The following is a 57671-nucleotide window of genomic DNA, read 5'->3' on the forward strand; positions in this document are numbered from 1 at the left end:
ACTGCTGATGATGACGTTGTAGAGCGTCCACGCCATGTTGATGAGGATGGTGGTCACGGCATTGGGGTCGCCGTGGATCAGTTGCCAGATGCCGAAGCCCAGGCCGGCCACGTTCAGCGCCAGCAGCAACATGTAGGGACGCGCCAGCTTCCAGTCGAAATGGTCGTCGGTGATGATGCCGCCCTTGTCGGTGACGTTGAAGCCGCCCAACTTGGGATTGATCAGCGCCAGCAGCACCGGCCCCAGGATGTACCAGGCCAGTACGGTCTCGTAGACCTCGTTCCAGAAGGAATGGCGGAAGCGTCCCTGGATGCGCGAGTTGGTCAGGCTGGCGTGCAGCACGTGGGGCAGCACGTAGGCCGTGATCATCAGCGCCGAGGCGTGGAAGATATGGGCACCGAAGAACAGGTAGGTCAGCGGCGCGGTCAGGAAGATCAGGCGCGGCAAGCCATAGAAGAAGTGCAGCATGGCGTTGAGATAGCACAGCCGCTGGCCCAGTCGCAGCCCGCGTCCCTTCAAGGGATTGTCCACCCGGAAGATCTGCGCCATGCCACGCGCCCAGCGCACGCGCTGGCGGATGTGGCGCGCCAGGTTCTCGGTGGCCAGGCCGGCCGCCTGGGGGATGGCGAGATAGGCGGTGTTGTAGCCGGCGCGGTTCATCTTCAGCGCCGTGTGAGCGTCCTCGGTCAGGGTCTCGGTGGCGATGCCGCCGATTTCCGTCAGGGCAGTGCGGCGCATGACGGCGCAGGAGCCGCAGAAGAAGGCGGCATTCCACAGGTCATTGCCATCCTGCACCAGACCATAGAACAACTCGCCCTCGTTGGGCACCGAGCGGAAGGTGTTGAGGTTCTTCTCGAAGGGATCGGGCGAGAAGAAGAAGTGCGGCGTCTGCAGCATGGCCAGCTTGGGGTCCTTGTAGAACCAGCCCATGCAGATCTGCAGGAAAGAACGCGTCGGCACGTGGTCGGCATCGAAGATGGCGACGAATTCGCCATCGGTGACCTTGAGCGCTTCGTTGAGATTGCCGGCCTTGGCATGCTTGTTGTTGGAACGGACCAGATAGTTCACGCCGATGTTGTCGCAGAACTCGCGGAATTGCTCACGTCGGCCATCATCGAGCACGTGCACGCGCAGCTTGTCCTGGGGCCAGTCGATGGCCTGGGCGGCGAAGATGGTCAGCGAGACGATGTCCAGCGATTCGTTGTACGAGGGAATGAAGATATCCACCGTCGGCCATTGCGAGGGCGGCATGGTCAGCATCTGCGGCTTGCGGCGCAAGGGCCAGGCAGTCTGCAGGTAACCCAGCGTCAACACCAGCAGGGAATACATTTCGGCGGCCAGCAGGCCATAGCCGAAGACGATGTCCAGCCAGCTTTCAAAGGCCAGCGTGGAGGTGATGCGCCAGTACATGTAGCGCATCGAGACGATCAGCGAGAGCGTGATCAGCACCAGTACCGGGAAGCGCCCCGACTGCTTGCGCAGCACCAGCGCGGCGACAAAGCAGCCGATGGCAAAGACGCACTGCGCGGTGAAATCCAGCGGCACCGAAATGATGAGCAGGGCCAGCAGCGTGGCAAACAGCATCACGGCCCATTGCACCAGGCGGCGCGGGCCGCGTGGCAGACCTTCGAGGCGCTCGCCGACGCGCTGTATCCATTGCTGCAGGCGATTGGCCGACGGGCGGGCCGAGGGCTCCTGTCCTGGTGGATGGGGGGACAGCGTGGCGGGGGATTTCATGTCGGGCTGGCGTTGCGATGGCGATGTTGCCTGTGGTCCATGGTTCATGCGCGTGCACCTGCGGCGGCCGCCTTGAGCACAGCGGCGCGCAGCACTTCGCTGACGCCCTGCAACTGATCATAGACCGGCGAATGCCCGGCCTTGACCAGCGGATTGAAGCCGTAGGCCAGACCTTCGCTGATGGCGTGATCGAGCGCGACCACACCGGCCAGGCGCGGCCCCATCCAGCGCTTGAGGACTTCCAGCATGTCCTGGCAGAAGCTGCGGCTGCCGTCGTACTTGTTGACCACATAGCGGCAATTGTTGCGGCCATGCAGGGCCTGGCGCATGTGCTCCAGTGCCAGGAAGGAACCGGCATCGGGCGTGACCACCGCCAGCACCTGATCGGCCGCCTGCAGGGCCTGCTCCAGATAAGGGGTCTGGCCGGCCGGCAGATCCAGCAGGACCACGTCACCCGCCTGCAATTGCAGCGCGTGCAGCTGGCGCAGCAGCCATTGGCCATCCACGCTCATCTGCCGCGCCAGCGCCGCTTCCCCGGCGGCGGCCACCACGGTATGACTCAACACCTGCGTACCGGCCGTACCGACGGCCAGGCTGCTGCGCCAGTCCCCGCTGGCGGCCGCGGCAGTCTGCCGGGCCACGGCCTCGGCACTCACGCCCAGGTGATATTGCAAGGCATTCTGCGGGTCCAGGTCGATGGCGACCACACGACCATGACGCGCCAGGCTGCAGGCCAGCGCCGAACACAGGGTGGTCTTGCCGACCCCGCCCTTGGGCGAGACCACGGCAATCACCTGCGCCGGTGTAGTAGGCGGCACGGCCAGTTGGGGCTGGCCGGTGTCGTCATTGCTGGCGCGCTGCTGGGCTTCGCGTTCGCGCGCGGCCTCGCCCAGCATGGAGCGCAACAGGGTGGGAACGGCGGGCTCGGTGGTGGAGGCAGCTTGGACGGGAACGCTCGCAGAAGCATCGGGTGAGCCCGCAGCCGGGGTCGCGGTCGGGGCGGTCGGCGCAGGTGCCGGACGGGCAAGCGGGGCAACCGGAGCCAGCCTGGCGGCCACGGGAGCGGGCGACGATGCCGTGACGGGATCCATCACGGGCTCAATGCGTTGCAAAGAAGAAGGCACAGGGTCCGCCAGCAAGGGCGCCGCTGCGCTGGCCGCCACTACCGGTGCCGGCTCGGCCCCGGCACTGCCGTCCACCGACCCGGCTGCCGTCACGGCGGCGCCCTGCTGCGCTACCACCAGCGGCGCCTTGGGCTTGCGCGACGGCTCCTTGTAGTTGATCGCAGCCTCGATCTCGAGGTATCCGTCCACCGTTGCCCCGAACTTGCTCAGCAAGTTGGAGATATCGTTTCCCATGCTTGACTCCCTGCCCAGTCCTGCTACCGGCGGCTTTTGACCGGGTGCGCACGACCTGCCTGCAACCTTGTTAAAAAGCGGTAAGTTTCCCCATATGCTGCCATCCCCCTGCTATATTCGTTAATCCGCTCTATCGGCGGTGCGTTCCCCTCTGCCTACGGAGTGATGCTCCGTACGGACCAAGCGCAGGAATGTTGTATTTTCGACCACATTCCGAGTTGTCATTAAAACAAACAAATCCTGATACCGCAACCTTCTTCGTTGTCAAAAATGTAAAAAGCCGACAAGACACAACACTCATTTCTTGACGGGAATACATGAAGGAAGAGGCGGAATCTTACATGTCAGCGGCTCGTCTTGTCGCTTGTCAGCGACAATTTGTTCCTGCCGCGACGCGGATTTGACACACCGGCCACCTGGCCCTTTCGGCCAGATCGCCCAGCCTGTGCCGGTCAGCGCCGCACCTCCCACTTTGCAGGAAGATGTGGCGAATTTGCCCTACCCGTACCAACACCGCCTATGCTATCCATTCAAAAAAACTTGTCACTCGGGAAAAACCTGACAAGTCCGTGCAGCCCCTGCTGCACAGCGGCTACCGAGGGTCTCGGGGAGTTGCTGCCGGTGGTGAATCGAGTTGCCACCAGGCGGGTAGCAGGGCCTGCACTTCGGGTCGGCCAAAACGCTGGTCGATCAGCCACACGGTGCCGTAGTCGCTCTCGGTACGAATGACGCGGCCGGCCGCCTGCACTACTTTCTGCATGCCGGGGTAGAGGTAGGCGTAGTCGTAGCCGCAACCAAACAATTGCTCCATGCGTTGGCGCATCTGCTCGTTGACCGGATTGAACTGCGGCAGCCCGAGGGTTGCCACGAAGGCACCGATGAGACGCTCGCCGGGCAGATCCACGCCCTCCCCGAAGGAACCGCCCAAGACCGCGAAACCGATACCCTGCCCGCCTCTTTCGAAACGGGCCAGGAAGGCATCGCGGTCGGTTTCGGACATGCGGCGCGACTGCTGCCAGGTGGGAATCTCCGGGTGCGCATGGGCGAAGGCGCCATGCGCCTGTTGCAGATAATCGAAGCTGGAGAAGAACGCCAGGTAATTGCCGGGACGCTCTGCATACTGGCGCGCCATCAGTTCGCCAATGGGCGCGATGGAGGCGGCGCGGCGCTGCCAGGTGGTGGCGATCCGGTGCGCCACCCGTATCTGCAACTGGCTGGCCTGGAAGGGCGACGCCACGTCGACCCAGGCGGTACTGGCGGGCATGCCCAGCAGATCGGCAAAGTAGTTCCACGGCGCCAGCGTGGCCGAGAACAGGATGGTGGCATGCGCGCAGGCAAAGCGTGGTCCGAGGAAGGGTGCGGGCACCACGTTGCGAATGCACAGCACGGTGTTGCGTTCATCTTCCCGCGTGAGGTCAAACAGTGAATGCGGACCGAAGGATTCGGCCAGCCTGACGAAGGCCATGGCATCGAAGTAGAAATCCCGCAGCGGCGCCTCCAGCGGCACCGCCACCTGAGCCAGGTAGTCGCTGATGGCGCCCACGCTGCCGGCGAGCGCTTCGACCAGTCTGGCCGGTGGCGCCTCCAGCACCTGATAGGGCAAGTCGGCCTTCTTGCCGGTGGCGGTCCAGGCGCGGCCCAGTCGTTCCAGCGGCTTGGCCACCGCCGGCGGGGCCACCGCGCGTGCCGCACGCAGGGCCGCGCGACTCAGTTGCGCGCTGTACATGCTACGGGCGCGGGAGACCAGGTTGTGGGCCTCGTCGGCCAGCACGCTCACGCGCCAGTCATGCGCCTGGGCCATTGCGTAGAGCATGGCGCCGCCATCGAACCAGTAGTTGTAGTCGCCGACGATGAGGTCGCTCCAGCGCGTCATCTCGCTGCCCAGGTAGTAGGGGCAGACCTGGTGTTGCAGGGCCACGCTGCGCAACTGGTCGCGATCCAGCAGCGGCTGCGTCAGACAGGCCGCGCGGGCCGCCGGCAGGCGATCGTAGAAACCCTGGGCCAGGGGACAGGAATCGCCCCGGCACAGCCGGTCGGGATATTCGCAGGTCTTGTCGCGGGCGCACAGTTCCAGCACGCGCAGCGGCAGCCTGCCGTGCTCCTTCAAGGTGGTCGCGGCATCCAGCGCCAGCTGCCGGCCCGGCGTCTTGGCGGCGAGGAAGAAGATCTTGTCCAGCCGCTGCAACGGTGCCGCCTTCAACGCCGGGAACAGCGTGCCCAGTGTCTTGCCGATGCCGGTGGGCGCCTGTGCCAGCAGGCTGCGCCGGGCCGTGTGGGCGCGAAAGACGGCCTCGGCCAGTTGCCGCTGGCCGGGACGAAAATCCCCATGCGGAAAGCGCAGGGCCTGCAAGGCCGCATCACGCGCGTGGCGATGCGCCAGTTCCTGCTCGGCCCAGCGCATGAAGCGCTCGCATTGGGCGGCAAAGAGTGCGGCAAGTTCTTCACGGCTGCGGGTCTCTTCCAGCAGCGTTTCCTGCTGGCTGCCGATATCGAAATACACCAGTGCCAGATGGATGTGCGCCAGTCCCAGCTTCTCGCACATCAGGTGCCCGTAGACGCGCAACTGCGCCCAGTGCAGGTGACGGTGGTTGTCCGGCAGGCTGGCGAGCTGACCGCGATAAGTCTTCACTTCTTCCAGCCGCGTGCGCATGGGGTCATAGCCATCGGCGCGTCCACGCACGTGCAGCGCCCCATGCTGCGCCGAAAGATTCACTTCGCTCTGGTAGCCCTGCCCGCGCCGCTGCGCCACGATGAGGTGACCGGCCATGCCTTCCCGGGCAGTCGGCGTGGGGGTGAAACGCAGGTCCAGATCGCCCGCCTTGGCGGTGAATTCGCACAAGGCGCGTACCGAGACGGTATAGCGCGGCACGCTCCTGTCCTGCACCACAACGATGGGGGGAAGGGTGGACTCGCTCATGCCGCCTGCTGGAAATTGCTCAGGGAGTAGAAGCGGTGATCGGAGACGGCGGGCATTGCGGCTGAGATGGCGTGGCGAGATGACTGTATGAATGCACAGTATATCGTGTCCTGACAAATCGCTACAGATTGGCGTGACTGCGTATGAAGGATGTGACGCGGCTGCCTCCACGCGAATGGCCGATGGCCGCTATCATGGGCGCTGCACATTCCAACATTGCTCCAGGAGACCGCCTTGCCCAAGCCTTCTACCCTCGCCTTTGCGCTGTGCGCCGCCCTGTTGGGCAGCGCGCCCCCGTTGCACGCGCAGCAGCACACGCGCCACGATGAATTCTTCTGGCTGGGTGAAATCAACAAGGCCACGGCGGTCATCAATACCGACGAAGGCTTGCTGGACAAGTCGATGACGCCGCTGTTCGTCAAGGGTATCCGCAAGGTGCTGGCCGATGGCGAGCTGCCCGGGGCCAAACGACCGACACTGGTGATCACCTTCGAGCCGCTGCTGATTCAGGCCGCCGGCCCGCAGATCACGCTGCTGCATGCGGGGCGCTCCAGCCAGGACATGCTTTCCACCCTGCGCGCGGCCATCCTGCGCGAAGACCTGCTGACCCTGGCCAGCCAGCTCAACGCCACCACCGCCGCGCTGGTAAAGCTGGCTGCCAGCCAGCGCGACACCATCGTGCCCAACTACACCAATGGCGTGGCCGCGCAACCCAACAGCTACGGTCATTACCTGCTGGGCTTCGCGGCCGCACTGGACCGCGACGCCCAGCGTCTGCGCGAAGCCTATGTGCGCCTGGACCGCTCGGCCATGGGGACCACCGTCCTCAATGGCACCAGCTGGCCGCTGAACCGCCAGCGCATGGCGGACTACCTGGGCTTTGCGGCCATTGTCGACAACGCCTATGACGCCGCGCAGCTGTCGCCGGTGGATGCCCCGGTGGAAGTGGGCGCCCTGGTCTCGTCCATCGCCCTGCATGCGGGCGCCTACATTCAGGACGTGATGACGCAATATGCCCAGCCGCGTCCATGGATCCTGTTGCAGGAAGGCGGCGCCAATACCTACGTGTCCTCGGCCATGCCGCAGAAACGCAATCCGGGCCTGCTCAACGGCACCCGGCGCGATGCCTCGCGGGTCATTGCCGATGGCATGGGCGTGCTCATCGTGGCGCACAACCTGCCGCCCGGCATGAGCGATGCCAAGGATGTCAAACCCAACAAGGAGATGGTGCTCAACACGGTCAAGGTACTGAAGAACTGGGAGAGCATTCTGGGGGCGCTGGTCATCGATCCCAAGCGCGCGCTGGAAGAACTCAACAGTGACTGGACCGCATCCCAGGAGCTGGCCGATGTGCTCATGCGCAAGTACAAGCTGCCGTTCCGGGTGGGTCACCACTTTGCCTCGGAGGTGGTGGAGTATGCCAAGGCCAACGATATCCGTCCGCTGGATTTCCCTTATGACCAGGCGCAGCGCATCTATCACGAAGCGGTGCTCAATTCGGAATTCCCGCAGAGCCTGCCGATGTCGGAACAGGAATTTCGCAGCACGCTCGATCCCGTGGCCATCGTGCGCAATCGCGCGACCGTCGGCGGTCCGCAGCCGGCCGAGATGGATCGCATGCTGCGCGAAGCCACGGCAAGAGTGGCGCAACAGGACGCCTGGATCAAGGCGAGACAGCAGCACATTGCCGGCTCGCTGCAAAAGCTGGATGCAGATTTTGATCGGATGGCGGTGGCGGCGGGCGTGAAGTAAGGCGGGCGGTGCGGCCCTGACGAAACATCGATTGCCCCCCTGACGTGCGGAGCTCCCAGTGAATAATGGACGGGGTCTGTATGCGGACGGCAATTCACGGGCGGTGACCGTGGATGGCAGCTACAACATCACCGGCACCAGCGGGCCTGAAGTCACCGTCAGCATCAACAATACCGCGACAGGCACAGTGGAGGCCTATCAGGCGGCCATTCGCGTCATCAACTACTACGGCCTGGCGCAGGCCAGCAATGCCGGCAGCGCACATTCGACCACGGCACAGGCACTGGTTGCGTGGTCGCAGGCTGGCAATACGACCATCAGCAACAGCGGCACCGCGACCACCGATGACAACAACGCCATCGTCGCCTTCACCGAGCGCGGCAATGCCACCATCAGCAACAGCGGCACCGCCACCGCGGGCAAGCTGGTCTCGGGGTCCGCCGGTACCGCGGGTTTCTCCGCCATGCGGGCAGCGGTGGACTATGTCGGTGACATCACCATCACCAATAGCGGCGGCGCAACGGCGACAGCCAACAGTGACGTTGCCATCGTCGCCCACACCCCCCAAGGCAATGCCAGCATCACCAATGCCGGACAGGTAAGCGGCAAGGCCGGCGTGGCCATGACCAGCGGCGCCGGTCTGGGCAACGACAGCATCAACGACACCTCGGCATCGGCCAGCAACACGATCACCGGCAATGCCAGTCTGACCAACAGCGGCACCATCAGCGGTGTGGACTATGCTGCCTATCTGGATTCCTCCGCCAACAACATCAGCAACAGCGGCACCATCCGTTCCCAGGGCAAATCGCTGATCCTCAGTGGGGGCGCCAGCACCATTGCCAATACCGGCACGCTGGCTGGCGACATCGAGAACACGGCGGCCGCCGCGCTCACCATTTCCGGGGCAAGCGGTTCGGGCTTGGGCGTGCTCACGGGCTACAACAACGGCATCGGCACCATCACCAGCACTGCCGCAGACGTGGTACTGAGCTCGGGCAACCTGCTGCTCAATGACCATATCAATGCCGGCACACATACGGTGAACAACAGCGGCAGTCAGCTGCAGATCAACAATCGTCTGGACATTACCGGCAACTACACGCAAGCGGCCGCTGCCGGATTGATCCTGGGCGTGGCCAATGGCGCCACCACCAATGGCAACAGCGGTGATAGCGGCTACGGTTCCCTGCAGGTCGATGGCAATACGACGCTGGCCGCCGGCACCACCATCTCGCTCAAGAAACTGGACAGCGCGTATTCCTTTGCGCGCGGACAGCGCTATGTGGCCATCTCCACCAGTGGCACCACCAACTATGATCCCGCCAACCTGAACTATGTGGCCAGCGGCTTCACGGTCAGCGGTGCCAATGTCATCGATAACGGCCGCACGGCACTGGTGCTGAGTCTGGGCGATGCCGTCAATCCCGCCACCACAAGCAATGCGCAATCCGCCTTCAACGGGCTGATCAACTACGGCGGTGCCAACCAGCGTTTGCTCAACGTGCTCAACGCCGCTCTGGCACTGGGCTCGACGAGCGAGGCCAACAAGGCGGGTGCGCAACTGAGTCCGGCGGCCGGGACGGTGGCGGCCAACCAGGCGGTCTCCAGTGCGACCAATAAAATTGTCGACGTCATTTCTGCGCACGTTGATGGTTTGCGCGTGGCGCAAGCCGGCAGCGGCTCCGGCATCGCCACCGGCGAATCCGCGGGTCACTGGGCCTGGTGGGGGCAAGCACTGGCCGGAAGCGCCCGGCAGAGCATGCGCGATAACGTCAGCGGATTTCACGCCAGCTACAGTGGCCTTCTGATGGGCCTGGATCGCAGCGTGGAAGAGCGCTGGCGCGTCGGCGCGCTGGCCAGCTACGTCAGCAACTCGGTCGTGGGCCGCGATGACAACGCCGGCAGTTCTTCTCACGTGGATTCCTACGGGGCGATGGCCTACGCCGGCTACACGGCTGACCGGTGGTATGCCGATGCCAGCATCGGTGTCATCAAGCATCATTACGATACGGCACGCGTCATTGATTTCACCGGTTTCTCCAGTATTGCCAGCGGGCGTTTCCAGGGACTGCAGAACATCGTGTCATTGGAAGCGGGTCTGCCTGTGCGTCTGGACCAGATCTGGTCCCGTACCACGTTGACCCCCATCGGCAAGATCAGCTACAGCAATCTGCGTCAGGATGCCTACACCGAAACCGGCGGCAACGGTGCGGCGCTGCGGGTAGACGGGGTATCGGCCAATTCGCTCAAGAGCGAAGTGGGGCTCAAGCTGGAGCGCATGGTCGACACAGCCTATGGAGAATTGTCGCCAGCCATTCAGATTGGATGGCGCCACGAGTACCGCAGCAATGCGCTGCGCACGATTTCAAGCTTTGCTGACGACACCACCGGAACCTCCACCTTTGTCAGCAGCGGCGCCACTGCGCTGCGCGACAGCGGAGTATTCGCCTTGAGCGCCACGCTCGTCAATCGGCAGAATCTGACGATCACGGCACGCTACACGATGGAAGTCGCGCCAGGTTATACGGCCCAGACCGGGGATTTGCGCTTGCGTTATCAATTCTGATCAGCGGGTGCTGTGCGGCGTTTTTTGCGGAGAACCATGAAGGCGATTCCCGGATTGATCCGCATCCCGGGGACTCTCAGACTTTTCTGCCCGCTTTGGGATCCCGAGGCCGGTTCACATTCAATCTGCCAGATGCGCCGTCGCCCTTGGAGCCTGTTCACGCTTGACGGCCAGGGAAACAATATCCGCAAAAAACACCCCGCCGGGCCGGGGAGCCAAGACGGGGTGAAAGGTTTGCAGACGACCGGGGGGAGCGTCGCAAACACGGCAAATTACTGACTTGCGCCAACGAAATGGGTCGGTGGTGTGCGCCTCACGTTCTGCTGGCGCTGGCAGGTGGATGCCAGCCTCCTCCCAGGGACTTGAAGGTCAGCACGACCGCGCGCGCGGCTTCAGCACGTGCCTGGATTTGCGCATCGGCGGAGCGCAGCACGCTCTGGTCGGCCTGCAACACATCAATCATGCTCACGCTGCCCCTGTGGTAGGCAGCAATGACAGAGGCACGAGATTGCTCAAGTGAGTGCACGCTCTGGAGCAAGAACGCTGCCTGCTCTTCCCTGCGGGTCAAGGTGGAAATGGCGTTCTCGACGTCCTCTGTGGCTTTGATCGCTGTCAGACGATAAGCTGCCAGCATTTCAGCTTCCTGTCCTTTTGCCTGCTCAATCTGGGCATTGATGCGACCAAAGTCAAACAAGCGCCAGCGCAATCCCAACGCGCCACTGGCCTGGCTTGCGCCGGAGCTAAAGAGGTTGCCACTGGAAACCGAGGTGGCGCTGCCAATAAGGCCCGACAGCGACAGCTTGGGGTAATACTCCGCCATGGCGACGCCGATACGGGCATTGGCAGAGACCAGTCGATACTCTGCGGCGATGACGTCCGGTCTGCGTCGCAGCAGTTGCGCGGGGGCGCCGATATCACCAAGCTGCGGGGACTGCGGAATGCTCCCCGCTTGTTTCAGTTCGGAGCCATACGTACCCGGCGGCGCGCCCAGCATTACATCCATGGCATTCATCGCCACATCCAGCGCGGTGACCAGTACCGGGACGGCAGCCTGCGACTGGGCCAGGCCAGCGTCGATCTGTCTGACCTGCATCGACGCCAGCAAGCCACGTTCCAATAGTCGTCGGCTCAGATCCAGCAATGCCTGCTGGGTACGTACCTGCTCGCGCGCATTCTGCAGGCGCTCCTGCAAGCCGCGAATGCTGATGTAGGTATCGGCGACCTGAGCCGCCACCGCCAGCTCGACAGCGGCCATTGCGGCCTCGGAGGCCTGGTAGTCGGCCAGCGCGGCCTCTTTGCCGCGACGCAGGCCGCCGAAGATGTCCAGTTCCCAGCTGGCATCGAGGTCCGCAGAATACGCATGGCCATCGCGGTCAAAACCGGGCTGGGAGTTGAGGATCTGTCCCAGTGGCGTCTGGACTGACTGGTACGCCCGCGCAGCCTGAGCGCTCACTCCAGCCGAAGGCAACAGCGCCGCATTGGCAGCACCCACGGCTGCCTGCGCTTGCTGCAGGCGTGCCCTGGCCTGCGCCAGATCGAGGTTTTGCTGCAAGGCCAAAGACACCAGGCGCGTCAATTGCGGATCGCCGAAACGGGTCCACCATTGACCCAGATCCGCCAGGCTCGGAGCGCTGCCACTGGGCTTTTGCAACAGGCTCCGGGTCTGATAGTGATCCGGCAATGCGGTGGCAGGTCGGACATAATCCGGGCCGACAGAGCAGGCTGACACCGTGCCCGCAGCCAGCAGTGCGAAAAGGGAACGCTTGAGCAACATGATCCAGTATCCGTGGAAGTGATGTGTTGTGACCATAATACCAATTGGTCACACGTTGTTCAATCACGAATCTTGGCGTAAGCTATCGCCATGAACAAGCCCCATACCTACCCGGTGTCCGCCCGGGGGCCCGTGGACCATGAAGTCCGGGACCAAATCGTTAACGCTGCTACCGAGCACTTCAGCCGCTATGGTTACGAAAAAACCACAGTATCCGACCTGGCCAAGGCCATTGGCTTCTCCAAGGCATACATCTACAAGTTCTTCGAGTCCAAGCAGACCATCGGCGAGATGATCTGCGCCAATTGCCTGCGTCAGATCGAAGCCGAGATCCGCGAAGCCGTGGCGCAGACAGATCTTGCGCCGGAAAAGCTGCGTCGCATGTTCAAAACCTCCACAGAGGCAAGCCTCAAGCTGTTTTTCCAGGATCGCAAGCTCTACGAGATTGCCGCGGCCGCCGCCACGGAGAACTGGCAGTCAGTGATTGCCTACGAAGAACGCATTCAAAAGCTGTTGCAAGACGTCTTGCAGGCCGGGCGACAGAGCGGTGAATTCGAACGCAAAACGCCTCTGGACGAGATCGTCAAGGCGATCTACCTGGTGATGCGCCCCTACCTGAACCCCTTGCTCTTGCAACACAGCTTCGATTATGTCGAGGCGGCACCGTTACACCTGTCCAGTTTGGTGCTGCGAAGTTTGTCACCGTGACATATCTTCCACATTCTTTTGTGACCATTGACTGAATTGGTCACAAGTATCAAAATGAAGGTCCAATTACTTCGTCGATGGGACTTTCATGCTCCGGCGCCGCTTCGTTACCTCCACCCTTCTCTGTGCATTCCCCTTTGCGCTGGCCGCCTGCGGCGACAAAGCGGCATCTGACCCGCGCACCGAGGCGCCCTTGGTGCGCGCCGCCACGGTCACAGGTGTTACTCCGGCATCACGTTCATTCACCGGCACCGTCGCTGCACGGATACAGAGCGATCTGGGCTTCCGTGTCTCCGGCAAGGTGCTGGAACGACTTGTGGACGCCGGGCAAACCGTCAAGCGCGGCCAGACGCTCATGCGCCTTGACCCCGTCGATCTGAAACTTGCAGCTCAGGCGCAACGAGAAGCCGTCGCTGCTGCGCGGGCACGCGCCGAGCAGAGCGCGCAAGATGAGGCGCGTTACCGCGACTTGCGGGGAACGGGGGCAATCTCGGCCTCAAGCTACGATCAAATCAAGGCAGCGGCGGATGCAGCGAAAGCCCAACTGAGCGCCGCCGAAGCGCAGGCTGTCGTTGCACGCAATGCGAGCGGCTATGCGGAATTAATTGCCGATAGCGATGGGGTGGTCATGGAAACGCTCGCCGAGCCCGGGCAGGTAGTCAGCGCCGGGCAGACTGTCGTGCGCCTGGCGCGCGCCGGGCAACGCGAGGCCGTGATCCAGCTGCCCGAGACCCTGCGCCCGGCAATCGGCTCGACCGCGCAGGCCAGGCTCTTTGGCAAAGCGGGGCCAGGCGTTCCGGCCAGGCTTCGCCAGCTCTCCGATGCGGCTGATCGGCTTACCCGAACTTTCGAGGCCAGATATGTGCTCGACGGTGAATTGGGCAAAGCGCCGCTGGGCAGTACGGTCACCATCCAGATTGCCAATGGGCTAGCCTCCACACAAGGCCGTCTGCAGGTCCCCATCGGCTCCGTCTTCGATGGGGGCAAGGGGCCGGGCGTTTGGCTCATCAGTGGCAAGCCCGAAAAGGTGTCTTGGCGGGCTGTAAGGATCGAGCATCTGGGTGAGGACAGTGCCCAGATTTCCGGGCCGCTCAAATTGGGCGACCAGATCGTGGCGTTGGGTGCACACCTCTTGCAGGAAGGTGTGCAGGTTCGAGTCAGTGCTCAACCGGACATGGCTGCGCAAGGAGAGCGTCCGTGAGCGAAGGCCGATTCAACCTGTCAGCACTCGCGGTGCGCGAGCGCTCCATTACCCTGTTTCTGATTTTGCTCATTACTGGTGCCGGCATCCTTGCATTCCTTCAGCTCGGGCGTGCAGAAGATCCGCCCTTTACGATCAAGCAGATGACGGTCATCACGGCATGGCCCGGCGCAACCGCACAGGAAATGCAGGATCAGGTTGCAGAGCCGCTGGAAAAGCGGATGCAAGAGCTGCGGTGGTACGATCGGACGGAGACTTACACCCGTCCCGGTCTGGCCTTCACCATGGTTGTGCTGCGCGATAGCGCCCCACCGTCTGAAGTACAGGAGGAGTTCTATCAGGCGCGCAAAAAGCTCGCCGATGAGGCCAAGAAGCTGCCGGCCGGGGTCATCGGGCCGATCGTCAATGACGAATATGCCGATGTGACCTTCGCGCTCTTTGCACTCAAGGCCAAAGGCGAGTCTCAGCGTCTGATGGTGCGTGATGCGGAAACCTTGCGGCAGCAACTGCTGCATGTTCCCGGGGTAAAGAAAGTCAATATCATTGGAGAGCAGTCCGAACGCATCTTCGTGTCGTTCTCGCATGATCGTCTTGCCACCTTGGGGATCACGCCTCAGGACATCTTTGCGGCACTCAATGCGCAGAACGTTTTGACTCCCGCCGGGGCAATTGAAACCAAGGGGCCGCAAGTCTTCCTGCGCGTCGATGGCGCATTCGACAAGCTGGAGAAGATCCGGCAAACACCGATCAGCGCCAGGGGGCGCACACTGAAGCTTGCGGATGTGGCTACGGTCGAGCGCGGCTATGAGGATCCCGCCACCTTCCAGGTGCGCAGCAACGGTGAACCGGCGCTGCTCCTCGGGGTCGTGATGCGCGATGATTGGAACGGCCTGGAGCTCGGAAAGGCACTGCAATCGGAAGTCTCCAAGATCAACAAAAGCCTCCCCCTGGGCATGTCTCTGACGAAGGTGACCGATCAGTCGGTCAATATCAGTTCGGCAGTGGACGAATTCATGGTCAAGTTCTTCGTCGCGCTACTTGTCGTGATGGTGGTCTGTTTCCTCAGCATGGGCTGGCGCGTGGGTATCGTGGTCGCGGCCGCGGTACCTCTGACGCTGGCGGCGGTGTTCATCATCATGGCGGCTACCGGAAAGAACTTCGACCGCATCACGCTGGGCTCGCTGATTCTGGCGCTGGGCCTGCTGGTGGACGACGCCATCATCGCCATCGAAATGATGGTCGTGAAGATGGAGGAAGGCTATAGCAGAATCGCCGCTTCAGCCTATGCGTGGAGTCATACGGCAGCGCCCATGCTCTCCGGTACGCTGGTCACGGCCATCGGCTTCATGCCCAATGGGTTCGCACGTTCCACGGCTGGCGAATACACCAGCAACATGTTCTGGATTGTCGGCATCGCGCTGGTCGTTTCCTGGGTAGTTGCGGTCGCGTTCACGCCATATCTTGGCGTGAAGATGCTTCCTGACATCAAGCGCGTAGAGGGTGGACATGAAGCCATCTACAACACCCGCAACTACAATCGCTTCCGGCAGGTACTGAGGCGTGTCATCGCCCGCAAATGGTGGGTGGCCGGTGCAGTGGTGGGGACATTCGTACTGGCCGTTGTCGGCATGGGACTGGTCAAAAAGCAGTTCTTCCCGACATCAGACCGGCCCGAGGTACTTGTCGAAGTGCAGATGCCGTATGGCACTTCGATTGAGCAAACCAGTGCGGCGACGGCGAAGGTGGAAGCCTGGCTGGCCAAGCAGGCGGAAGCGAAGGTTGTTACATCCTACATCGGCCAGGGCGCTCCGCGCTTCTTCCTTGCGATGTCGCCAGAATTGCCTGATCCGTCGTTCGCCAAGATTGTAGTACTCACCGGTAACGAAAAAGAGCGCGAGTCGCTCAAATACCGGCTGCGCCAGGTAATCGCCGACGGCCTGGCACCGCAGGCGCGGGTACGCGTGACTCAGATCGTTTTCGGCCCGCCTTCTCCGTTCCCGGTGGCCTTCCGCGTGATGGGGCCCGACCCCGACCAGCTGCGCATGATCGCAGCGCAGGTCGAGCAGGTCATGCGCGCCAGTCCGATGATGCGGACCGTCAACACGGATTGGGGCTCGCGCGTACCCACCTTGCACTTTGCGCTTGATCAGGACCGGCTCCAGGCCGTGGGACTAACGTCAAGCTCCGTGGCCTTGCAGTTGCAATTCCTGTTGAGTGGCGTACCGATTACAGAAGTACGAGAGGATATCCGTTCGGTGCAGGTGGTTGGGCGTGCGGCTGGCGAGATTCGTCTTGATCCGGCAAAGATCGCAGGCTTTACGCTGATCGGTTCGGCGGGGCAACGCATTCCACTGTCACAGGTGGGTAGCGTCGAAGTGCGCATGGAAGATCCCATTCTGCGACGCCGTGACCGCACGCCCACCATGACAGTGCGGGGTGACATCGCTGACGGACTGCAACCGCCGGATGTCTCCACAGCCATCTACCAGCAATTGCAACCGATCATCAAACAGCTCCCTGCTGGCTACCGCATCGAACTGGCAGGTTCCATCGAAGAAGCCGGCAAGGCCACCACGGCAATGCTGCCACTGTTTCCTGTCATGATTGCGCTGACCCTGCTCGTGATTATCTTGCAGGTGCGGTCGATGTCGGCCATGGTCATGGTATTTCTGACCAGCCCGCTCGGATTGATCGGCGTAGTGCCCACGCTGCTGCTGTTCCAGCAACCATTCGGCATCAATGCTCTGGTCGGGTTGATTGCGCTGTCCGGCATTCTGATGCGTAACACGCTGATCTTGATTGGACAGATTCACCACAATGAACAGGAGGGCTTGAGCCCCTTCAATGCGGTTGTCGAAGCAACCGTACAGCGTGCACGGCCCGTGCTCCTGACGGCACTGGCCGCTATCCTGGCGTTCATTCCGCTGACGCATTCGGTGTTCTGGGGGACGCTGGCCTACACACTCATCGGTGGCACCTTCGCCGGGACGATTCTGACTCTGGTGTTTCTGCCGGCCATGTATTCCATCTGGTTCAAGATCAGACCGGTTCCTTTGCAAAGCTCAGCACCCTCTATCGCCAACTCACCAAAATAAAAGGAACTACCATGTCGAACTCCCAGGTCGTTGTCGTCACTGGCGTTTCATCCGGCATAGGCCGCGCCACTGCAATCAAATTCGCGCAACGCGGGTGCCGGGTATTTGGGACCGTGCGCAACCTGCAAAAGGCTCAGGCCATACCCGGTGTCGCGCTGGTGGAGATGGAACTTCGCGATGAAGCCTCCGTTGAACACGCAATCCAGACCATCATTGCTCAGGCCCAGCGTATCGACGTTCTGGTCAACAGCGCGGGCGTGACTCTGGTGGGCGCGACCGAAGAAACGTCAACCGATGAAGCCAAGACGCTGTTTGATACCAATCTGTTTGGCCTTTTGCGCATGATCAAGGCAGTGCTTCCGCACATGCGCGAGAAGCGCTCCGGCCGCATTGTCAACGTGAGTTCGGTGCTGGGTTTTCTGCCCGCACCTTACATGGCGCTCTATTCGGCATCCAAGCATGCCGTCGAGGGGCTCTCCGAGACACTCGACCACGAAGTGCGCCAGTTCGGCATTCGCGTCGCACTGGTCGAACCATCGTTCACAAGGACCAACCTGGATCTCAATGCACCACAAACCCTTTGCAAGATTCCTGAGTACGGCGAAGAGTTCAGTGCCGTCTCACAGGCCATTGAGAAGAACGTCAAAAACGCGCCCGATCCTGGTGGCGTGGCCGATACGATTGTCGATGCCGCTTTGGGACCTTGGAAAATGCGCCGCACGCCGAAGGGTGAAGCGTCCCTTCTGGCAAAGCTGCGCCGCTTCATGCCTGCCGGCCCGGTCGAGAAGGGGCTGAGAAAAACGTTTGGACTGGCCTGAGCCAGTCGTTGCCCGTCCGAGAGCGGGACCATACCATCGCTGTCAGGCACCGCGGCCAGTTGCCTGATCGTGAACACATCGTGCGGTCGGCCTCGCACGAAACCGGCCCGTTACGCGTGACTGGCCGGTTGGTCCACAGCGGCGACCGCCTGGCCACGGCCGATGCGCGTATCGAGGACGAGCAAGGCAAGCGCTACGCCCACGCAACGACAAGCTGCTTTGTATTTGACCTGCCAGCGCGCTCGTTGTAGTGCGCGAGGGATGTTTCACCGCAGGGAGAGCTGCAGCCCCCCTCCCCCATCAACCACCTATTGGTCTTACCAATAAACTGGTAATATCCAGTTTCCCAAGAACGAAAGCCACCGGCCTGTCGCCCGCCCTCGGCAATCTGATGCCGCGCAACGGCGCCACGGTGTCAATCAGAGACAATTCTTTCTCAAAGGAAACACGATGAAATTACTGCGTTACGGCCCGGTGGGGCAGGAAAAGCCCGGCATCCTCGACCAGTCCGGCAAGATCCGCGACCTGTCCGCCCATCTCAAGGATGTCAACGGCGCCGTACTGGATGACGCATCGCTGGAGAAAATCCGCCAGCTGGACATCAACAGCCTGCCCGTGGTCGAGGGCTCGCCGCGTATCGGCGCCTGCGTGGGCAACATCGGCAAGTTCATCTGCATCGGCCTGAACTACGCCGATCACGCCGCCGAATCCAACCTGCCCATCCCCGCCGAACCGGTCGTCTTCAACAAGTGGACCTCGGCCGTGGTCGGTCCCAACGATAACGTGAAGATCCCGCGCGGCTCCAGGAAAACCGATTGGGAAGTCGAACTGGGCGTGGTCATCGGCAAGGGCGGCACCTATATCGACGAGAAGGATGCCATGTCCCACGTGGCCGGTTACTGCGTGGTCAACGACGTCTCCGAACGCGAATACCAGATCGAACGCGGCGGCACCTGGGACAAGGGCAAGGGCTGCGATACCTTCGGCCCCATCGGTCCCTGGCTGGTCACCCGCGACGAAATCGCCGACCCGCAGAAGCTGGGCATGTGGCTGGAAGTGGATGGCAAGCGCTACCAGAACGGCAATACCAGCACCATGATCTTCGGTGTGGCGCATATCGTCTCCTACCTGTCGCGCTTCATGAGCCTGCAGCCGGGCGACGTCATCTCCACCGGCACGCCGCCGGGCGTGGGCATGGGCGTCAAGCCGGAAGCGGTCTACCTGCGCGCCGGCCAGACCATGCGCCTGGGCATCGACGGCCTGGGCGAACAGCAGCAGAAGACCATCGACGCCTGATCCGTCACGGTTCACCGCGTCACCCCGCGCTGCCCGTCGGCAGCGCGGCAGTATCCCATCCAGGCACAAGAACAAGAATGACCAAGCGCGGGCACGACTGCGCCTGCGCGATCCAATCGACCGCAACAGGGAAGGAGAAGACACAATGAATCACTACGATTTCCAGGGCCGCAGCGCCATCATCACCGGCGGTGCCCAGGGCTTCGGCTATGCCGTGGCCGAACGCCTGCTGCAAGGCCGCGCCAAGGTGGTCCTCTGGGACATGGACGAAAAAGCCCTGGCCGAGGCCCGCGCCAGGCTGGAGCCGCTGGGCAATGTCGAGACCATCCGCGTGGATATCTCCAGCCAGGCCGACGTGCAGCAAGCCATCGAAGCCACCGAAAAACTGACCCAGTCCATCGACATCCTGGTGCACAGCGCCGGCATCGCCGGCCAGAACAATCCGGTGGCGGACTATTCGCCCGAAGAATGGCGCCGCGTGATCGACATCGATCTCAACGGGGCCTTCTACGTCAACCAGGTGGTGGTCCAGCGCATGATCGCGCAAAACTATGGGCGCATCGTCAACATCGCCTCCATCGCCGGCAAGGAAGGCAATCCCACCGCCTCCGCCTACAGCGCGGCCAAAGCCGGCATGATCGCCCTCACCAAGAGCCTGGGCAAGGAAACCGCAACCCGCAACATCGCCGTCAACGCCATCACCCCGGCTGCGGCGCAAACCCGCATCCTGGAGCAATGCACCCAGGCGCACATCGACTACATGCTCTCCAAGATCCCGCGCGCACGCTTCGTGAAGGTGGAAGAGCTGGCGGCGATGGTGGCCTGGCTGGTGTCCGAGGAAAATTCCTTCACCACCGCCTCCGTGTTCGACCTCTCGGGCGGTCGGGCCACCTACTGATGGCGCCGGGCCGGGCTGGCGGACATGCCCGGCCAATCTGAAGCAGATTGCTTCAGTTGCGCTGCAAGCCTCCGTACTTTCGGCCTACCCAAGACCAGGAACCCGCCCGGATATGAAGGGCGATTCCTGGTCAATTGTTTGTGACCTCGCCATCCCCTCAGGGCAAGGCCGGTCGCGGCGGCGTGATATCCACCGGTGCGCGGCTGGCCGGTTCGGCGCTGGCGTAGCCGACCTGGTCCTGGGCATGCACCTTGAACTGGCTGACCACGTCGGACAGGCGCGCGGCCTGTTCCTGCATGGCTTCGGCTGCGGCGGCGGCCTGTTCGACCAGGGCGGCATTCTGCTGCGTGGTCTGGTCCATGTCGGTGATGGCCAGGTTGACCTGGCTGATGCCGTCGCTCTGCTCGCTGCTGGCGGCGGTGATCTCGGCCACGATATCGGCGACCTGGCGCACGCTGGTCACCACTTCGTCCATGGTGGTGCCGGCGCGACTGACCAGTTCGCTGCCGGAGCCGACCTTGGCCACCGAGTCATCGATGAGGGTCTTGATTTCCTTGGCGGCCGAGGCCGACCGCTGGGCCAGCGAACGCACTTCGGAAGCCACCACCGCAAAGCCCCTGCCCTGTTCACCGGCGCGCGCGGCCTCCACCGCCGCGTTCAGTGCCAGGATATTGGTCTGGAAGGCAATGCCGTCGATGACGCTGATGATGTCGACGATCTTGCGCGAGGATTCGTTGATCGACCCCATGGTGGAAATGACCTGCGACACCACCTCCCCGCCATGCTGCGCCACCGACGAAGCGGAGGCTGCAAGCTGGTTGGCCTGGCGGGCGTTGTCGGCATTCTGGGCCACGGTGGAAGTCAGTTCTTCCATGGCCGAGGCGGTTTCTTCCAAGGCACCGGCCTGGCGTTCGGTACGCGCCGACAGGTCCAGGTTGCCGGTGGCAATCTCGCGCGAGGCCGTGCCGATGGCATCAGTGCCGCTGCGCACCTGGCCGACGATGCGGGCCAGGTTGCCGGTCATGGCCTCCAGCGCGTGCATCAGCTTGCCGGTTTCATCCTTGCGGGCGACCAGGGTTTCGTCGACGCGGGTGGTGAGATCCCCGGCGGCGACCGATTCGGCCACATTGACCGCCTTTTCCAGCGGTCGCGTGATGCCCAGCGCCAGGCTGCGTGCAAACAGCCAGCCCAGTGCCACCTGCAGGATGGCCAGGCCGATCATCAGGTTGCGGCTTTCCTGATAGACGCTCTGGATGCGGGCGGCTACCTGGTCGATGTTGGCACGCTGCAAGTTGAGCAATTGTTGCAACTCATCGATATAGCCCTTGGCGGCCACGTCAAAGGGGCCGGCCAGGATCTTGGCCGCTTCCTCAGGCTGGCCATCGGCCTTGGCCTTGGAAATGGCGTCACGGTACTTGATGTAATCCTTGCGCACCTGGCCCAGCCTGGCGAAGACGGCCTTCTCTTCCGGCGACTCGATCAGGGCCTCGATAGCCTTCTGCTGCGAGGTGGACATGCGGCTGGCCTCTGCCGCGTCTGCGGCAAAGAAGGCGGCCAGGCTGGGATCGGCACTCTTGGCAATGGCCGTGGTGCGGCGCACGCTGGTGTGGATGGTGCGGTACCAGTCCGAGACCAGGCGCTCCTTGGTCAGCGGCTCCTGCATCATCTCCCTGGTGGCTTCGGCAATGCCTTGCAGACGCCAGATCGAGAGTGCCACCACAACGCTGGCAGCAGCGAGGATGACGGCAAAACCCAGGCCCAGGCGGCGACCTATCTTCATGTTGGCGAAATAGCTCATCGTTTTCTCTTTTGCGCAGTGGATGGAGGGAGAGACCGGGCATGACGCATACCGGCCTCGGGCGCTTCGGCTGCATGGTGCAACCAATAGCACCGCAACGCGATCAGGAATTTCCTGACAACAAGCTTCCGACACGGCTAAGGAATGACCACAGCCGCTTCAGGTTGCCACTTGCACACAGCACCATGGGCCGTGTGGCATCAAGCAAGATAAAGCCCGCGCGAGATTCGCACATGCACTTTCTCCGGCAATGATCACAGGCTTGCATCACGGCCTATCCGGGCAGACGCCCCCGCAAGCGCACCGGATCGCGAGGCGACATTGTCACCAGCAAGGCAGAGTGACAGGCATTCGTAGTTTCACTTACTGACGTCGCGTCAGCGATGAGCTATGGCGCCATGGTACGCCGGGAGGGCGAATTCAAAGAGAAAAAAAGGATGCCGAAGCATCCTTTCCATTTGGTTTGAGCACCGCGCAGCGCTCATTGCTGCGCAGCATAATCGGCAATGGTCTGGGTCGTCGGGAAGTGCACCGTGAAGGTACTGCCGTGATCCGGCACCGAGGCGATCTCCAGCGTGGCATGGTGGCGCAGCAGCACGTGACGCACGATGGCCAGGCCCAGTCCGGTGCCCTGGGTCTCGCGCGAGCGGCTCTTGTCGACGCGGTAGAAGCGTTCGGTCAGGCGCGAGATGTGTTCGGGGCTGATGCCGATGCCGGTATCCTGCACCGCAAAATGCGCGCCCCGCTCGTCGCTCTGCCAGCGCAGGGTGATGGTGCCGCCTTCCGGGGTATAGCGCACGGCGTTGGTGACCAGGTTGGTGAAGGCACTGCGCAATTCCTCGGCATTGCCCTTCAGATCCGGCCCCTCGACGACGAGACGGATATCGTGCTTGCCCGCCGACAAGGCCCGCCCTTCCTCGGCGATACGCTCCAGCAGCGGACGCACGCGCAGCACTTCGGAGCGCAAGGGGTAGTCGATCGACTCCAGGCGCGTGAGCGTGAGCATGTCGTCGATCAGGTTCTGCATGCGCTGGCCCTGCTCGGTCATGAGCTTGAGGTGCGCCATGCGGGTGGCTTCCTCCAGGTTGGGCTGGGCCAGGGCGATTTCCAGGAAACCGTTGATGACCGTCAGGGGCGTGCGCAGCTCGTGCGAGGCATTGGCCACGAAGTCACGGCGCATCATGTCGATGCGCTGGGATTCGGTCACGTCGTGGGTGACCAGGATCTGGCGCCGGTTCTCGAAGGGAATGATCTGGATGATCAGCTTGCGCTCATGCAGAGCCAGCGTGAGCGGCTGCTCGTAGCGGCCCAGGATGATGTAATCGATGAAGGCAGGATTGCGGATCAGGTTGGTCACGCGCATGCCCTTGTCGCGATCCAGCTTCAGGCCCAGGTGCGACTGCGCGGCCGGATTGCACCACTCCAGGAAGAGCACGTCATCCATGATCACCACACCGTCCGGCAGCAGGCTCATGGCCTGGCGAAAGCGCGCCAGCCACTCGGCCAGTTCGGCCTGGTTCCTTTCGTCGTCACGGCGCATGCGGTACAGGCGTGCATACACATCGGTCCAGGCGCCCCAGCCATCGGGCAGGCGCGACTGGCCGGAATCGTCCAGCCAGGTGGACAGGCGCAGCAGGTAATGCAGGTGGGCGATCATCATCGCGCCCACGCCCAGTACCGCCGTGACCAGTCCGATGATGGGACCGAAAAAGAAAGCGACGACTCCCGCTCCGGCCAGGCATAACACCAGGCGCAATACAGCAGGAATCCAGAACAGAAGTTGTGGACTCATTGATTTGACAGATAAATCTTGGAAGCGCCCGCGCGCCGAATTTGTAATTGTCCTGATTATGACTGACGCGGGCGGATTGGTCTTTGATCTTACTTGGTCGAGAGCATATAGCCGACGCTGCGCACCGTCTTGATGAGGTGCTCGGCATCGCGCAGGGCCTTGCGCAGGCGCAGCACGTGTACATCGACGGTACGTTCCTCGATCACCACGTGGTCCCCCCAGACGCGGTCGAGCAACTGGCTGCGCGAGAACACGCGGTCAGGATGGGCCAGGAAGAACTTGAGCAGCTTGTATTCGGCGTGGCCGATATCGATACGCGCCCCCGACAGGCTCACCGAGCAACTGGCCGGATCGAGCGTGACGGGACCGGCCGACATCACCTCCTGCGCATGTTCCGGGCTCTTGCGACGCAACAGCGCCTTGATGCGCGCGGTCAGTTCGCGCGGGGAGAAGGGCTTGGTGATGTAGTCATCGGCGCCGTTGTCGAGACCGGCGATCTTGTCTTCTTCCATGCTCTTGGCAGTGAGCATGATGACCGAGAGCTGGTGCAGCTGGCGGTCGGCGCGGATGCGCGAGAGCAGGTGCAGGCCGCTGCGATCCGGCAGCATCCAGTCCAGCAGCACCAGTTGCGGCGCACGATGCTGGACGAAGTCCCAGGCCGCCGCCGCATTGGAGACCACGAAGCTGGACCAGCCTGCCTCCTTCAGGGTAAAGGCAATCAGTTCGGCAATGGAGGGTTCGTCTTCGACGATGAGGATAGTAGTCATGATAGTCAGGCTTGTTAGCAGTATCGCGGGTCTCCCCTCCGCAATCCGGTGGTGGCTGCCGTTCCCCCGCTTGCCACCGCCGGTGCCGTCGTGCTTAGTCTTCTTCCTGGGTCGTCTTGGCCGACGCGAAGTCGGTATGGCGGATATCCTTGCCACCGACCACGTAGACCACGTATTCGGCGATGTTCTTGGCATGGTCGCCGATACGTTCGATGGCCTTGGCCACCCACAGGGTATCGATGGAACCGGAGATGGTGCGCGGGTCTTCCATCATGAAGGTGATGAGGCTGCGGGTGATGGAGCGGAAGCCGTGGTCGATGCGTTCATCCTGCTTGATCAGTTCAGCGGCCTGCTGGTCATCGAGGCGGGCGAAGGCGTCCAGGGCGCTGCGCAGCTGGTCCATGGCCTGTTCGGCGATCAGGCTCACGGTTTCGTAGTGCGAGACCAGGCCGATACCGCGCTTGTGCAGGTGGATGGCGGTACGGGCGATCTTGGTCGCCTCGTCGCCCACGCGTTCCAGGTCGGTGATGATCTTGATGGTGGCCATGACGGTACGCAGATCATTGGCGGTCGGCTGGCGACGCACGATGAGATGGCTGCAGGCATCATCGAGCTCGACTTCGAGGCGATTGACGGCTTCGTCGTCCTTCATCACGCGATGGGCGACATCGAGGTTGCCGTTGCGGAAGGCCGCAATCGCATCCTGGAACTGGTGTTCCACCATGCCGCCCATGGCAAGCACCTTGGAGCGGATCTGCTCCAGATCCTGGTCATACTGTTTGGAGGAATGATCGCCGGTCATGTGACGTCCCTAAAAAGAAATTCTATAAATAATATATACAGTGCAATGACTACGGTTCGGGGTGCGGCATGGGCGTAGCGAGCAATCCCGAGGTCTGCGGGAGAAGCGCAGCCGTACTGGGGTACGGCGAGCATCGCAGCGCAGAGATCGGGATGCGCAGTAGCCCAGGCCGTACCCTATTAGCCAAAGCGGCCGGTGATGTAGTCTTGGGTTTCCTTGCGCACCGGATTCATGAAAATCTGGTCAGTCTCACCAAACTCCACCAGTTCGCCCAGGTACATGTAGGCGGTGTAATCCGAGCAACGCGCCGCCTGCTGCATGTTGTGGGTCACGATGGCGATGGTGTAGTCGTTCTTGAGTTCACCAATCAGTTCTTCCACCTTGGCCGTCGAAATCGGATCCAGTGCCGAGGTCGGTTCATCCAGCAGCAGCACTTCCGGCTTGACTGCCACACCGCGCGCAATGCACAGGCGTTGTTGCTGACCGCCGGAGAGCGACAGGCCGCTCTTGTGCAGCTTGTCCTTGACTTCACCCCACAGGGCGGCCTTGTTGAGCGCCCATTCGACGCGCTCGTCCATTTCGCCCTTGGGCAGGTTTTCATACAGGCGGATACCGAAGGCGATGTTGTCGTACACCGACATCGGGAACGGCGTCGGTTTCTGGAACACCATGCCGACCTTGGCGCGCAGCATGTTCAGATCCTGACCAGGTTCGAGGATGTTGTTGCCGGCATAGAGGATCTTGCCCTCGGCGCGCTGGCCGGGGTACAGGTCGTACATGCGGTTGAAGGTACGCAGCAGCGTCGACTTGCCGCATCCGGAGGGACCGATGAAGGCGGTGACCTTGCCTTCATAGATGTTGAGGTTGATGTTCTTCAAACCCTGGAATCCGCCGTAATAGAAGTTCAGTTGCGAGACTTCCAGCGTGGCCTTCTGGGCCGCAGCGGCGTTCAGAGGTGCGGTCGGAGCGTGGCTTGCCATTTGATGAGCAGTAGTCATGTCGGTCACTTGGAGAATTAGCCGGGGATTTGTTGTTTGAACAGGGTGCGCGAGAGCACGTTGAGCAGCAGCACGCTGAAGGTGATCAGCAAGGCGCCGCCCCATGCCAGCGAGACCCAGTTGTCATACGGGCTCATGGCGAACTGGTTGATCACCACCGGCAGGTTGGCGATCGGACGGTTCATGTTGGTGCTGAAGAACTGGTTGTTCAGGGCGGTGAACAGCAGCGGAGCGGTCTCGCCCGAGATGCGCGCCACGGCCAGCAGCACACCGGTCACCACACCGGCCTTGACGGCGCGCAGGCGCACGATGATGGCCACCTTCCAGCGCGGCGCGCCCAGGGCGAAAGCCGCTTCGCGCAGGCCGCTGGGGACCAGCTTCAACATGTTGTCGGTGGTGCGCACCACCACCGGAATGGCAATCAGCGAGATGGCGAAGGTACCGGCCCAGCCCGAGAAGTGGTTCACGTTGGCCACGTAGATGGCGTAGATGAACAGACCGATGACGATCGACGGTGCCGACAACATGATGTCGGTGACGAAGCGGGTCACCTGGGCCAGCTTGCTTTCCTCACCGTATTCGGCCAGGTAGACACCGGCCAGGATACCGATGGGGGTGCTGATGAGGGTACTGATACCGACCATCATCAGCGAACCGACGATGGGGTTCAACAGGCCGCCGCCAGCATCGCCCGGACCGGGCGTGTTTTCGGTCAGCAGGCCCAGGTTCAGGGCGGCCACGCCCTTGAAGACCAGGGTCAGCAGGATCCAGGCCAGCACGAACAGGCCCAGGCCCATGGCCAGGAAGGAGAACAGCATGCCCATGCGATGCTGCAGCAGGCGGCGACGATAGACGGGATTGACGGCTTGCGCCTGATCGGCGCTCTTGACGCCGGCTTGTGCGGTCTGGCTCATTATTTGGCTCCTTCCTTGCGGGTCATGCCCATGAGCATGATCTTGGCAGCGGACAGAACGATGAAGGTGATGACGAACAGGATCAGGCCCAGCGCAAACAGCGAGGACACGTGCAGCTTGCTGGAGGCTTCGGCGATTTCATTGGCCAGGGTCGAGGCGATCGAGTTGCCGGCCGAGAACAGCGACCAGGACAGGCGGTGCGAGTTGCCGATCACGAAGGTGACCGCCATGGTCTCGCCCAGCGCACGACCCAGGCCCAGCATGACGCCGCCGACCACGCCGGTCTTGGTGTAGGGCAGCACCACCTTGCGCACCACTTCCCAGCGGGTGCAGCCCAGGCCATAGGCCGATTCCTTCAGCACGGCGGGCACGACTTCGAAGACGTCGCGCATCACCGACGAAATGAAGGGGATGATCATGACCGACAGGATCAGGCCGGCGGTGAGGATGCCGATGCCCATGGTGGGGCCCGAGAACAGCACACCAACGCCGGGGATCTGGCCCAGGGTGGACTTCAGGAAGGGCTGGCCGTATTCGGCAAAGAGCGGCGCAAACACGAACAGGCCCCACATGCCGTAGATGATGGAGGGCACGCCGGCCAGCAGTTCCACGCAGGTGCCCAGCGGGCGACGCAGCCTGGCGGGGCAGATTTCGGTCAGGAAGAGCGCGATACCGAAGCTGACCGGGAAGGCGATCAGCAGGGCGATGATCGAGGTCGACAGCGTGCCGACGATGGCGATCATGGCGCCGAATTCGTTGTTGGTCGGATCCCATTCGACACGCGTGATGAAGCCGGGTCCGAATGCCTGGAAGGCAGGCGCGGCGCCGATGATGAGGGAAACGATGATCCCGCCCAGCATCAGCAGCACGGACAGGGCGAAGATCAGGGTGATCTTGTGGAAAAGGAAGTCCTGCAGTCGCTGGCGGCGCATGACGGCCATCAACTTCTCGCGCGCGGCTTGCGCACTTTCAGTCTCTGTCGGGGATTTTTTGACTTCGGTGTTCGACATTGCCGTGGTGGAATAATTAGCGCTCATTTGAATTCACCATTAAAACGGGCCATCGCCGCGAATGCTCTGTTGTCCAGAGTTGCTCGTTTTCGCTGCGATGACCCGAATACTCCGTGGGGAGAGGCTTGATTGGCCGGGCCCTCAAGCCCGGCACGGCTTGGCCGGAATTACCAGATGGCCTTGCCGCTGCTGTCCTTCAAGTTGCTCTTCCAGGACTCTTCCACCAGCTTGGTGACCGATTCCGGCAGGGGCACGTAGTCCAGTTCGGAAGCAGTCTTGCCACCGTTCTTGTAGGCCCAGTCGAAGAACTTCAGGACTTCCTTGCCCTTGGCGCCATCGCCATCCTGTTGCTTGTGCAGCAGGATGAAGGTGGCGCTGGAGATCGGCCAGGAATCCTTGCCGGCAGCGTCGGTGAAATCAACGGCGAAGCCAGGGGTCTTGGCCCAGTCACCGTGGGCGGTAGCAGCCTTGAAGGAGGTGTCGTCCGGGGAGACGAAGTGACCATCCTTGTTCTTGAGCTGGGTGTAGTTCAGCTTGTTCTTCTTGACGTAGGCGTACTCGACGTAGCCGATCGCGCCCTTGACCTTCTGCACGTTGGCGGCAACGCCTTCGTTACCCTTGCCACCCACGCCGGTGGGCCACTTCACGGCAGTACCGGCGCCGATCTTGCTCTTGAAGTCGGCGTTGGCCTTGGACAGGTAGGAGGTGAACACGTAGGAAGTGCCCGAAGCGTCCGAACGGTAGACGACGGTGATGTCTTCAGCCGGCAACTTCACGCCCGGGTTCAGGGCGGTGATTTCCGGTGCATTCCACTTGGTGATCTTGCCGGCGTAGATATCGCCCAGGACCTGGCCCGACAGCTTGATCTGGCCGGGAGTCACGCCGTCCAGGTTGACCACGGGGACCACGCCACCCACCACGGCGGGGAACTGGGTCAGGCCGGCTTGAGCCAGTTCAGTTTGCGGCAGCGGGGCATCGGAAGCGCCGAAATCGACGGTCTTGGCCTTGATCTGCTTGATACCGCCGCCAGAGCCGATGGACTGGTAGTTCAGGCTGTTGCCGGTGGCGGCCTTGTACTGCTCGGCCCACTTGGCGTAGACCGGGTACGGGAAGGAGGCGCCAGCGCCAGTGATTTCTGCTGCATGCACTGCACCGCTGAAGGCGAACGCGCCAGCTACTGCGATTGCAACAGACTTGATCAGATGGTTAAACCCCATTTCTGCTACTCCTATGATTTTGAAGAGAGGATAGTCACCGAGAAACATCACATCGAGAGGGATGACTTTCGAGACAGGGCGAACTTTAACCAGCTATTGTGACGAGTTTATGACCCGAACTTGTCATCCAGATCAGATCGCAGCAGGTCGATAACTATCAGAAAGATCACTTCAGGCGAACTCGGGCAAGCGCCCGAAAACCCAGTTTGCCAGGCGCCATGCGGCTTTCCTGACAGTTTGATGTCCTGCCCCAGGGCGGGCAGCAGGCAGGGTTGCCGTCTGACAAATATGATTTTGTCATCATATTGAGATGGATTTATACTGGGAAAGTGTGACAAGGCCTCTCAGGTGTTGTCATAAACTCGTCATACCTCCTAAATACACTGCCCGCTCAAAGTGGATGGACAGGGACCATTGATGACCAGAAAAGCAAAGCCGGAAAGCAGTACCCAACCTGAACTTCCTGCCAATACGATTTACCTCAACCGTGAACTGTCGCAGCTGGCCTTCAACCGCCGCGTATTGGCCCAGGCCGAAGACGACAGCGTGCCGCTGCTGGAGCGCCTGCGCTATCTGTGCATTTGCAGCAGCAATCTCGATGAATTCTTTGAAGTGCGCATCGCCAGCCTGCTGGCCAATCGCATCGAGGGCGAAAACATCGATCCGCCCGAACTGCGCGCCGCACTGGAACGTACCAGCGCAGAATGCCACCGCATCGTCACGCGCCAATATGAACTCTTGAACGATGAGATCCTGCCGCAGCTGGCCGCCAATGGCATCCACCTGCTGCGCCATGACGACCGCAATGATGCCCAGCGCGCCTGGGTGAAGCACTATTTCGAACAGCACGTGCGCCCGCTGTTGACCCCCATCGGGCTCGATCCGGCGCACCCCTTCCCGCAGGTGCACAACAAGAGCCTCAATTTCATCATCGAGCTCTCCGGCAAGGATGCCTTCGGACGCGGCACGGCGGTGGTCATCGTCAAGGCACCGCGTGTGCTGCCGCGCGTGATCAAGCTGCCGGACCATCTGTCGGCCAAGGGGCAGTCGTCGTTCTGCCTGCTGTCCTCGGTGATCCATGCGCATATTGCGGACCTCTTCCCGGGCCGCGACATCACCGCCTATTCGCAATTCCGCGTCACCCGCAACAGCGACCTGTGGGTCGATGAAGAAGAGGTCAAGAACCTGCGCCAGGCGCTGGAGACCGAATTGCAAAGTCGCCAGTTCGGCGTGGCGGTACGCCTGGAAGTGGCGGCCAATTGCCCGGAACACCTGGCGCAGTTCCTGCTGAACCAGTTCAACATCGAGCGCAACCGTCTCTATGCGGTGCAGGGTCCGGTGAACATGGTGCGCCTGGGTGAGATCGCCAATCTGGTGAACCAGCCGGAGCTGCGCTTCCCGCCCTTCTCCCCCACCCTGCCGCCGCAGCTGGCCAATGAAAACATCTTCGCCGCGCTGGACAAGAAGGACGTGCTGCTGCACCACCCCTTCCAGTCCTTCCAGCCGGTGGTGGACTTCATCCGCACGGCTGCGCATGATCCACGGGTGCTGGCCATCAAGCAGACCATCTACCGCACCGGCATGAACTCGGACCTGATGGAAGCCCTGATCTACGCCGCCCAACACGGCAAGGAAGTGACGGTGATCGTGGAGCTGATGGCGCGCTTCGACGAGGAAGCCAACATCAACTGGGCGGTGAAGCTGGAGCAGGCCGGCGCCCAGGTCGTCTACGGCGTGGTCGGTCTGAAGACCCACGCCAAGCTGGCGCTGGTGATCCGCCGTGGCGAGGACCAGAACCTGCGTTTCTATGCGCACCTGGGCACGGGCAACTATCACCCCAACACCACCAAGTTCTACACCGACTTTGGCCTCTTGACCTCCAACCAGGAGCTCACGGCCGAGGTCAACGAAGTCTTCATCCATCTCACCAGCCTGACCAAGCCGCGCAATCTCGTGCACCTGTGGCTGGCGCCGTTCTCGCTGCAGAAGGAAATCATCCGTGCCATCCGCAACGAGAGCCAGATCGCCCGCGAGGGACGACCTGCCCGCATCATTGCCAAGATGAATGCGCTGCTGGATGAATCCGTGATCCGCGCGCTCTATGCGGCCTCGGCCGACGGCGTCAAGATCGACCTGATCGTGCGTGGCGCCTGCGCGCTGCGTCCGGGCGTGCCGGGGCTGTCGGAAAACATCAAGGTGCGTTCCGTCATCGGGCGCTATCTGGAACACTCGCGTATCTATTACTTCCGCAACGACCTCAAGCACGATGTCTACCTGGCCAGCGCGGACTGGATGAACCGCAATCTGTTCCGCCGCATCGAAGTCGCCTTCCCGGTGCTGGACAAGGTCCTCAAGAAGCGCGTGATCAACGAAGGACTCAATCCCTACCTGAAGGACAACACCCACGCCTGGCACCTTGACGTCAACGGTGTCTACACCCTCAAGAAAGCGCGCAACAAGCAGCAGTGTTTCAACGCCCAGCAGCACCTGATGACCACGCTGGGCATTCCGGCGACACCACCGGAAGAACCTGTGTGATGCTGCCGGTGGCCGCCTGCTGATTTCCTCAAGGAGCTGAGATGGACCTGATTCTGTGGCGTCATGCCGAGGCCGAGCTGGGTGAGCCCGACGAGGGCCGCGCCCTGACCCCCAAGGGTCACAAGCAGGCCGCCAAGATGGCCGAATGGCTGGACCGCAACCTGCCCGAAAGCTGCCGCATCCTGGTCAGTCCGGCCACGCGTACCCTGCAGACGGTGGAAGCCTTGAAGCGCAAGTACAAGGTGGTGGCCGACCTGGCCCCCAACATGAGCGCCGACGACCTGCTGCGCGCGGCCAACTGGCCCGACAGCCGCGAACCGGTGCTCATCGTGGGCCACCAGCCGACGCTGGGACAGGTGGCCGCGCGCCTGATCTCGGGCCAGCCACAGGAGTGGTCCCTGCGCAAGGGCAATGTATGGTGGATCGCCCAGCGCGAGCGTGGAGATATCACCACCAACTATCTCAAGGCCGTGGTCGCACCCGAATTGCTGAACAGTCCCGGCAAGCATCCTCCCCGTTGAAAGCCGCATCGGATGGCTGGATCAAGCCGCCATAGCCCCAAAGTGAACAAAAAAATCGCCGCACCCCGTCCAGGCGGGCTGCGGCGATGCTTCATGCAGAGAGGTGAAGTGAATTGCAAAAAAACGGACGGCCTCAGAAGGTTTCCCAGTCGCCGTCATCGCCCCCGCTCGGGGCGCGTGAGGCTGGTTTGGCCTTGTTGTCCGCAACCGGCGGCAAGGCCGCCCGCTTGAGCACCGGGGCGACCTTGGGCGGCGCCGACGACGCCGATGCCGGTGCTGCAGGCTTGACTGGCGTGGCGACCGGCTTGGGCGCCGGGCGCTGTGCCTGGACCGGGGGCCGCACAGTTGCCGTCTCGCCCTGCCCCACACGGAAGATCGCCACTTCCTGCATCAGCGCCTGAGCCTGTTGTTCCAGCGACTTGGCGGCGGCACTGGCCTGTTCCACCAGGGCAGCATTCTGCTGGGTCGCTTCATCCATCTGCGTGACCGCCCGCGAGACCTGATCGATGCCGGCGCTCTGCTCGTTGGAGGCTGCCGAGATCTCGCTCATGATGTCGGTCACGCGCTGCACCGCCTGGATCACGTCGTTCATGGTGTCGCCGGCCTGGCCGACCAGCTCGGAGCCCGCCTGTACGCGCTCCACCGAGTGCATGATCAGTTCCTTGATTTCCTTGGCGGCGCTGGAGGAGCGCTGCGCCAGCGCGCGCACCTCGGTGGCCACCACGGCAAAACCGCGCCCCTGCTCACCGGCGCGCGCGGCTTCCACCGCCGCATTGAGGGCCAGGATATTGGTCTGGAAGGCGATGCCGTCGATGATGCTGACGATGTCGGTGATGCGTGCCGAACTCTCGCGGATCTCTTCCATGGTCTGCACCACGCGGCCCACCACGGTATTGCCGTCGGCGGCGATGGTGGAAGCATTGACTGCCAGTGTGGTGGCCTGGCGGGCATTGTCGGCGTTGTGCTTCACGGTACTGGTCAGCTCTTCCATGCTGGAAGCGGTTTCCTCCAGCGCGGCGGCCTGCTGCTCGGTACGCGCGGACAGGTCCAGGTTGCCCGAGGCGATCTCGCGGGTGGCCGTGGCAATCGCATCGCTGCCGCCGCGCACGGCGTGCACGGTACGCGTGAGGCTCTCCTGCATGCGTGAGAGCCCTTGCAGCAACTGCCCCATTTCATTCTTCGAATGCACATGCACCGGCTGGGTCAGGTCGCCGCCGGCAATGGCATCGAAGTGATGCAATGCGCGCTGCATCGGCTCGCCGATGGCACGACGCAGCGACCACCAGCTGAAGAAAGCCAGCAGCAGACCGGCGACGATGGCCACGATGGAGAACAGGCGCGAGGCTTCGAAGCGCGCCATGGTCGATTCCACGCTCTGGGCCGCCTGCTCGGTCTCATACTTGCTCAGGGCCTGGCCGTCGAGCTGCATGACGGTATAGATGGTGCCGACCTTGCGCGCCTGGTCGGCGATGGCCTGGCGGTCACCGCCCTTGATCACCTCGGCGAAGCGGGCCAGTTCCTGCTCCGTCTTCTCGATGCCGTCGGAGACCTTCTTGACCAGGGCCTTGCCGTCTTCGGTCTGGGGCAGCGCGGTGTACTTGCCCCACCACTGCTGGGCTTCCTTTCGCGCATTGGCATCCATGCCCATCATGCGCTCGGCCCAGGCGGGGTCATTGGTCATGGCGGCCTGGTCCAGCGAGGTACGCTGGCGGCCGATCCAGATCAGGGTATTGTCGGCGGCAACGGTCTTGGGAATGCGTTCTTCGGAAAGCTGGCGGTTGATGCTCACGGCCGCAGACATGCCCAGCTGGCCCGACAGGCCCAGCGCCAGCAGCAGGAGGGAAAGCACAAGGACGGCAATGGCAAGCTGCGCCTTGATCGAGAGGTTCTTGAGGGACATGGACTGGTTCCGGTGGATGAAGGGAAAGATGCCGTTCTGCGGATCCCCGGGGGCAGCGGGCTGCGCGCAACTGGCGTGATCGTCGCAGGGCCTGTGTGGCCACTTGCGCGACGTCGCGCTCTTTCCCCCCGGTGCTGCAGTTGACCGCCCGCCCCTTGCCGGAACGATCCGTCTGCAACGTTTGATATAGCTTTACGGCAACTTCGCAATTATCTTGAATTCTCACGAAACGTGCTTGCCACCCGCTGAAAATAAAAAAGCGCCGCCACCTTCACGGGTAGCGGCGCTTGCACGCTGAGCTGCATTGCTGTTGATTTTTTGTTGATTGACGGTTCACTGAAGTTACATCATGAATTCACCGACCAATACAGTCGGACCACCGCACAGCCGATCAGAATTCCTCGAAATCATCATCCCGCGTCACGGCGGCAGGCTTGCGTTTGGCCGCGCTCGCCGCAGCCGGCAGAGCAGCCACCGGCGGACTCTTCGCCGCGCTCACCGCCGCTGCCGGGTTGATGGTGCGTGTCGCTGGCGGACCGCTCATGGTCGGTACGAACGCCGACTTCTGCGGTGGCACCTGCTGCGCCGTCTTCAGCCTGAACACGCCCACCGCACGGGCCAGCACATCGGATTGCTCCTGCAGACTTTCGGCGGCGGCGGCGGCCTGCTCGACCAGGGCGGCATTCTGCTGGGTGATCTCGTCGATCTGGGCAATGGCGTTGTTGACCTCGGCGATGCCGGCACTCTGCTCCTGGCTGGCGGCCGTGATCTCGCCCATGATGTCGGCCACGTGCTTGACCGAGGCCACGATCTCGCTCATGGTGGCGCCGGCTTCGTCGACCAGCTTGCCGCCGGCATCGACCTTGTCCACCGAGTCACTGATGAGTTGTTTGATTTCCTTGGCGGCGGCGGCACTGCGCTGGGCCAGCCCGCGCACTTCGGAGGCCACCACCGCAAAACCGCGGCCCTGCTCGCCCGCCCGCGCGGCTTCGACGGCGGCATTCAAGGCCAGGATGTTGGTCTGGAAGGCGATGCCATCGATGACACCGATGATGTCGACGATCTTGCCCGAGCTTTCCTTGATCGATCCCATGGTGGCCACCACATCGCCCACCACGCGGCCGCCCTTGGTGGCGTAGTCCGAGGCCGACAGCACCAGCTGGTTGGCCTGCTGCGCGTTGGCGGCGTTCTGCTGCACGGTGGAGGTGAGCTGCTCCATCGAGCTGGCGGTCTCTTCCAGGCTGGAGGCCTGCGACTCGGTGCGGTTGGAAAGATCGACGTTGCCGCGCGCGATTTCATGCGAAGCCACGGCGATGACGGCTGCGCTTTCCTTGACCTCGTTGAGCGTGCTGGCCAGATTGCCCTGCATGGCATCCAGGGCATTGACCAGTTGCGCGGCTTCATCGCGGCCCCGGTCGTGGAAGTCGTGACTCAGGTCGCCACGGGAAATCGTTTCCGCAATCTGTCCGGCACGCTTGAGCGGATTGACGATGGAGCGCGTGATGACGAAGGTGAGGAAGAAACCCAGCGCCAGCGTCAGCCCTCCCATGGCCAGCATGCCGATCTGGGCCTTGCGATAGCTGTCCTTGGCCTCGGCGTGGGCCTGCTTCATGTCCTCCTGCTGGAACGCGGCCAGCGCGGCCACGCTGGCCATCCACTTGTCGTGGGCAGGCAGGAAATCACTCTTCAACTGCTGGGCGGCATCGAAGTAATTGTTGCTGGCCACCTGCTGGCGGATCTGCTCGACCAGCGGGAACAGCTTCTTGCTCTGATCATTGGTGGCCGCCAGCAATGACTTGCCCTGCCCCTCGGTAGAGAGCGCGGTGATCTGCTGTTCATAACCGGCATAGGCCTTCAGAATCTGCCCCAGGTGGGCATCCTCGGCCTTGCCCTCGGCGGCGTCGGTGGGCGTGACCACCTTGCGCAGAGCCAGGGCCAGCTGGCTGCCGGCCTCGCGCATGTTCATGGCGGCGGTCATGGCGCTGACCTTCTGGTCAATCACGTATTCGCTGCTGTTTTCCAGCTCGGCCATGCGCCACAGACCGATCAGCAGGATGGCGGTGGCCAGCAGCAGGATGAGGCAGAAGCCGAAGGCCAGGCGACTGCCGATCTTGAGATGTTGGATCATGGATGCTCTCTTCCTGGTAACGCAAACGTCGACAATGCTGCAGATGTCGGCACGGGCACAGAGGCACCGCGCACGTTGCTCTTTTTAATTGCGTGTTCTTGCGCTCACGCAGGAGCATGATTCATGCCTGCCCTGCCGCATACGGCGGAGCAGGCATGGTCCCTCATGGTCTTTTTGTCATGGACGCGGCAACAGGCGCACGCGAGCGTGGCGCATCTTAGAAGAGGCGCTGGTCGGCATGCCAATGCTTTGTGAGCATGTCGGCATGTTTGTTTTGCATAGTTAAAGAAAATACCAGAGAACCCTTGTCTTCAGCCGATCATGCCCCTTCGGTGCGGAACACCGCCACCGCCTCGCGCAGCACCTCGGCCTGTTGCTGCAGGCTTTCCGAAGCGGCCGCAGCCTGCTCCACCAGGGCGGCATTCTGCTGGGTAATGGCTTCCATCTGGGCGATGGCATCGGAGATCTGGGTGATCCCGTTGCTCTGCTCCTGGCTGGCCTGGGTGATCTCGCTCATGATGCCTGCCACCTGCCGCACCGATCCGACGATATCGCCCATGGTGGCACCGGCCTGGTCGACCAGTCGGCCACCGGCATCGACCTTCTGAACCGAATCACCGATGAGTTCCTTGATTTCCTTGGCGGCGGCCGCACTGCGTTGCGCCAGCGAGCGGACTTCGGAGGCCACCACCGCAAAACCGCGGCCCTGCTCACCGGCGCGGGCCGCTTCCACTGCGGCGTTGAGCGCGAGGATATTGGTCTGGAAGGCAATGCCGTCGATCACGCCGATGATCTCGACGATGCGCCGCGAACTCTCCCGGATCTGCGTCATGGTGGTGACCACACCATCGACCACGACACCGCCCTGCTCGGCCAGTCGTGCGGCGGAACCGGCCAGCTGATCGGCCTGGCGGGCGTTCTCGGCATTGTTCTGGACTGTCGAGGTGAGCTGCTCCATGGCGCTGGCGGTTTCCTCCAGGTTGGAGGCCTGGGCTTCGGTCCGGCGCGAGAGATCGGCATTGCCCAGGGCGATCTCGCCGCTGGCATGCTGCATCAGCTCAACACTGCTGCGCACCTGCATGACGATGCCGCCCAGACTGCGGGTCATGGCATTGAGCGAGCCCAGCAATTGCGCCGATTCGTCGCGGCCCTGCACCGGGCTGCGAGCGGTCAGGTCGTAACTGGCCACCCGCCCGGCCAGCGCCACCGAGGCTTGCAGCGGCCGGGTGACCGAGCGTGTGATCAGCACGCCCAGCCAGGCCGCCAGCAACGCCAGCAGGAGGATGGCGGCCAGCACCGTGAGTTGCTCGCGGCGCAGGGCAGCGTTCTGTTGGTCCAGCCGGGTCGCCAGCACTGCCGTGACCTCCGCGATGGTCTTGAATTGCACGTCGATGGCCTGGGTAAAGCGCTGGAAATACGTCTGCGCGTCATAGCCCGGCTCCTGCGGCAGCAGTACCTGCTCGCGCGCCAGCTTGATGACCTCCTGGCCCAGCTGGCCGGCGCTGGCCATGCTGCTGCCCAGTTGCGCCTCCAGTGACGGGCTGGCGATGACGGCTTTGGCGAAGGCCTTGCGGGCCATGTCCAGGCGATCCTGGGCGCGCTCCAGCAGGGCCACCAGTTCCAGACGGTCCTCGCGACGGACTTCCTTCTTCAGCAACAGGGTGGCGCCGCGCGCACGGGCGCGGCCCAGATCCTCGGTCACGCCCGGCATGGCGATGAAGGCCGCATTGATGAGCTGGGTACTGTCGAAATCAGGATCGACGGTGTAGCGATAATGATCGAGCATGCGATCGTTGAGATCGAACAAGGCCATGATCACTGCGCTATGGGCGGCAAAACTGCGGGGCGCCGTCAGTTGCCGGGCGGCCACCGCATCGCGCACCTTGACCCAGGCATCGCGCTGCGCCATGAACAGCGTCACGGCTGCCGGATCGGACTGCTGCAAGCCCTGCAGGTCCGGCAACAGCGCCTGCAGGGCCTGGTCGACTTCCCCTGCCTTGGCCTGGCGCGCCGCTTCGGTCTGCTGCGCACCGTTGAGCACTACGGCGGACATGCCGCGATGCTGCTGCAGCAGTTGCAGGCTGCGCAACAGGCGCTGGATGGGCTGTACACCCGCGATCTCTTCCTGCTTGAAGCGAATCACCCGTTCGCTGCTCTGTAGATACAAAGCGGTGGGCACGCCAAAGAGCAACATGCCCAGACCGCCCAGCAAGGCAAACTTCTGCCACAGTTTCAGATTGGCAAGCAATGTCCTCATATCCCCCTCCTGTTCGTTTGTTTTCGTCTGCTCGATGCCTCGGCGTCGTCACTGTAAATCCACCCGTACACGTGACTTTTGAGGTCGAGCAAAAACCGTTCCAACGATGCGAAGCATGCGCTGCCGGTTGGCCAGCGACGACGCCGGACGGCAGGAAAACGCAGGACAAAAAAGGAGAAGATCAGGAGTCCACAGCACACGCAACCGCCCTCGGGCAGCCGCGTCTGCGCCAGGGATCAGCGGCTCTCGCGCAGCGGCTTGATGGTGGCGGCCTGGTCCGGCGCACTGCGGTGCGCCAGGTGCAGATGCTGCAGGAACTGTTGGGTCGCGGACTCCCAGGAGCGCGTCGCCGCATGGGCGCGCACGGCTTCATGGTCCAGCTTCAGGGCTTGCAGGCAGGCTTGATGGAGATCGTGGCGCAGCACACCGGAGACACCGTTGTCGACCACATCGATGGGCCCTTCGACCGGATAGGCCGCCACCGGGATGCCACAGGCCATGGCTTCCAGCAGCACCAGGCCGAAGGTATCGGTCTTGCTGGGGAAGACGAAGACGTCCGCACAGTTGTAATAGGCCGGCAATTCATCATGCCCCTTGGCGCCCAGGAAGCGCACTTCCGGATAGCGTGCCGTCAGGTCTTCCAGTTGCGGGCCGTCGCCGACCACCCACTTGGTGCCGGGCAGGTCCAGCTTGAGGAAGGCTTCGATATTCTTTTCCACCGCCACCCGGCCGACGTACAGGAACAGCGGGCGTTCGATGCAGGCATGGTCTTCCGAGGCCGGACGGAAGTGGCTGGTATCCACGCCCCGCCCCCACAGGACAACGTTGCGGAAACCCTCTTCTTCCAGCGCCGTCTTCATGGCCGGAGTCGGCACCATGATGGCTTCGGAACGGCCATGGAACCAGCGCAACAGGCCATAGGTGATGGCCTTGGGCAGCAGCTTGCGCGCGGCCAGATATTCCGGGAAGCGGGTGTGATAGGCGGTGGTGAAACTGAGCTTGTGGCGCAGGCAGTAACGACGTGCCGCCAGTCCCATCGGCCCTTCGGTGGCAATGTGGATGCAGTCCGGCTGGAAGGATTCGAGCGCTGCCGCGATGCGGGCATAGGGCTTGTAGGCCAGGCGGATTTCCGGGTAGGTCGGGCAGGCGAAGGTGCGGAAGTCGCGCGGCGAGAGCAGCAGCACTTCATGGCCGAAACCGCGCAGGCAGCGCACGGTGGAGCGCAAGGTGTTGACGACGCCGTTGACTTGCGGCTCTCCGGCGTCGCTGATGATGGCAATGCGCATAAACTATATAAACAATATAAACGATATGATTCGCGATGAACCGACCAACCTCAGGCGGTGGCCAGTTCGCGTGCGGCCTGGCGCGCTTCCTTGCCAGCGCGTTTCTTCTGCATGATTTCCTGCCAGGTCACCAGACGCAGTTCGCCGTTCGGCTCTTCCACCAGGGCCGACAGGCTCTCCACCCAGTCACCATCGTTGCAGTAGACCACACCGCCGATGTCGCGGATCTCGGGCTTGTGGATGTGGCCACAGATGACGCCATCCAGTCCCTTCTTCTTGGCCTCGTCGGCCAGTGCGTCTTCGAAGGAGGTGATGTAGTTCACCGCATTCTTGACCTTGGATTTGAGGTACTGCGAGAGCGACCAGTACGGCAGCCCGGCACGGGCACGCCAGCTGTTGAACCACTGGTTGAACTTGAGGATCATGGTGTAGAGGCTGTCGCCCACATAGGCCAGCCACTTGGCGCAGGCGATCACGCCATCGAAGCGGTCACCATGCAGCACCAGCATGCGCTTGCCTTCGGCGGTCACGTGCACCAGTTCGTCGCGGATCTTGATGCCGCCGAAATCGAGGTCGATGAACTGACGGATCACTTCGTCGTGGTTGCCGGGGACGAAGATGACATTGGTGCCCTTCTTGGCTTTCTTCAACACGGTCTGCACCACGTTGTTGTGGGACTGGTCCCAGTACCAGCGGCGCTTGAGTTGCCAGCCGTCGATGATGTCGCCCACGAGATAGAGCGTCTCGGATTCGGTGGCGCGCAGGAATTCCAGCAGGCGCTCGGCCTGGCAGCCGGTGGTGCCCAGGTGGATGTCGGAAATCCAGATGGTGCGAAAGCGCAGCGGATCGCGCTTGGCTTCGTCATCACCGGCGTCTTGGTCGGGACCCAGGTCGGCGAACAGCCCCTGGGCTTTTTCCATGAACTGTTCGCGTGGCTTCATGCGGTCCTCGAATCCTTGAGGTAGTGGCGGGCATAGCGGCTGTCGAGCTTGGAGAGCGGCAGCAGCAGGAAGAAATCGGCCGAGTGGAAATCAGGATCCCAGGCCGGTTCGCCGCACACCCAGGCACCGCTGCGCAGGTAGCCGCGCAGCAGCGGCGGGATCTGCGGTTCGACGCCGGCCTGGCGGTCTTCCAGCGGGAAGGGCAACAGCGGCGTGACGCGATAGTCCGGCGGGGCCAGGTTCTTCTCGCGGAAAGCGTGGTAGAGCGCAGCAGCATTGTGGCCACCATCGGCCAGGCTCACGCTGGCGCAACCCATCAGGTATTCGCAGCGTTCCTTGCGCATGTAGGCGGCAATGCCCGCCCACAGCATCATGATGACGCCGCCGCTGCGGTAGTCCGGGTGGATGCAGGCACGGCCGGCTTCGGCGATGACGCCGCGGATGTTGTCCAGGCGCGAGAGATCGAATTCCTGTTCCGAGTAGAACTTGCCCATGCGGCGCGCACCGTGCGGGCTCAACACGCGATAGGTGCCGACCACCGAAAGGGTCTTGCTGTCGCGCACGATCAGGTGATCGCAGTAGTCGTCGAACTCATCCTTGTCCAGGCCTTCCGGGTTGGCCAGGGCCGACAGGTTCATCGCTTCGATGAAGACCTTGTAGCGCAGGCGCTGTACTTCGCGCACTTCTTCCGGGGTGCTCGCCAGGCTCAGATTGAGCTTGGCAAAACTCGGATTGGCATCGGCAGGAATGGTAAGCAGTCTCATGCATTGTCCTTTGTGGTGATGTTTGAAGGAGACCTTGGAAGACTTCAGCCAGGTCAGCCAAACAACATAAGCGAGCTCGACCGACCTGCTTCCGGTATCCCCCTCAGAATTGCGGCTGTCTCGAATGAAGACGAAGAATTGATTGATAATTTTCGAGAAACAGCCGATGTCCCCGGGATAACGCTGCACAGACTAACCAGCGAATGTTTCACGCACATGACCTTTGCGGCTCTTTTGGCGGTGCAGCAACAAGAAGCTGCCCGGCGTTACAATGGCGTGACAAAGCGGCGCCGGGAGACCTCCCTGTCGGGAGCAGGCGTACGCGCGAGGGCAAGGAAAACGGGTGCAAGGACGATTCGGCACCCGTGGAATCTTTCGATGCGCAGTTCATCGAAACCAGGGATTGATGGCCGCCATGCAGTGTCGAGCGCAGCAGCGCGGGCAGTCGTGGCGGCCGAGCTTTGCAATGTCCGTCAACTCGAAACATAAAGGAAGATCATGCTACTCAAGGATAAAGTCGCTCTCATTACCGGTTCGGCCAGCGGCATCGGCAAGGAAATCGCGCTCGAATACGCCAAGCAGGGCGCCAAGGTGGTCATCGCCGACCTGGCCCTGGAAGCGGCCAAGGCCACGGCTGAAGAGATCGTCAAGAATGGCGGCACCGCCATGGCCGTGGCCATGAACGTGACCGATGAAACCCAGGTCGACAAGGGCGTGGCCGATGCCGTGAACACCTATGGCGGACTGGACATCATGATCAGCAATGCCGGCATCCAGATCATCAGCCCGGTGACCGAACTGTCGCTGGAGAACTGGCGCAAGATGCTGGCGATCCACCTCGATGGCGCCTTCCTGACCACGCGCGCGGCCATGAAGGCCATGATCAAGCAGGGCCGTGGCGGCTCCATCATCTACATGGGCTCGGTGCACTCGCACCTGGCCTCGCCGCTGAAAGCACCCTACGTCACCGCCAAGCACGGCCTGCTGGGCCTGGCCAAGACGGTGGCCAAGGAAGGCGCCAAGGACAAGATCCGCAGCAACGTGATCTGCCCCGGCTTCGTACGCACCCCGCTGGTGGAAAAGCAGATCCCCGAGCAGGCCAAGGAGTTCGGCATCAGCGAAGAGGAAGTCATCAAGAAGATCATGCTGAAAGACACCGTGGACGGCGAATTCACCACCACCCAGGACGTGGCCCAGACCGCTGTCTTCCTGGCGGCCTTCCCGACCAATGCCCTGACCGGCCAGTCCGTGGTAGTCAGTCATGGCTGGCATATGCAGTAAAGTTCACCCGCCCTGACGCCCCTCTCGAAGCCGCCGTCGCACCAGCCCGGCGGCTTTTTCTTGCTGCCCGCAAACACGGATGTCAGGCAAATCTATTCAGCTCACACCGAAGCCATATGAAAGCAATAGCGTAAATCCGGCTATCGAAGTCCGCTATCATGCGAGCATTGCCCGTCCTCGTCCGCACCATGACCCAGCCCTCTCTGCCGCCTGCTGACACTGCCGCCTCCTTGGCGCAGCTGCATCTGCGCAGCTATCGCGACGAATCGCTGGCGCACCGGCATGATTTTGCGCAACTGGTGCTCCCGCTGACGGGCCGCCTGGCGATGGACATCGCCGGCCGCGAAGGTCTGGCCGATACCGCCACGGCCGCCTTCGTCGAGCCCGGAGCCCGCCATGCCACCCGTGCGGGCGGTGAGAATCGTTCGCTGGTGCTGGACCTGGCCCCGGCCACGGTCAGCAGCCTGCAACTGGAGGTGCTGGCGCAACGCCCTTTCCTGCCCTTGTCGGCGGCAGCGGGAAGGCTGGTGGAATTCATGGCCGTCTCGCTGGCACATACGCGCCCGGCCGACACGGTGCTGCAGCATTGGGTGCCTTTGCTGCTGGATACGCTCACGCAGCAGCCACCCCGCACGCTCTCGCGACTGCACCTGATGCTGGCGCGCGTGGAAGCGCGGGCAGAACATCCGTGGACGGTGGCGCAGATGGCCGAGCTGGCGGCGATCTCGCCGAGCCGCCTGCATGAATGGTTTCGTGCTCAACTGCACACCTCGCCGCGCGCCTGGCTGGCCGAAGTGCGGGTAGCCCGGGCTTGCCAGCTGCTGCGCACGAGCAGCCTGCCGCTGGCCCTGATTGCCCAGCGCTGCGGCTATGGCGATCAGAGCGCCATGACCCATGCGCTGCGCAAGCTGCGCGGCACCACCCCGTCGGCCTATCGGAAGGCTTGCCTGTCCTGAGGGCGGCCGCTCTTGGCCGAGGCCCGCAGGCACTGGCTGAAGTAGCCGGCAAAGTGGGCGTAATCGGGCGTAGTCAACCCTGCCGTCTTGGCACGATCATCCCAGCGCCGCAACCTGACCGCCTCCTCTGCATAGGGCCGGTCAATGAACGCCGCAGCCTGTTCCACATCGAAGATCCCGCCCTGCAATTGCAGGCTGCGCACCGAATCGGCGGAGAGCTGGGCGAAGTAATCCGGATCGGTGGCGCACAGGTAGCGCTTGGCATCCACATGCAGCGCGATGGGGACCAGCACGGCGTCATCGAACAGGCCGCGCAGGAAGGGCAGAACGCGGTACTGGTGCAGGTCATCGATACCGGCCAGGGTAGGCGTCTGGCCCAGGTCTTCCAGCAGATGGCCGAGATCGTGCAGGAGACTTGCCACGATCAGGCTGGGGGCCGCACCCTCCTGCTCTGCCAGCCAAGCTGATTGCAACGCATGCTCCAGTTGCGTGACCGGCTCGCCGGTGTATTGGGTGTGACCGTGCCGCGTGAACAGCACGGCGATGTCGTCCAGGCTCAGAGCCATCATGCGCCTCGCAGGTGAAGAAAAGTCCGAACGCCACTATAGACGCTGCAAGGGCGTACTCCATGACATCTCCATGACATGCGAATACGCAAAGAAAAACGGCGAGCCTTGCGGCCCGCCGTCCCTCATCGCTTCACTGCTTGATTGCTTGATTGCTTACTTCTTCAGATCATAGCGATCCAGATCCATCACCTTGACCCAGGCCGCCACGAAGTCCCTGACGAACTTTTCCTTGGCGTCGGCGCTGGCATAGACCTCGGCCAGGGCGCGCAGCACGGCATTGGAACCGAACACCAGGTCGACGCGGGTACCGGTCCACTTGACGGCGCCGCTCTTGCGGTCGCGGCCTTCGAACTCTTCCTGGGCGGGCGAGGTGGATTTCCACTCGGTCCCCATGTCCAGCAGATTGACGAAGAAGTCATTGGACAGCACACCAACCCTGGACGTGAACACGCCCTTGGTGCTGCCACCGACGTTGTTGCCCAGCACGCGCAGGCCACCGACGAGAACCGTCATTTCCGGCGCGGTCAGGGTCAGTTGCTGTGCCTTGTCGATCAGCATGTCTTCGGCACGCACGGCATAGCGCTGCTTCTGGTAGTTGCGGAAGCCATCGATGACAGGTTCCAGCGGCTCGAAGGAGGCCACGTCGGTCTGTTCCTGCGAAGCATCCACGCGGCCGGCGCTGAACGGCACGGATACGGCCACACCAGCATCCTTGGCCGCCTTTTCGATGGCAGCACTACCGGCCAGCACGATCAGGTCAGCCAGCGAGACCTTCTTGGCACCCTGGTTGAACCCGGCCTGAATGCCTTCCAGCACCTTCAAGACCTTGGCCAGCTGGGCCGGCTGGTTGGCGGCCCAATCCTTTTGCGGGGCCAGGCGAATGCGGGCACCGTTGGCACCGCCACGCATGTCACCGCCACGGAAGGTGGAGGCCGAGGCCCAGGCGGTCGAGACCAGCTCGCTCACCGACAAGCCCGACGCCAGAACCTTGCCCTTCAATGCCGCAACATCCGCCGCGTCGATGGGTGCAGCCTCCGCCTTGGGCAGCGGATCTTGCCAGATCAGTTCTTCGGCCGGCACTTCCGGACCGAGGTAGCGCGAACGCGGGCCCAGATCGCGGTGGGTCAGCTTGAACCAGGCGCGGGCGAAGGCGTCGGCGAACTGGTCGGGGTTTTCCAGGAAGCGGCGCGAGATCTTTTCATAGGCCGGATCGAAGCGCAGCGACAAGTCCGTCGTCAGCATGGTCGGACGCACCGGCGCACCGCCATGGGCATGCGGGATCACCGCATCGGCCCCCTTGGCCACCCACTGGTGCGCGCCGGCCGGGCTCTTGGTCAGCTCCCACTCATAGTTGAACAGGTTCTCGAAGAAGTAATTGCTCCACTGGACCGGGGTCTGGGTCCAGGTCACTTCCAGGCCGGAGCTGATGGTGTCGCCACCCAGGCCGCTGCCGAAGCTGCTCTTCCAGCCCAGGCCCTGGCTTTCCATCTCCTCGCCTTCCGGCTCACGACCCACGTGCTTGGCATCGCCTGCACCGTGGGTCTTGCCGAAGGTGTGGCCACCGGCGATCAGGGCCACGGTTTCTTCATCGTTCATCGCCATGCGGGCGAAGGTTTCGCGGATGTCATGGGCGGCGGCCACCGGGTCGGGGTTGCCTTCCGGGCCTTCCGGGTTCACGTAGATCAGGCCCATCTGCACAGCTGCCAGCGGGTTCTCCAGATTGCGCCCGGTGGGGGCGGTGCGGCTCTGCTCATTGCCGTGACGGTCGGCGTCGGCGGTGATTTCGCCGTGGGCAGCGCCGGCCTTGCCACGGCCGTAGCGGTCATCGCCACCCAGCCAGGTCGATTCGCCTCCCCAGTAGACGTCCAGATCCGGTTCCCACACATCCTTGCGACCACCGGCGAAACCGAAGGTCTTGAAACCCATGGTTTCCAGCGCCACGTTGCCGGTCAAAATCAGCAGGTCGGCCCAGGAAATCTTGTTGCCGTATTTCTGCTTGACCGGCCACAGCAGGCGGCGCGCCTTGTCCAGATTGACGTTGTCAGGCCAGCTGTTGAGCGGCGCAAAACGCTGCTGGCCACGGCCGGCACCGCCCCGACCATCGCCGATGCGGTAGGTGCCGGCACTGTGCCAGGCCATGCGGATGAACAGCGGACCATAGTGACCGAAGTCAGCCGGCCACCAGTCCTGCGAATCAGTCATCACCTTGGCCAGGTCAGCCTTGAGCGCCGCCAGGTCCAGGCTCTTGAAAGCCTCGGCGTAATTGAAATCCTCACCCATGGGGTCGGACTTGGAAGAATGCTGGGCCAGCAGATCCACGCGCAACTGCTTGGGCCACCAGTCACGGTTGCTGGTGCCGCCGCCGGCGGTGTGGTTGAAGGGGCACTTGGCTTCGTTGGACATTGCGTTCTCTCCTGTTGATCGACCCGATGGTCATGACGCCCGGACCGGGGAACGGGCATCCTGTGGCCACTACCAGACTGACTGGCAAATGGCGGCTTGATGATTCGGCAATAGACTGGCTGCGTTCTGCTACGGCACCATGACGCCGTACTGCGGGGCCAGCTTCGCCTTGTCCCGGTCATGCTTGCGAAGAACCATTAATGTAATTCATCAAAAACAATTATGTGATTGTCTTTTTGTATAACGCCGGTCAATAAATCCAATCCCAATCCTTCAGAATTTGTGACTCAACAGTGTAGCCAAAGGCAAACCCTTCTGCAGGGCACGCCATTTGCACACGCACCCAACCGCCCATCCTGAGGCTTGCACTCGGAACAGGATGCACCGTGAGGAAATGCGAATGTTCGCGATGAACATTGCCCCTGAGTGCAATCCTTTCAAGCCAAGCAGACGCAGCCGCGCCACGAGAAAATACGAGTTTCATGACGATTCAGGTCAACCGATACGAATATGAATCGTTGTTGAGTCGCTGCCCTGGCACCGGGCTGCCCTCATTTTTCCCACATTACAAGAACCATCATGACGGAAGCCACCGAAAACCTGGAACACGCCGAGCACGCCCATGCTTCCGGCAACAAGAAGCTGGCCCTGCTCATCGCCATCCTGGCGTTGGTGCTGGCCGTTACCGAAACCCTCTCCAAGTCTTACCAGACCGAGGTCATCCTGAAACACCAGGAGGCGGCCAACCTGTGGTCTTTCTTCCAGGCCAAGTCGGTCCGTGGCAATGCGGCGCAACTGGCCAGGCAGCAGCTCACGCTGCTGGGCAATCCCAAGGATGAGCGCATCAATGCGGCCGTTGCCAAGCTCGACGATGCCATCGCCCATTACGACAGTGACGAGAAGAGCGGTGAAGGCAAGAAGGAGCTGTCCCACAAGGCGCGCGCAGCCGAACACGAGGCGCATGCCTACATGGAGAAATACGAGAAGATGGAAATGGCCGCCGGCATGCTGCAAGTGGCCATCGTGCTGGCCTCGGCCACCATCATCACGGGGGTGGCGGTACTGGCCTATCTGTCCATGGGTATCGGCGTGGTAGCGCTGGCCTTTATCGGTGCAGGACTGTTCGGCTCCGTGGTCTGAACGGCTGGACCGTTTGCAGGCAAAGACGCCGGCCACGTGTCGGCGTTTTTTTCTTTCGTACCCGATCGCAACAAAACCGTAGCCTGCAACAATCCTTGGCCGTGCGGCTGCGGCATACTGCCTCCCTTTGCAACATGGTAGGCGTTGATCCCGATGCGTTCCAACCCGATTCTGCAAGGCATTTTCTATGGCGCGCTGGCCGGCGCCGCCTGGGGCCTGGTCTTCCTGGCACCTGAACTGACCCGCGCCTTCTCTCCCTGGCAACTGACCGCCGGGCGCTATCTCGCCTACGGCCTGTTCGCCGCCCTGCTGATCGCCCCGCGCATCAGAAAACTGCTACCCCATCTGGGCCGTGCCGAATGGCGCGCGCTGGTGTGGCTGAGCCTCTTGGGCAATGTGGTCTATTACGTATTCCTGGCCAGTGCCGTGCAACTGGGCGGCATGGCGATGACCTCGCTGGTGATCGGCTTCCTGCCGGTGGCGGTGAGCATCATCGGCAGCCGTGGTCACGGTGCCGTCTCGCTGCGCAAGCTGGCCCCCTCACTGGCCCTGGGCCTGGCAGGCATTGCCTGCGTGGCCTGGCAGTCGCTGGCCGGGGCGGCTGGGGGCGATATGAAGGAAAGTGTCATCGGCTTCTTCTGCGCCCTCGCCGCATTGGCGTCCTGGACCACTTATGCGGTGGGTAACAGCCGCTGGCTTGGACGCCTGCATGAAGTTTCTGCACACGATTGGAATCTGCTGATCGGCGTGGTCACCGGGCTGCTGTCGCTGTTCATCGCCGTACCGGCCTTTACCGTGATGCTGCAGCCGCATCCGGGCGATCAGTGGATGCACTTCGTGGCGGTCTCGGCCGGGGTGGCGATCTTCGCCTCGCTCTTCGGCAATGCCTGCTGGAACAAGGCCAGCCGCCTGCTGCCGCTGACCATGATCGGGCAGATGATCCTGTTCGAGACCTTGTTCGCCCTGCTCTACGGCTTCCTGTGGGAACAGCGCTGGCCGACGCTGCTGGAGATCGCGGCCATGGTGCTGGTGAGCGTGAGCGTCTTGCTGTGCGTGTCGGCGCACCGGGTCGATGAGGGCGGCGGGCACTAGGGCCCTGCCCGCGCTACGGCTGCACGGCAGGCTGTTCGGCCAGCTTCTTCAAGACGTGTGCCGCGGCCACCAGGCCGAAGGTGGCCGTAACCACCATGGCCGAGCCGAAGCCGGCGCAGTTCAGACCGGTCACGCCGGCTTGCGTGCTGTCGGCGGCGTCCTCGCCCACATCCATGTCTGCTGCCGGAAGAACTTCACAGGCTTCACCTTCGGCCAGTTCCGGAAAGCGCAGCGGTTCGGTGGAGAACACTGCGTCGATGTGGAATTTGTTCTTGGTCCCGCGCGGGAAACCATGCTGTGACCGCAAACGCTTGCGCACCTTGGCCAAGAGCGGTTCCTGCTCGGTGCGGCAGAGGTCGCGGATTTCAATCCGGGTCGGATCGATCTGCCCGCCCGCACTGCCGATGGTCACCATGGGCATGCCGTGGCTGCGGCACCAGGCGATCATGGCCACCTTGGCCGGCACGTTGTCGATGGCATCAATGACGTAATCGAAACGACCTCCTCCCAGCATCTGCTCGACGTTCTCCGGATCGACGAAATCCTCCACCTCGGTGACCACGCAGCTTGGATTGATCAGGCGGATGCGTTCATGCAGCGCCGTCACCTTGGCCTGGCCCAGCGTGGTGGTCAAGGCATGGATCTGGCGGTTGACGTTGGATTCGGCCAGGTTGTCCAGGTCGATCAGGGTCAGGTGGCCGATGGCGCTGCGCGCCAGCGCTTCGACGATCCACGAGCCCACCCCTCCTACCCCGACCACGCAGACGCGCGCCTGGCGGAAGCGTTGCAGGGCGGCGGCGCCATACAGGCGGGCGACGCCGCCGAAGCGGCGTTCATGGTCGATATCGTTCAGATCGATGGATGTGCTCATGTTCAAACTTCAATGCAGTGTTATCGGACCTGTCCACTCCGGAAGGGCCTCTCATGAAAAAGGGCCGCAGCGTCAACGCGGCGGCCCTTTTTGCGTCGTACGACAATCCTTGAATCAGACCACCGCGCCGCCGTTCTCGTCCTTGACCTTGACCGGCTTGATCAGGTCTTCGCGCTTCACCCCCAGCCACATGGCCAGGGCGGCGGCCACGAACACCGAGGAATAGATGCCGAACAGGATGCCGATGGTCAGCGCCAGGGCGAAGTAGTGCAGCGTCGGGCCACCGAAGAAGAACATCGCCAGCACCATCATTTCGGTACTGCCGTGGGTGATGACGGTACGCGACATGGTACTGGTGATGGCGTGGTTCAGTACTTCCGGCGTGGACAGCTTGCCGAAACGACGGTCGCGGAAGGCTTCGCGCACACGGTCGAACACCACCACCGATTCATTGACCGAGTAACCCAGCACGGCCAGAATCGCCGCCAGCACGGTGAGCGAGAACTCCCACTGGAAGAAGGCGAAGAAGCCCAGGATGATGACGATGTCGTGCAGGTTGGCGATCACCGCCGCCACCGCGAACTTCCATTCGAAGCGGAAGGCCAGGTAGATCACGATGCCCAGCACCACCATGGCCAGCGCCAGCAGGCCGTCGTGAGCCAGTTCGTCACCGACCTGGGGACCGACGAATTCCACGCGCTGCAGGCGCACGTCCGGATCATCGGCGCGCAGGGCGGCGTTGACCTTCTCGCTCTGCTGGCTGGCGTTCACGCCGGCCTGTGCGGGCAGGCGGATCATCACGTCCTGGGCGGTGCCGAAGCTCTGCACCAGGGTATCGCGGTAACCCAGTCCTTCGATGGACTTGCGGATCTTCTCCAGGTCGGCCGGCTTGTTGTAGGCCACTTCCATGACCGTGCCACCGGTGAATTCGATGGAGAAGTGCAATCCCTTGGAGAACAGGAAGAACACCGCGGCCACGAAGGTCAGTGCCGAGATCGCATTGAAGATCAGGGCATGACGCATGAAGGGAATGTCTTTTTTGATGCGGAAAAATTCCATCACTATCCTTTCGGTGCCGGCCCCGTCGTCATCGGGGAGGCCGGCTCAAAATCTGGCTGTGCTGCTATGTCGTGGTGTGGCCGTGCTTACTTGGCGTTGCGCTTGGCCGAGGCCTTGCCGGAGGTGGTCAGCGCCTCGCCCTGCGGCTTCCAGATCTGGCCGATGGCCAGGCTGGACAGACGCTTCTTGCGGCCATACCAGAGGTTGACCACGCCACGCGAGAAGAACACGGCCGAGAACATCGAGGTCAGGATGCCCAGGCAGTGCACCACGGCAAAGCCGCGAATGGCGCCGGAACCGAAGATCAGCAGCGCCAGACCGGCGATCAGGGTGGTCACGTTGGAGTCCAGGATGGTCGCCCAGGCGCGGTCAAAACCGGCGGCAATCGCTGCCTGCGGCGAATTGCCGGCGCGCAGTTCTTCACGGATGCGCTCGTTGATCAGCACGTTGGAGTCGATCGCCATACCGAGCGCCAGTGCGATAGCCGCAATACCGGGCAGGGTCAGCGTCACCTGCAGGGTCGACAGCAGCGCCACCAGCAGCAGCACGTTCACCGACAGTGCCAGGGCGCTGAAGAAACCGAACAACTGGTAGTAGATGACCATGAAGATGGCCATGGCCACGAAGCCATACAGCACCGAATCAAAGCCCTTCTTGATGTTGTCGGCGCCCAGTTGCGGGCCGATGGTGCGTTCCTCGATGATTTCCATCGGTGCGGCCAGGGAACCGGCGCGCAGCAGCAGGGCCAGGTCGCTGGCGGCTTCGGGCGAACCCATGCCGGTGATCTGGAAGCGCGAACCCAGCTCGGAGCGGATGGTAGCCACCGTCAGGACTTCGCCCTTGCCCTTTTCGAAGAGCACGATGGCCATGGCTTTGCCCACCTTGTCACGGGTGGCTTCGCGCATCTTGCGGCCGCCGTCGCCGTTCAAGTCAATGCTCACCGCCGGCTGGTGGTTTTCATCGAAGCTGGCCGAGGCGTTGGAGATGTAGTCGCCGGTCAGCACCGGTTCCTTGTTGAGCACCACGGGCGCGCCCTTGCCAACCTTGAACAGTTCGGAGCCGAACGGAATGGCCGAGGTTTCCTCGGTGCCGCGCACGACGCTTTCATCGACCATGCGCACTTCCAGGGTGGCGGTACGGCCGATGATGTCCTTGGCGCGCGAGACGTCCTGCACGCCCGGCAGCTCGACCACGATGCGGTCGGCGCCCTGGCGCTGGATCAGCGGTTCGGCCACGCCCAGCTCGTTGACGCGCTTGGACAAGGTGCTGATGTTCTGCTTGACGCCATCTTCCTGGGTCTGCTTCAGGGCTTCCGGACGGAGGGTGGCGATGAGCTTGAGATCATCGCCGCTGCCGGCGTCGGTCAGCAGCATCTCCTGCAACTCTCCCAAGGCGGCGCGGGCCTTGTCACGGGTATCGGCATCGCGGAAGGAAATCTCGATGCTGTCGCCTACGCGGTTGATGCCGCTGTGGCGGATGTTCTTGTCACGCAGCAGGCTGCGCACGCTCGCCTGCAAGCCTTGCAGACGCTTGTTCAAGACCGCCTTGATGTCGACCTGCATCAGGAAGTGCACGCCACCGCGCAGGTCCAGGCCCAGATACATCGGGAAGGCATGCAGACTCTGCAGCCATTGCGGGGTATTGGGCAACAGGTTGAAGGCGACGATGTAGGTCGGGTCGCTGGGGTCGGTATTGAGTTCCTTTTCCAGCAGGGCCTTGGCCTTGAACTGAATGTCGGTGCTGGCGAAACGGGCGCGCACCGAGGGCTGCGAACCGCTGTTGTCGAACGCCACACTCTCTGCGCCGAGATTGCCTTGTTTCAGGATCTGATCGACGCGGCCGGCCAGGGCTGGCTCGACCTTCAGGGTCGACTTGCCGCTGCTGATCTGCACCGCGGGAGATTCGCCGAAGAAGTTCGGGACGGTATAGATCACGCCGAACAGCAGGGCCAGGACGATCAGTGCGTATTTCCAGAGAGAGTAACGATTCATGGTCTTGTGCTTCTTGCTTGCGGGAGAGGGAGGCAGGGACCTGCCGCCCTGTTCAGAACCGGCGCGCGCAACCGGAGGATGCCGCGCACCGTTCTAACGACATGGGCGCATCAGCGATGCGCCCATGGGTTCGCCGGTTCAGGCCGGCCAACCGGTACGGCCGGATTACAGGCCCTTGATGGTGCCCTTGGGCAGCAGGGTGGTCACGGCGCCCTTTTGCACGACGACTTCAGTGCCTTCGGCGACTTCGATGGTGATGTAACCATCGGCCACCTTGGTGATGCGACCCAAGAGACCGCCCGAGGTGACGACTTCATCGCCCTTGCCCAGTGCGTCCATCATGGCTTTCTGTTCTTTCTGACGCTTCATCTGCGGGCGGATCATCAGGAAGTACAGGACCACGAACATCAGGATGATCGGCAGGAAGCTGGCCAGGTTGCCCATCACGCCACCAGGGGCTGCTGCGGCCGTTTGCGCGTATGCGTCGGAAATAAACACGTAAGGCTCCAAAGGTTGATTGAAAAATAGCCCTGCATTCTAGCACTGCGCAGGCACCAAACCGCCAAATCGGGATGTATTGCCTAAGATCAAGGGGAAGCCAGGCAAAATCGGGCTTTTTTATCACCTGCTCAGACGGGAAAATCCCCGCAGGCCGCGAGAAATGGCAAGGCACATGAAAAAAGCTTCATTTCGCCCCCAAGCCGCCTAATATAGGCGCCATCGCGCAACCCCATCCGAACGCTGACTGCCGCATGCCCGCCTCCCCTGTTCCCGATCCCACCGGTCTGCCCGCCTTGCCTGCCACGCCGCGCCAACCGGCGTGGGCCATCTTCCTGGTCTTCCTGCGACTGGGACTGAGCTCCTTTGGCGGACCGGCTGCTCATCTCGGTTATTTCCGTCACGAATTCGTGGCACGTCGGCGCTGGCTGTCCGAACAGAGCTATGCCGACCTGGTGGCGATGTGCCAGTTCCTGCCGGGCCCTTCCAGCAGTCAGGTGGGGCTGGCCATCGGCCTGCTCCGGGGCGGCTGTCGCGGTGCGCTGGCGGCCTGGCTGGGCTTTACCCTGCCCTCGGCGCTAGTGCTGATGGTGGTGGCGCTGTCGGTGCTGGAGGATGCGCACTGGCTTTCCGGAGAGGTGGTGCACGGCCTGAAGATCGTGGCCGTGGCCATCGTGGCGCAGGCGGTGTGGGGCATGGCGCAGACGCTGTGCCGTGGTCCGCTGCGCCTGCTCATCATGGCGCTGGCGGCGCTGGCGGCCTGGGCTTTGCAGGGCAGTCTGGTACAGCTGGGGGTGATCGTGGTCGCCGGCGTGGCCGGACGGCTGCTGCTGCACGGTCCCCGGATTGCACGACAGGAACAACTGCCCATGGTGGTCAGCCGTCGCACGGGACGCGCCTGCCTGCTGCTGTTCGTCGGTCTGCTGGCGGGTATCCCGCTGCTGGCCGCGCTTTATCCCGCCCCCTGGCTGCAGCAGATCAACATCTTCTACCGCGTCGGCTCGCTGGTCTTCGGCGGCGGTCATGTGGTGCTGCCGCTGTTGCAGGCCGAACTGGTGCCCTCGGGTTGGGTAGACAAGGACGTCTTCCTGGCCGGCTACGGGGCGGCCCAGGCGATCCCCGGCCCGCTGTTCACGCTGGCGGCCTATCTGGGCGTGGTGATGTCGGCCGGGCCCAGTGGCCTGATCGGGGGCGTGCTGTGCCTGCTGGCGATCTTTGCCCCGTCTTTCCTGCTGGTGACCGGATTGCTGCCCTTCTGGGATGAGGTCCGTCGCCAGGCCGCAATGCAGGCCGTGCTGGCGGGCGTCAACGCGGCCGTGGTGGGATTGTTGCTAGCCGCGCTCTACCGGCCGGTGTGGACCAGTGCCATTTTCAGTACGCGCGACCTGCTCATCGCGCTGGTCGCATTCGTCGGCCTGGTGCGCTTGCGGCTGCCGTCCTGGGCGGTCGTACTGCTGGCTGTCCTGGCGACCAGCCTGTCCGCACTGGCAGGCGTCTGATCCGGATACACCCGGCTCAATACACTACCACCACCGAACGTTCCTGCTGGTTCACCAGCAGCAGCGCCCGACCGTCCGGGCTGCCCGCAGGCACCGCGCCACAGGTATTGGAAACGGCGCCCACGCCGTTGACGACATGGACCACCACATTGCAGCGCGTGGCCACCAGCGCCGAGATGGACAGCCTGGCCGTGGTGGCCGCGTACAGGTGCGGCCAGGCCCAACAGCCCAGCGTGAGCAGCAGCAGCGCACAGGTCCAGCGCTGAAGATCGGGGCGCGCCAGGCGGGCGCGTGCCATCAAGGGGGGATGACGCATGTTGCGGCTCCTTTCGGGTTGGGCCACTGCATTGCTTCCTTATGTAGACATCTTAAATAAATTAATCGAATAAATCAATAAAATTAATTTATATGATTAATATAATAATATTAATTATTTTTCAAACTCATCAGCATACCGTCCGGGCAGACGCGCCGTGGCAGAACCCCTAAAGTTGAATAGCAGGCAAGTACAATGATGTGCCACATTTTGACCACACTCACCGTACAATCAGCGAGCAAATAAAACAATTCCGGCGATTTATTAGTCAATTCGTTATAATTGATTCCATCTATGCCGGGAAGGGAAACATCCCCTTGTACGCCGGCACCATCGAAACGGAGTCGGGACCCATGGAGACAATCTCGTGATGCCAGTCAGCCCTCAGGGCGAGCCACAAGGCGCCCCCACCTCGCGCGACGGGCGACTGCTGCTGGGCCTGGCCGAGGCCGGTTTTGCCGTGCTGGTGGTGGCTGCACTGTGGCGGGCGGACCTGCCGGCCTGGCTGATCCTGGGTCTGCTGACCCTGTGGCTGATCCGCGCGCTGATCCTGCTGCGCCTGTTGCGCGACCACCATCGTGCCGCACGCAACCTGGTCCTGGCCAAGGAGGCGGCTGACCATGCCATGCTCACGCGCGGCGCCTTCCTCTCCACCATGAGCCATGAAATCCGCACGCCCATGAATGCCGTGCTGGGCATGGCCGGACTGCTGCGCACCACGCGCCTGGATACCCAGCAGGCGGAATTTGCCAAGGCCATCGAGGATTCCTCGCTGGCCCTGCTGGGCATCGTCAACGACGTGCTTGATTTCTCCAAGATCGATGTCGGCAAGATGGATATCGCAGTGGTCGAATTCGATCTGCTGGAAGTGGTAGAAGCCAGTGCCGAGGCCTTGTCCTTCAAGGCGCGCGAAAAGCGCGTGCGGCTGCTGGCCCACGTCGATCCGCGCCTGCCGGTGCGGCTGCTGGGCGACCCCGGGCGCATCCGCCAGATTCTGCTGAACCTGCTGGGCAATGCGCTCAAGTTCACGCATGTGGGGGAAGTGCTGCTGCGGGTCCAGGCGCTGCATGTGTCGGGGGACCACTGCCGGGTGCGTTTCGAGGTGCGCGATAGCGGCATCGGTATGGATGAGGAAACCCTGCGTCGGCTCTTCTCGCCCTTCTCGCAGGCCGACAGCTCGGTCACGCGCCAATACGGCGGCACCGGACTGGGCCTGTCGATCTGCAAACGCCTGGTGGAACTGATGGGCGGCAGGATAGGCGTGGAGAGCACGCCCGGAAGCGGCTCCTGCTTCTGGTTCGAACTGGGCATTCCCGTGGCGCAAGCGCCCGGCTTCGCCAGCAGCCCGCATGCAGCCAAAAAGCGACAGGTGGCCCTGCTGGAAACACATGACGCCAGCGCCGCCATGCTGCACGAATATCTGCGTGGCGCCGGACTGGAAACGGTGCGCTACAGCAGCGCCAGCGACGCCCTGGCGGCCTTGACCGGCCCGGCGGCCACGGCCAGCGGTATCGACACCCTCATCGTCAGCAGCGAGATCCAGGACATCCCGCCGGCTGCGGTGCTGGCGCGCCTGCATGCCGAACGCCCCGCAGTGACGTGCGTACTGCTTGACCACGGCGTACACGGCCTTAATATAGACGGAAAATCAACAGCGGCAGCACTGCAGTTGCCGTTGCGCAAGCAACAGCTGTTGCGCACAGTGGCACTGCTGCCGGAGGACAAGGCACCGGGCCCGATGCAGACGCCGGCAGTTCGTCCGGGCAGGACACTGCCCCGGGCGGGGCAGCAGGAACAGCACGAACTCCTGCTGGTGGAAGACAACGTGATGAACCAGAAGGTGGCGGTGTACCAGCTCAATGCCATGGGCTACGCGGTCGATATCGCCTCCAATGGTGCGGAGGCGCTGGAGAAACTGGCACGGCGCAAGTACGCGCTGATCCTGATGGATTGCCAGATGCCGGTGCTCGATGGCTACGAAACCACGCGTCGCATCCGGCGCCTGCAGGGTGAGCTGGCCCATACCCCCATCGTCGCGATGACCGCCAATGCCATGGCGGGGGACCGCGAACAATGCCTGGAGGCGGGTATGGACGATTATCTGACCAAGCCCTTGCTGCGCTCGCAACTGGCGACGATGCTGGAGCATTACCTGCCGCCGGCGCAGGCGTCGGCAGACGGCTCCGGCGCCGCAGCAGTGGTGGTGGACGAAGCCCGCCTGCAGGAACTCTTCGGTGACG

Annotated in this window: 43 protein-coding genes (2 of these 43 only partly in view); 17 read left to right on the forward strand and 26 right to left on the reverse strand. The window is 62.6% G+C overall.

Annotation, left to right across the window (positions count from 1 at the left end):
- From bcsA to HNO82_RS13665, 3 genes are all read right to left on the reverse strand, one after another.
- Positions 1 to 1737 carry the 5' portion of a UDP-forming cellulose synthase catalytic subunit gene (gene bcsA / locus HNO82_RS13655; RefSeq protein WP_249777005.1) on the reverse strand. It extends 558 nt beyond the left edge of the window, so the window shows 1737 of its 2295 coding nt (coding positions 1-1737); it begins with the start codon at positions 1735 to 1737; the stop codon falls past the left edge of the window.
- A gap of 44 nt (positions 1738 to 1781) precedes the next feature.
- Positions 1782 to 3095 (reverse strand): cellulose biosynthesis protein BcsQ, encoded by a 1314-nt coding sequence (gene bcsQ, locus HNO82_RS13660; RefSeq protein ID WP_175344092.1) that lies wholly within the window; start codon positions 3093 to 3095, stop codon positions 1782 to 1784.
- Between the two features lie 592 nt (positions 3096 to 3687).
- Positions 3688 to 6012 carry an ATP-dependent DNA helicase gene (locus HNO82_RS13665; RefSeq protein ID WP_175344093.1) on the reverse strand — a complete coding sequence of 775 codons (2325 nt, stop codon included), beginning with the start codon at positions 6010 to 6012 and terminating at the stop codon, positions 3688 to 3690.
- Between the two features lie 234 nt (positions 6013 to 6246).
- Here HNO82_RS13665 and HNO82_RS13670 point away from each other — a divergent pair, with 234 nt between their 5' ends.
- Both HNO82_RS13670 and HNO82_RS13675 read left to right on the forward strand, forming a co-directional pair.
- Positions 6247 to 7764: a lyase family protein gene (locus HNO82_RS13670; protein WP_008326633.1), complete on the forward strand. Its 1518-nt coding sequence runs from the start codon at positions 6247 to 6249 to the stop codon at positions 7762 to 7764.
- Between the two features lie 58 nt (positions 7765 to 7822).
- Entirely contained in the window at positions 7823 to 10333 is a 2511-nt protein-coding gene (locus tag HNO82_RS13675) for an autotransporter outer membrane beta-barrel domain-containing protein (RefSeq protein ID WP_175344094.1), read from the forward strand.
- 313 nt (positions 10334 to 10646) lie between these two features.
- On the opposite strand, the gene HNO82_RS13680 is transcribed toward HNO82_RS13675, so the two are convergent.
- Positions 10647 to 12107, reverse strand: coding sequence for an efflux transporter outer membrane subunit (locus tag HNO82_RS13680; protein WP_175344095.1), 1461 nt, complete (start codon positions 12105 to 12107; stop codon positions 10647 to 10649).
- 90 nt (positions 12108 to 12197) lie between these two features.
- Between HNO82_RS13680 and HNO82_RS13685 the strand changes: the two genes are divergently transcribed.
- From HNO82_RS13685 to HNO82_RS13710, 6 genes are all read left to right on the forward strand, one after another.
- Entirely contained in the window at positions 12198 to 12815 is a 618-nt protein-coding gene (locus tag HNO82_RS13685) for a TetR/AcrR family transcriptional regulator (protein WP_175344096.1), read from the forward strand.
- A gap of 88 nt (positions 12816 to 12903) precedes the next feature.
- Positions 12904 to 14016: an efflux RND transporter periplasmic adaptor subunit gene (locus HNO82_RS13690; protein WP_175344097.1), complete on the forward strand. Its 1113-nt coding sequence runs from the start codon at positions 12904 to 12906 to the stop codon at positions 14014 to 14016.
- On the forward strand, positions 14013 to 17111 hold the full coding sequence (locus HNO82_RS13695; RefSeq protein WP_175344098.1) for an efflux RND transporter permease subunit: 3099 nt from the start codon (positions 14013 to 14015) through the stop codon (positions 17109 to 17111). Before HNO82_RS13690 ends, HNO82_RS13695 begins: the two co-directional genes overlap by 4 nt.
- An 11-nt stretch (positions 17112 to 17122) precedes the next feature.
- Complete coding sequence (locus HNO82_RS13700) at positions 17123 to 17929, forward strand: oxidoreductase (protein WP_175344099.1); 807 nt, start codon at positions 17123 to 17125, stop codon at positions 17927 to 17929.
- A gap of 450 nt (positions 17930 to 18379) precedes the next feature.
- Positions 18380 to 19225 carry an ureidoglycolate lyase gene (locus HNO82_RS13705; protein WP_008326618.1) on the forward strand — a complete coding sequence of 282 codons (846 nt, stop codon included), beginning with the start codon at positions 18380 to 18382 and terminating at the stop codon, positions 19223 to 19225.
- Positions 19226 to 19370: 145 nt separating this feature from the next.
- Positions 19371 to 20123: an SDR family NAD(P)-dependent oxidoreductase gene (locus tag HNO82_RS13710; protein ID WP_008326617.1), complete on the forward strand. Its 753-nt coding sequence runs from the start codon at positions 19371 to 19373 to the stop codon at positions 20121 to 20123.
- Positions 20124 to 20280: 157 nt separating this feature from the next.
- On the opposite strand, the gene HNO82_RS13715 is transcribed toward HNO82_RS13710, so the two are convergent.
- From HNO82_RS13715 to pstS, 8 genes are all read right to left on the reverse strand, one after another.
- The gene (locus tag HNO82_RS13715; RefSeq protein WP_175344100.1) at positions 20281 to 21921 is read right to left on the reverse strand and encodes a methyl-accepting chemotaxis protein; all 1641 of its coding nucleotides are present in this window, start codon (positions 21919 to 21921) and stop codon (positions 20281 to 20283) included.
- 481 nt (positions 21922 to 22402) lie between these two features.
- Complete coding sequence (phoR, locus tag HNO82_RS13720) at positions 22403 to 23713, reverse strand: phosphate regulon sensor histidine kinase PhoR (RefSeq protein WP_175344101.1); 1311 nt, start codon at positions 23711 to 23713, stop codon at positions 22403 to 22405.
- A gap of 89 nt (positions 23714 to 23802) precedes the next feature.
- Positions 23803 to 24480, reverse strand: a complete 678-nt coding sequence (locus tag HNO82_RS13725; RefSeq protein WP_175344102.1) for a response regulator — start codon at positions 24478 to 24480, stop codon at positions 23803 to 23805.
- A gap of 94 nt (positions 24481 to 24574) precedes the next feature.
- Entirely contained in the window at positions 24575 to 25282 is a 708-nt protein-coding gene (gene phoU, locus HNO82_RS13730) for a phosphate signaling complex protein PhoU (protein WP_008326613.1), read from the reverse strand.
- Positions 25283 to 25461: 179 nt separating this feature from the next.
- Complete coding sequence (pstB, locus tag HNO82_RS13735) at positions 25462 to 26262, reverse strand: phosphate ABC transporter ATP-binding protein PstB (protein ID WP_008326612.1); 801 nt, start codon at positions 26260 to 26262, stop codon at positions 25462 to 25464.
- Between the two features lie 35 nt (positions 26263 to 26297).
- A complete protein-coding gene (gene pstA, locus HNO82_RS13740) occupies positions 26298 to 27194 on the reverse strand; it encodes a phosphate ABC transporter permease PstA (protein ID WP_175344103.1) in 897 nt (298 codons plus the stop codon).
- Positions 27194 to 28231, reverse strand: coding sequence for a phosphate ABC transporter permease subunit PstC (gene pstC / locus HNO82_RS13745; RefSeq protein ID WP_488926909.1), 1038 nt, complete (start codon positions 28229 to 28231; stop codon positions 27194 to 27196). Before pstC ends, pstA begins: the two co-directional genes overlap by 1 nt.
- Positions 28232 to 28371: 140 nt before the next feature.
- Positions 28372 to 29421, reverse strand: coding sequence for a phosphate ABC transporter substrate-binding protein PstS (gene pstS, locus HNO82_RS13750; RefSeq protein WP_175344104.1), 1050 nt, complete (start codon positions 29419 to 29421; stop codon positions 28372 to 28374).
- Positions 29422 to 29838: 417 nt separating this feature from the next.
- Between pstS and ppk1 the strand changes: the two genes are divergently transcribed.
- Together ppk1 and sixA are read left to right on the forward strand one after the other, a co-directional pair.
- Entirely contained in the window at positions 29839 to 31959 is a 2121-nt protein-coding gene (ppk1, locus tag HNO82_RS13755; protein WP_175344105.1) for a polyphosphate kinase 1, read from the forward strand.
- Between the two features lie 41 nt (positions 31960 to 32000).
- Positions 32001 to 32480 carry a phosphohistidine phosphatase SixA gene (gene sixA / locus HNO82_RS13760; protein ID WP_008326603.1) on the forward strand — a complete coding sequence of 160 codons (480 nt, stop codon included), beginning with the start codon at positions 32001 to 32003 and terminating at the stop codon, positions 32478 to 32480.
- Positions 32481 to 32613: 133 nt separating this feature from the next.
- Here sixA and HNO82_RS13765 read toward each other — a convergent pair whose 3' ends face one another.
- The 6 genes from HNO82_RS13765 to HNO82_RS13790 form a co-directional block, all read right to left on the reverse strand.
- Positions 32614 to 34380 (reverse strand): methyl-accepting chemotaxis protein, encoded by a 1767-nt coding sequence (locus tag HNO82_RS13765; RefSeq protein WP_175344106.1) that lies wholly within the window; start codon positions 34378 to 34380, stop codon positions 32614 to 32616.
- A 391-nt stretch (positions 34381 to 34771) separates the two neighbouring features.
- Positions 34772 to 36508, reverse strand: a complete 1737-nt coding sequence (locus HNO82_RS13770) for a methyl-accepting chemotaxis protein (RefSeq protein WP_175344107.1) — start codon at positions 36506 to 36508, stop codon at positions 34772 to 34774.
- A gap of 319 nt (positions 36509 to 36827) precedes the next feature.
- On the reverse strand, positions 36828 to 38765 hold the full coding sequence (locus HNO82_RS13775) for a methyl-accepting chemotaxis protein (protein WP_175344108.1): 1938 nt from the start codon (positions 38763 to 38765) through the stop codon (positions 36828 to 36830).
- Between the two features lie 236 nt (positions 38766 to 39001).
- Positions 39002 to 40051 carry a glycosyltransferase family 4 protein gene (locus HNO82_RS13780; protein WP_175344109.1) on the reverse strand — a complete coding sequence of 350 codons (1050 nt, stop codon included), beginning with the start codon at positions 40049 to 40051 and terminating at the stop codon, positions 39002 to 39004.
- 50 nt (positions 40052 to 40101) lie between these two features.
- Complete coding sequence (locus tag HNO82_RS13785) at positions 40102 to 40992, reverse strand: UDP-2,3-diacylglucosamine diphosphatase (protein WP_008326597.1); 891 nt, start codon at positions 40990 to 40992, stop codon at positions 40102 to 40104.
- Positions 40989 to 41756, reverse strand: coding sequence for a GNAT family N-acetyltransferase (locus HNO82_RS13790; RefSeq protein ID WP_175344110.1), 768 nt, complete (start codon positions 41754 to 41756; stop codon positions 40989 to 40991). The genes HNO82_RS13785 and HNO82_RS13790 overlap by 4 nt, the downstream gene beginning before the upstream one ends.
- Before the next feature lie 3 nt (positions 41757 to 41759).
- On the opposite strand from HNO82_RS13790, the gene HNO82_RS22115 reads away from it, so the two are divergent.
- From HNO82_RS22115 to HNO82_RS13800, 3 genes are all read left to right on the forward strand, one after another.
- Positions 41760 to 42245, forward strand: coding sequence for a hypothetical protein (locus HNO82_RS22115; protein WP_217509916.1), 486 nt, complete (start codon positions 41760 to 41762; stop codon positions 42243 to 42245).
- Between the two features lie 9 nt (positions 42246 to 42254).
- Positions 42255 to 43037 (forward strand): 3-hydroxybutyrate dehydrogenase, encoded by a 783-nt coding sequence (locus HNO82_RS13795; protein ID WP_008326594.1) that lies wholly within the window; start codon positions 42255 to 42257, stop codon positions 43035 to 43037.
- Positions 43038 to 43225: 188 nt separating this feature from the next.
- Positions 43226 to 43993, forward strand: coding sequence for a helix-turn-helix transcriptional regulator (locus HNO82_RS13800; RefSeq protein ID WP_175344111.1), 768 nt, complete (start codon positions 43226 to 43228; stop codon positions 43991 to 43993).
- On the opposite strand, the gene HNO82_RS13805 is transcribed toward HNO82_RS13800, so the two are convergent.
- The 3 genes from HNO82_RS13805 to HNO82_RS13815 all read right to left on the reverse strand — a co-directional run bounded on the left by HNO82_RS13805 (position 43969) and on the right by HNO82_RS13815 (position 47449).
- Complete coding sequence (locus tag HNO82_RS13805; RefSeq protein ID WP_008326592.1) at positions 43969 to 44559, reverse strand: phosphonate degradation HD-domain oxygenase; 591 nt, start codon at positions 44557 to 44559, stop codon at positions 43969 to 43971. The genes HNO82_RS13800 and HNO82_RS13805 overlap by 25 nt on opposite strands.
- Before the next feature lie 156 nt (positions 44560 to 44715).
- Complete coding sequence (gene katG, locus HNO82_RS13810) at positions 44716 to 46965, reverse strand: catalase/peroxidase HPI (RefSeq protein ID WP_175344112.1); 2250 nt, start codon at positions 46963 to 46965, stop codon at positions 44716 to 44718.
- A 250-nt stretch (positions 46966 to 47215) separates the two neighbouring features.
- Positions 47216 to 47449, reverse strand: a complete 234-nt coding sequence (locus HNO82_RS13815) for a hypothetical protein (RefSeq protein WP_175344113.1) — start codon at positions 47447 to 47449, stop codon at positions 47216 to 47218.
- A 95-nt stretch (positions 47450 to 47544) separates the two neighbouring features.
- On the opposite strand from HNO82_RS13815, the gene HNO82_RS13820 reads away from it, so the two are divergent.
- On the forward strand, positions 47545 to 48105 hold the full coding sequence (locus HNO82_RS13820) for a DUF4337 domain-containing protein (protein ID WP_175344114.1): 561 nt from the start codon (positions 47545 to 47547) through the stop codon (positions 48103 to 48105).
- A 153-nt stretch (positions 48106 to 48258) separates the two neighbouring features.
- Positions 48259 to 49197, forward strand: a complete 939-nt coding sequence (locus tag HNO82_RS13825) for a DMT family transporter (protein WP_008326588.1) — start codon at positions 48259 to 48261, stop codon at positions 49195 to 49197.
- Positions 49198 to 49210: 13 nt separating this feature from the next.
- On the opposite strand, the gene tcdA is transcribed toward HNO82_RS13825, so the two are convergent.
- The 4 genes from tcdA to yajC all read right to left on the reverse strand — a co-directional run bounded on the left by tcdA (position 49211) and on the right by yajC (position 53616).
- On the reverse strand, positions 49211 to 50068 hold the full coding sequence (gene tcdA / locus HNO82_RS13830; RefSeq protein ID WP_008326586.1) for a tRNA cyclic N6-threonylcarbamoyladenosine(37) synthase TcdA: 858 nt from the start codon (positions 50066 to 50068) through the stop codon (positions 49211 to 49213).
- Between the two features lie 114 nt (positions 50069 to 50182).
- Positions 50183 to 51127, reverse strand: a complete 945-nt coding sequence (gene secF / locus HNO82_RS13835; protein ID WP_175344115.1) for a protein translocase subunit SecF — start codon at positions 51125 to 51127, stop codon at positions 50183 to 50185.
- A gap of 86 nt (positions 51128 to 51213) precedes the next feature.
- On the reverse strand, positions 51214 to 53118 hold the full coding sequence (gene secD / locus HNO82_RS13840; RefSeq protein WP_008326583.1) for a protein translocase subunit SecD: 1905 nt from the start codon (positions 53116 to 53118) through the stop codon (positions 51214 to 51216).
- A 165-nt stretch (positions 53119 to 53283) separates the two neighbouring features.
- Complete coding sequence (gene yajC / locus HNO82_RS13845; protein ID WP_175344116.1) at positions 53284 to 53616, reverse strand: preprotein translocase subunit YajC; 333 nt, start codon at positions 53614 to 53616, stop codon at positions 53284 to 53286.
- A gap of 254 nt (positions 53617 to 53870) precedes the next feature.
- On the opposite strand from yajC, the gene chrA reads away from it, so the two are divergent.
- Positions 53871 to 55115 (forward strand): chromate efflux transporter, encoded by a 1245-nt coding sequence (gene chrA, locus HNO82_RS13850; RefSeq protein WP_175344117.1) that lies wholly within the window; start codon positions 53871 to 53873, stop codon positions 55113 to 55115.
- Positions 55116 to 55131: 16 nt separating this feature from the next.
- Here chrA and HNO82_RS13855 read toward each other — a convergent pair whose 3' ends face one another.
- On the reverse strand, positions 55132 to 55431 hold the full coding sequence (locus tag HNO82_RS13855; RefSeq protein ID WP_175344118.1) for a hypothetical protein: 300 nt from the start codon (positions 55429 to 55431) through the stop codon (positions 55132 to 55134).
- Positions 55432 to 55801: 370 nt separating this feature from the next.
- Here HNO82_RS13855 and HNO82_RS13860 point away from each other — a divergent pair, with 370 nt between their 5' ends.
- Positions 55802 to 57671, forward strand: partial view of an ATP-binding protein gene (locus HNO82_RS13860; RefSeq protein ID WP_249777006.1) — the 5' portion only. The gene runs 305 nt beyond the window's last position; only the first 1870 of its 2175 coding nucleotides appear in the window; its start codon is at positions 55802 to 55804; the stop codon falls past the right edge of the window.

It is taken from the genome of Herbaspirillum sp. C9C3 (assembly GCF_013359625.1).
GTDB lineage: Bacteria > Pseudomonadota > Gammaproteobacteria > Burkholderiales > Burkholderiaceae_D > Herbaspirillum.

Coding starts and splice junctions, on each gene's coding strand:
- bcsQ (WP_175344092.1), bottom strand. CDS start 3,095: ATGGGAAACGATATCTCCAACTTGCTGAGCAAGTTCGGGGCAACGGTG.
- HNO82_RS13665 (WP_175344093.1), bottom strand. CDS start 6,012: ATGAGCGAGTCCACCCTTCCCCCCATCGTTGTGGTGCAGGACAGGAGC.
- HNO82_RS13680 (WP_175344095.1), bottom strand. CDS start 12,107: ATGTTGCTCAAGCGTTCCCTTTTCGCACTGCTGGCTGCGGGCACGGTG.
- HNO82_RS13685 (WP_175344096.1), top strand. CDS start 12,198: ATGAACAAGCCCCATACCTACCCGGTGTCCGCCCGGGGGCCCGTGGAC.
- HNO82_RS13690 (WP_175344097.1), top strand. CDS start 12,904: ATGCTCCGGCGCCGCTTCGTTACCTCCACCCTTCTCTGTGCATTCCCC.
- HNO82_RS13700 (WP_175344099.1), top strand. CDS start 17,123: ATGTCGAACTCCCAGGTCGTTGTCGTCACTGGCGTTTCATCCGGCATA.
- HNO82_RS13705 (WP_008326618.1), top strand. CDS start 18,380: ATGAAATTACTGCGTTACGGCCCGGTGGGGCAGGAAAAGCCCGGCATC.
- HNO82_RS13710 (WP_008326617.1), top strand. CDS start 19,371: ATGAATCACTACGATTTCCAGGGCCGCAGCGCCATCATCACCGGCGGT.
- HNO82_RS13715 (WP_175344100.1), bottom strand. CDS start 21,921: ATGAGCTATTTCGCCAACATGAAGATAGGTCGCCGCCTGGGCCTGGGT.
- phoR (WP_175344101.1), bottom strand. CDS start 23,713: ATGAGTCCACAACTTCTGTTCTGGATTCCTGCTGTATTGCGCCTGGTG.
- HNO82_RS13725 (WP_175344102.1), bottom strand. CDS start 24,480: ATGACTACTATCCTCATCGTCGAAGACGAACCCTCCATTGCCGAACTG.
- phoU (WP_008326613.1), bottom strand. CDS start 25,282: ATGACCGGCGATCATTCCTCCAAACAGTATGACCAGGATCTGGAGCAG.
- pstB (WP_008326612.1), bottom strand. CDS start 26,262: ATGGCAAGCCACGCTCCGACCGCACCTCTGAACGCCGCTGCGGCCCAG.
- pstA (WP_175344103.1), bottom strand. CDS start 27,194: ATGAGCCAGACCGCACAAGCCGGCGTCAAGAGCGCCGATCAGGCGCAA.
- pstC (WP_488926909.1), bottom strand. CDS start 28,231: ATGAGCGCTAATTATTCCACCACGGCAATGTCGAACACCGAAGTCAAA.
- pstS (WP_175344104.1), bottom strand. CDS start 29,421: ATGGGGTTTAACCATCTGATCAAGTCTGTTGCAATCGCAGTAGCTGGC.
- ppk1 (WP_175344105.1), top strand. CDS start 29,839: ATGACCAGAAAAGCAAAGCCGGAAAGCAGTACCCAACCTGAACTTCCT.
- sixA (WP_008326603.1), top strand. CDS start 32,001: ATGGACCTGATTCTGTGGCGTCATGCCGAGGCCGAGCTGGGTGAGCCC.
- HNO82_RS13765 (WP_175344106.1), bottom strand. CDS start 34,380: ATGTCCCTCAAGAACCTCTCGATCAAGGCGCAGCTTGCCATTGCCGTC.
- HNO82_RS13770 (WP_175344107.1), bottom strand. CDS start 36,508: ATGATCCAACATCTCAAGATCGGCAGTCGCCTGGCCTTCGGCTTCTGC.
- HNO82_RS13775 (WP_175344108.1), bottom strand. CDS start 38,765: ATGAGGACATTGCTTGCCAATCTGAAACTGTGGCAGAAGTTTGCCTTG.
- HNO82_RS13780 (WP_175344109.1), bottom strand. CDS start 40,051: ATGCGCATTGCCATCATCAGCGACGCCGGAGAGCCGCAAGTCAACGGC.
- HNO82_RS13785 (WP_008326597.1), bottom strand. CDS start 40,992: ATGAAGCCACGCGAACAGTTCATGGAAAAAGCCCAGGGGCTGTTCGCC.
- HNO82_RS13790 (WP_175344110.1), bottom strand. CDS start 41,756: ATGAGACTGCTTACCATTCCTGCCGATGCCAATCCGAGTTTTGCCAAG.
- HNO82_RS13795 (WP_008326594.1), top strand. CDS start 42,255: ATGCTACTCAAGGATAAAGTCGCTCTCATTACCGGTTCGGCCAGCGGC.
- HNO82_RS13800 (WP_175344111.1), top strand. CDS start 43,226: ATGACCCAGCCCTCTCTGCCGCCTGCTGACACTGCCGCCTCCTTGGCG.
- HNO82_RS13805 (WP_008326592.1), bottom strand. CDS start 44,559: ATGGCTCTGAGCCTGGACGACATCGCCGTGCTGTTCACGCGGCACGGT.
- katG (WP_175344112.1), bottom strand. CDS start 46,965: ATGTCCAACGAAGCCAAGTGCCCCTTCAACCACACCGCCGGCGGCGGC.
- HNO82_RS13815 (WP_175344113.1), bottom strand. CDS start 47,449: ATGAAACTCGTATTTTCTCGTGGCGCGGCTGCGTCTGCTTGGCTTGAA.
- HNO82_RS13820 (WP_175344114.1), top strand. CDS start 47,545: ATGACGGAAGCCACCGAAAACCTGGAACACGCCGAGCACGCCCATGCT.
- HNO82_RS13825 (WP_008326588.1), top strand. CDS start 48,259: ATGCGTTCCAACCCGATTCTGCAAGGCATTTTCTATGGCGCGCTGGCC.
- tcdA (WP_008326586.1), bottom strand. CDS start 50,068: ATGAGCACATCCATCGATCTGAACGATATCGACCATGAACGCCGCTTC.
- secF (WP_175344115.1), bottom strand. CDS start 51,127: ATGGAATTTTTCCGCATCAAAAAAGACATTCCCTTCATGCGTCATGCC.
- secD (WP_008326583.1), bottom strand. CDS start 53,118: ATGAATCGTTACTCTCTCTGGAAATACGCACTGATCGTCCTGGCCCTG.
- chrA (WP_175344117.1), top strand. CDS start 53,871: ATGCCCGCCTCCCCTGTTCCCGATCCCACCGGTCTGCCCGCCTTGCCT.
- HNO82_RS13855 (WP_175344118.1), bottom strand. CDS start 55,431: ATGCGTCATCCCCCCTTGATGGCACGCGCCCGCCTGGCGCGCCCCGAT.